We start from the raw sequence: 57,671 nt of genomic DNA, 5'->3' as shown, positions 1-57,671 counted from the left end.
GCAACATAGGGGGTAACTCCTTCCTCATCAACGTTACGTATACAAAGGTGCGCCATAAAAAAGGTGCGCATAAAAAAAGGCCCCGCAAGGGGCCTGATTTGTAGCAATACCGGAAAAATAAATAACCGAACTTATGCCATACCGACATTACGGCGATGGGCTTCCATCAGATCACCGTTACCCAGATTGAGAATTTGGGCATGACGATCAATGTCATAGATGACTTTGCCATCTTCGGTTTTCTTGTACGCTCTGACCGACATTTCCATATCGTGATCCGGCAATTCCCCCATTTTACTGGCCGATTCAGTCACCGAAATAATTTCACCGGTTAAGCTATACGCAATGGCAAAATTGTTTCCGTCTTCATCCTGATGGGACTCTTTAATATCCACCTGACACCAGCTTCCGGCCGCTAATCCATAAGCAGATAAAAGCGCCTGATCGGCCCCTTTGACCTTCCACTTACTATTCATTTTTTCAAGTCCGACCATGATCTCGCCCGGAATGAAAGAACCACCGCGGGTTTCCTGCATAACCTTTTTGATCTCTGGTGGGGTAAATTCGTCTAGCTCTTTGATTAACGGATGAGAGTTAATCATGGCATAACGCGTAATTCGTGAACGTTGACCTGCCATTAAAGGACCTCCTCAAGAAATGATTCAACAATACCGGTGTCCTCAATCAGGTGGTACACCATATGTTCATTAGGCGCGTAGCCGTAATATTTGATCGCAATATGCCACTCGCCATTACGGTAGTTTTCAACGTTATTGAGTGTCGGATGAAGGTAGACTTCAGCGCCCATCACGGTTTCATCGGCTTGCAGTGATTTCAGCCAAACATTCAGTTTGGTGATTTCCTGTTCCATAAAGGACTTGCTCAGATTTCTGGCCATTGCGCTCTGAGCTGTCTTCGCCAACTTACGGACAATGGCATATTCCAGACCAACCTGAGAGACGAAACGCCCCATCACACAACGGTTACCAATCAGAGAGAAGCCGCCTAACGAGGTCCGCGCAAAATAGGAAACGCCGTGACGATTTAACAAATCACCATTGGTGGATTTATCCATAATGTTATAGTCAATCGTCCGGGCTGTGCCGCTGATCAATGCGCCCATGCCGCCCTTCGCCGGGCTTTCCCATGCTTTAACACGGGCAAAGCAAGACAGCGCCACCGCAGCACCGGAGAATGACACATTGCCCTTTGCTGCCTGACTGTAAACAGACACCTGCGGGTCCACCAGATAGAAAGCTTCGTACCCCGTGCCTTCACCACCAAGACTCTGTGAATAGGCGACCGCATCGTTATCATTGGTATTCGGGCCGTCGCCGACAGGGATGGCAAATAAGCGTTTCCCCATTGCGGCCAGAGCATCGGCTACCGGTTTGGTGTTAAATCCCGGCGCGCTGATATGGGTTGGCGTTTCCATACAATCAGCCAAGGCTTGAATACCAGTCCGTTGACCCGTGGTTGCGTCAACCTGACCAATCACATTGTTGACTGTATCCGACTGCTCCGCACCTTCCTCAACAATCACCACATAAATCGAAACGGAAACTAAACGGAATGTTTCATAACAAGTCCGCCACAAAGTTCCTTTTTCTGCGCCGGTCGTATCAAGCTTTGCGGCATCAGCCATATTCGCAATACGAATCGGTGTATTTTTGGTCAGTGATGAATCAGCATCTGGTGCAGTCCCGACGACGCCCAAAACGATGCTTCCCAGCGGCCCCATCGGGGGTGGTGCGGGATGATTGATAACACTGATACCGTTATGCACAAATGATGCAATTTCAGGCATTCGCCTTCTCCTTCTGTTGAGTAGGCAGTGAGGTCATCAGTTTGACCTTACCGCCCAGTTTTAAAAATTCAGCTTCACAAGGAAGCAAATCGACGATGTCGCCTTTCTGATACCAGTGCCGCTGATTCGGGCATTGGTACGGTGCAAGCACCTCATAGGATTGAGGTGCAACTTTGAGTTTGTGTTGCGCCATAAAAACTCCGGACATAAAAAAACCGGCTAAATGCCGGGGTAATTCAGGGACAAAAAAACCGCTTTCGCGGCGCTTTGTGTTCGAATGAATGTTATCGGTCAGAATTCAGGGAATGGCGGCAAGACCACAGCATCGGGATCACTGAATTGCTGCGGAATATCAGCAAGCGTCTGAACATAACTATCCAGTTTGGTTAAATCGCTTGATGACAGTGTGGTCCGGTTATCGACATCATCGACAATTTTGCCGCTTCGGATTTCTCGGCTATGGCGCATATAAATGCTATTCGTTGCCGCAATGAGCGCGTCACGCTCAGCGCGAACTTCTGACCAGCGTTCTTCCTGATAAGCTGCGGTCAAAAATTCTGGAGACAACGATTTGTTCATTTTCCGACCACCATCATCAGTGTTTGACACGGGGAAGTTCATCAAGTGAATACCGTTATAGATCCAGTTTTTTATCATCTTGTTCATGCTGCGGTTCCTGTAATTGTATTGCCTGCATTATCAATAAATGTGTCGTTGCGAATATTCACCCCGTATCCGAACATCGATGCATTTGTCGCTGTGACATCAATCGTTGTTTCAAACATGGTTGACTGAATCATTCCCTGTCCACGATAAAGATTGGCACCATCACTGCCACCACTCAGTCCGACAATGCGTTGACCAAGAGTGATGTTCAATCGGTTGAGCGTCACCGTATAAAGACCAGGGTTAATAGCGATGCCCCCCATCTGGATCATTACACGATTACGGTGAAAGAACCATTGATCACCCAGATTGTTGGAGATCGCATCGCCTGTCGTGATTGCTCCATTATGAATCACGAGTGTGGCGTCTCGTGCTCCTCTCAATGGCGCTAAACCTGTCCCGACCAATACACCAGAACCATCAAATATATTAACCGACGGGAAGTTCAGTGTGTATCCTCGTAAATCCATAATGATATGGCGCCCACTGAACCATATTTGTGACGTAATCTCAACGTTTGATAATAGTCGAACATTTAAATAAGACCCGTATGGCATTGATCGCGTTAATGCCGCTTTAAGGGTCTTATACGGAGCGGAGATGCCATCATGACTGTCATCTCCATGTTCAGCATCAACATAAACATTCACTCTCGTCTGATTTGTAATTGTTTCTTTTACCTCTGTCGTTGCCCTGACTACGGCTGTATCGATTTCGGCAATCTTATGAATGACGGTTTCAGTCAATCGGTTCACGCTATTCAGCATTTCTGCTGTGGTTTCTGTGCTCATATTTATTACCTAACAAATTATTGTTCCAATGACAGCAGTCTGAATGGCTGCTGAATGAAGGTATTCATCATGGTGAGTTGCGATGCGAAGTGGACTGAGATGAATCATTGTCCTCGGATGTATTCCAACGTCGGCACACGATCCAGATTCCGCGACGTCTTCGCTTCAGTCACGAGATGAGATTCGCCGATATCAATATCAAATCCAGATTTGAAGATCCGAATATTATGATGGTCAAAAACATTTGTTGTAATGAGCTCATTATGCGTAATCACTTGCTGGAATTCTTTTTTGGTTGATGAAATTAAATAACGGTGCCCCCCACGCAACCAAAATATCGCCCCGAGTACATAAGCACTGCCATTGATAAAATCAGCAATAAACCCATCGGTTTTGACTGCATCTGGTGTCATCTCATTAAATTTATGTCCAAAGATATCAACCAGTAAGATATCAGATAACACACCCCAACCATTATTCTGTAATAAGTACCTAGCAGTGAGTCCACCGGCCCCTTCACGGTTATCATGCAAACTTCGACTGATTTGTAATTCAGTGATACCCCGTTGTGCCGCTGGAATATAAACCGGATAGAATTTATCTTCCTCTCCGGAAACATCAACAAATATCCCCTCCCGGGTGGTATAACGTTCATCTGCGTCAGTTAAAAACTGCTTGAACTCGGCTTCAGCCAACGCCATCCGCTGGTCAATCTGCCCTATTTTTCCTGTGACGGCTTCTGTCACTGCATTTACTGATTCAGTTAATGCTGCAAGTTCTTGCGTGAGCATAAACTACTCCTTCATTCTGTTTGAGGATAAAAACGCCTGATAAGGCCACCTTTTGTTATTTGTTTTCCAACGCCAATATCCGAAACTCTTGGAGGATTTGCCGGTGCATCGTATCTATCTGCGCTTTCGCCATCTGAGTAAATTCATCATCGATGAGAATATTGAAGTTCTCCATACCGACCACGACGGTAACCGTGTCACTTGGAAGAACACTCAAGTCCAGTGTAAACGGCTGAATACAATGGCCATTTTTAGTTTTGTAGTTTAACGTTGTATCCGGGGCAGAAATCACCCCTAACAGGGTCCCGGACTCGAGCCAGAACCCCAGCTCTCGAACCGGGTATTCCTGCTCACCGCTAAACTTAGCAATGGCCTGAATCTGACCAAGCCCCATATCTTTATATTCACCAAATTCAACCCGCTGCAATTCATTCTGCAACGTCGTTTGATTCCGATTTGGGGTATAGGCCCGATCACCAGCTGATACCCATTTTAATGATAACTGGATCCCCTTTGCTTTGGCGCTGATACATTCCTCCAGGCCTTTGCGGGTGATCACTAATTTAATTGTGTCTTCACTCATAACGTAGCTCTCGCATTCATGGTTAAAACGGTGATGTTGTAATGCGCTGCATAACCCGTCACCTTGATTTGACTATATCCAGCAATGACTGGAGTAACAGCACTTGCCTCAACTGTATTGATACTCATCCCGGTCGGCACCACAGACAGAAAGAACAACGTGAGCCTCTGACATTGGCTATAATTGCGCATAACTCGAGGGCATCCAGCAAATGAGGGTATGGATTGTCAATGGCATAAATTTGCTGGCTAAATGACAACTCCATTGAACATTCGAGCGGACTGCAGTTGTCTGAGAGCACACTATATGGTTTCAGTGTCAACGGTAATTTTGACTGACTCAAGATAAGGCACCTCACTGTAAGCACAACGCAATGGCTGTTCAGGTTGAATAACGTCTCCTCGGTGTGCTCCAAGCACACTGTAGAGCTCAGTACGGTGCAAGCACCTCATAGTCCAAGTGCCCTGCCAGCTTTGACTTTTGGGTTACCATATAGGTCTCCAGAAACTAAAAACCCAGCACTAGTCTGGGATTTGGGGATAAAAAAACCGCCTTAATTTAAGCGGTTCATTACGATTCTGATGGCAGCGGGTAACGGGCTTTAATCTCAGCGACTTTATCACGCCAAACTTGCTCAGAGTCAGGCGTCTTATCGTACTGCCACTCCATAAACAGAGGGTCTGACTCAAGTCGGTAAGCTCCTTGTCGTTTGACAATGTTTTGAGCCTCCTCAAAATCTTTTTGCTGCAAAACAGACTCGATCTGCTCCTGAGTCATACCCAACGAATTCATATAGCTGTAGGTCGTATCTGTTTGAGTTCGACCCTGAAAAATATAACTAAACATCTATTTTTCTCCTGTTAAACAAAGAAAGCGGGACGAAAACCGATGTTACGGTACGAGTATGACCGACCATAGTTCAGAGCGATAGCGCCCATTCCTGCGAATGAGCCATCGTACCAGCTACTCCCGCGAAACGGGAATCGGTCGCCATAGTTGAGACACCAGAGCCCACCACTAACTGTAGTCGTGGTTGCGGATTCAATCAGCAATCGACGCAACAGCTCGTTAGGCGTATAACCGGCCGACTTTGTGATCGCAGCAAAATGCGGGTTATGCATGTACTTGTCATGACCATCATCAGCAGTAGGCGCGTTACGTTTAGTCACTAAATTACTGAGCACTGGTGAACCGATGTGGCCTACTCCGCCTTGGTTGTCGGATGCTGAATCAAAATAGGCTGGGTGGCGATGCCAGTTAGCCTCAGCGACTGCCGGATTGTTATCCAGCGTTGTCAGGATCTGCCCGTCATCCAGCTTCATCTGGTCAATCCATTCCCACACATTGCCAACCAGGTCGCATACACCGAACCCGCTATGATCGTGATTCCACGTGACTGGGCCTTTGCCTGTGCCGGTTCGTCCGGTGCCGCTAGTGTCTCCGGGCAATCCGTCGTCGACACGGCGAGCGGTTTCCCACTTCACCTCATGGCTGCGGCCATAGTACGTATTGCCGCGAGGCACTGTGCCGTTCGCCAGAGACCAGAGCGCAATCGCGGCCCACTCATGAATCGACATCAGGTGCCAGTTGTCACCTTTCTGAGTGCAGAGTCGCTTTGCAGTGTCGTAGTTAATCGAGGTTCTCGGTTGAGGGCCGCCGATGACGGCGGAACCGTCTGCTGCCGTTGATGCCAGGTATTTGCCGACGAGAATTTCACCGCGAGGCGCTCCGTTGGTTATAAATGCAGGATGAACGCCGGTGCCAAGATTAAGATCGGCTAATCCCAGATCTTCAATGTTGAAGCGCGGAATAACGCACATGATGTTCGGGTTGCCCTGAGCATCATAAATGACTGTGTTTCGACCGCCGGAGTTATGCTCGATAGCCTTTCGATACCCATCTGTTGCGATGATAGTCAGATTGCTGTTTTTTTGGTCATATGTACTTTCAACCTTGGCTATTGAATCGTTGATGTTTTTATCAATCGCAGCCATTTTGCCAGACACTGCCTGCACGACAGCTTGAGAAGCTGCCGTTTGTTCTTGCGATGCTTGTTTAAGTAACTGCAATTCTTCAATGATATTAGCCATGATTAGCCTCCAATATTCTCAATCTCTCACTCATATTCATATATCTATGACCTTGTTTAATTTGAATTACCTGACTATGTAAAAACGCAACTGCATCCATCATCATTTCTCGCTTTATAGTTCAGCATTGTATTCGGCGCAGAAATCACCCCAAACAAGGTGCCTAAAAACTCAGCATCAGGCTGGGATTTGGGGATAAAAAAACCGCCTAATTTAAGCGGTTCATTACGATTCTGATGGCAGCGGGTAACGGGCTTTAATCTCAGCGACTTTATCACGCCAAACTTGCTCAGAGTCAGGCGTCTTGTCGTACTGCCACTCCATAAACAGAGGGTCTGACTCAAGGCGGTAAGCTCCTTGTCGTTTGACAATGTTTTGAGCCTCCTCAAAATCTTTTTGCTGCAAAACAGACTCGATCTGCTCCTGAGTCATACCCAACGAATTCATATAGCTGTAGGTCGTATCTGTTTGAGTTCGACCCTGAAAAATATAACTAAACATCTGTTTTACTCCGGTTAAACAAAGAAAGCGGGGCGAAAACCGATGTTACTGTACGAGTATGACCGACCATAGTTCAGAGCGATAGCGCCCAGTCCGGAGAACGATCCATCGTACCAGCTGGCCCCGCGAAACGGGAGCCGCTCGCCATAGTTGAGACACCAGATCCCGCCGCCAACTGTAGCCGTGGTTGCGGATTCAATCAGCAATCGACGCAACAACTCGTTAGGCGTATAACCGGCCGACTTGGTGATCGCAGCAAAATGCGAGTTATGCATATACGGATACTTGTAAATATTGTTATCAGCTGGCCCGTTACGCTTGGTCACTGAGTTGCTGAGCACTGGCGAACCGATGTAACCTGTTCCGCTTTGATTTTCAGAGGTTAAATCAAAATACGCAGGGTGACGATGCCAGTTGGCCTCAGCAACTGCCGGATTGTTATCCAGCGTTGTCAGGATCTGCCCGTCATCCAGCTTCATCTGGTCAATCCACTCCCACACATTGCCAACCAGGTCGCATACACCGAACTCGCTATGATCGTGATTCCACGTGACTGGACCTTTGCCTGTGCCGGTTCGTCCGGTGCCGTTGGTATCGCCGGGCAATCCGTCGTCGACACGGCGAGCGGTTTCCCACTTCGCCTCATAGCTGCGGCCATAGTACGTATTGCCGCGAGGCACTGTGCCATTAGCCAGAGACCAGAGCGCAATCGCGGCCCACTCATGAATCGACATCAGGTGCCAGTTATCTCCCTTCTGCGTGCAGAGCCGCTTTGCAGTGTCGTAGTTAATCGAGGTTCGCGGTTGAGGGCCACCGATGACGGCGGACCCGCCTGCTGCTGCCGATGCCAGATATTTGCCGACAAGAATTTCGCTGCGAGGCGCTCCGTTGGTTATAAATGCAGGATGCACGCCGGTGCCAAGATTAAGATCGGCTAATCCCAGATCTTCTATGTTGAAGCGCGGAATAACGCACATGATATTCGGGTTGCCCTGAGCATCATAAATGACGGTGTTTCGACCACCTGAGTTATGCTCGATAGCCTTTCGATACCCATCTGTTGCGATGATAGTCAGATTGCTGGTCTTTTGGTCATATGTACTTTCAACCTTGGTGATTGAATCATTGATGTTTCTATCAATCGCAGCCATTTTGCCAGACACTGCCTGCACGACAGCTTGAGAAGCTGCCGTTTGTTCTTGCGATGCTTGTTTAAGTAACTGCAATTCTTCAATGATATTAGCCATGATTAGCCTCCAATGTCCTCAGTCTCTCACTCATATTCATATATGTATGACCTTGTTTAATTTGAATTACCTGACTACGTAAAAACGCAACTGCATCCATCATCATTTCTGTATCAATCAAAATGTTGAGATTTTCTGTGCCCACCACGACCGTCACGGTATCGCTAGGCAGGGCGCTTAAATCTAACGTAACCGGTTGAAGACAATGGCCATTTTTAGTTTTGTAGTTTAACGTTGTATCTGGGACAGAGACCACCCCTAACAGGGTTCCAGACTCGAGCCAGAACCCCAGCTCTCGAATCGGGTATTCCTGCTCACCGCTAAACTTAGCAATGGCCTGAATCTGACCAAGCCCCATATCTTTATATTCACCAAATTCAACCCGCTGCAATTCATTCTGCAACGTCGTTTGATTCGGATTTGGGGTATAGGCCCGATCACCGGCTGATACCCATTTTAATGATAACTGGATCCCCTTGGCTTTGGCGCTGATACATTCCTCCAGGCCTTTGCGGGTGATCACTAACTTAATTGTGTCTTCACTCATAACGTAGCTCTCGCATTCATGGTTAAAACGGTGATGTTGTAATGCGCTGCATAACCCGTCACCTTGATTTGACTATATCCAGCAATAACTGGAGTAACAGCACTTGCCTCAACTGTATTGATACTCATCCCGGGCGCAGTCGCACCACTGACAGAAAGAGCAACGTGAGCCTCTGGCATTGGCCATAATTGCGCATCACCCGAGGTCTCCTGCGTATTAATCACCGGAGCGATTGCACCGGTGATACCCATGCTCGTTTCAACCCCAAACATCAAAGAAAGCTCGATTTGATCCCGTTCTGATTTGGTGTCTTCAATATAAGCGAGTAGCTTTTTGACATTGGTAACGTTGACTGGCTTGTTACCATTTTCCCAAGCCACGATCTCTAAGCTGTATGGCTGACCTTGTGGCTCTTGCTGATACCATGGTTTGATTTGACTTTGAAAATCAAATGACTCCAGTGCTAACTTGAGTCCGGCACGGGTGCCGCTCATTTTCCGAACCTGCCATGCATGTCCGGCAAGGTTGCGCTTAACCAGTTCTGTATCTGCCGTCTCCCATACCGTGAGTTGAAACTCAGCAGCGAGGTAAGGAACGATTTCCATCGCTGTTTTCTGGGCATCCAGTAGATGGGGATATGGATTGTCAATGGCATAAATTTGCTGGCTAAATGACAACTCCATTGAACGTTCGAGCGGACTGCGGTTGTCCGGGAGGACACTATATGTTTTCAGTGTCAACGGTAATTTTGACTGACTCAAGATAAGGTGCCTCACTGTAAGCACAACGCAATGGCTGCTCAGGTTGAATAACGTCCCCACGGTGTGCTCCGGTTGACTCCAGTAGCACACTGTAGAGCATGGATGACTCGATGCTGGCACCGAGTCGATGTTGTTTCAGGGCATAAGCTTTCACTGCTTGCTCTGCCGCCATCCGCACAACATCAGCATCGGGACCGGGGCGGATATAAAGCTTCGCTTCACACTGCCATGGGCGAATATCAGGCGCTTTTACAGTGATCAAATCGGTTTCCTGAGCGATGTCATCCCGCTCCAGATAAGTCTGAGTCGCCTCGATCAACGACGGACTTGGCAGACCATTGCCTTCATGCGCCAGAATAAAACAATCAACGACACCGGGAGACACTTGCCGGGCTTGTGCATCTTTCGTCAAGCCAGCCATGTCATGCGTCTGATACTCATAGGTCACGACGACTCGATTTTTCTCATGACTGTTGATCTGAACTTCAGGCCTGCCCCCTAAGGTCATGGCATGAAAACGGTATCCGGATCGTGTACCGGTACTCGCTAAAGCATAAGCGGCCAAATAGTATCGGGAGAGCAGCGAATCATTACTCTCCATGACTGGTGGAATCGGAGGAAATGCACCGGGGTCTCCGGAATCAAGCATCTGCCGAGTCACACCTAACTGACTTACAATTAAGTCGATCATGTCATTATCCGTCGCATACATGCCAAACATCTGTTGCGCCTGACCATTCAATTGCCGGATATGGTTTTGCAAAATCACCGTAAATGCTTCGACAAATTTAGTCAGTAATTCAGCTTCATTGCCGAGTGTTTCATTCACCGCAGTCGCATCATCTGGAGAGTGCTGTGCAAAGTATGCCAAAATATCGCGCTTTACTTGTTGGAGCAGCACTTCAAACGGTGGGGTCTGGATGATTTCTGGTTTAGGTAGTGGATTCTGATGTGGAAACATTCAGGGGTACCTCAAACTTAACTGTCCGCCCTTTCCAATTGCCTGAAAAATAAAGGCTTAGGCCAGTCGCGTGACGTGTTGCAATACAACTGTCCGGGATAAAATCAGACAGTCCGTTTTCTGGGTTATAAAATGCCTCAAGCGCAGCGGACTGAGTACGAACTAACATATGGTCAGTCATATTCGCCGCTAAATGTTCCCGCACCCGGCTACCGAAAGCCGCGCGTTTCACGCGGCCTCCTAACGGGGTGGTCATGACTTGAGTCACCCGACTGACTAACTGTTCATAGCCTTCAATTTGTCTGCCGGTTATCCGATCAATACCAATCATTAGCTCACCTTATAGACGCCGGCCGACGAACCGCCTGTGACGTTTACTTCCGCTTGCCCTTGGATATGTTCAACAACGGCTTGAGCAATCGCTTTCACCATTACTTGGGCATAAGCATGTTTGATAGCGGTCCGAAAGCCCGCATCTTCTAATTTCTGGATGATGACCCCTTCTAAAATATCTGCATTGATAGCCATATTATTTCCCCGCAGTGACTGTACTGGAACCATCGGCATGTGGATTGCCGGTAAAATGACAAATGTGTGCTGTCGTGACACAAGATGACCCACCGTTCAAAGCAATACTTTTGGCATCCACGGTTGCCACATCACCAGCGACAATCTGTGCACTTTTTTCGACATTGATGTGAACATCGCCTTTAATATCGACGGTCAAGACATGATTTTTTGCATGATAGCTGGTACGACTGCCATCCGGATAAACTCGCAGGATTTCGTTGGGATCCCCACTCGGAGACGGGAAGTTATCGCTGAATAATCCTGTCAGAGCGACCGTCTGGCTGCCGTTATCACCGGCACCATAATTAAGCACCAAAGCTTGCTCACCAACCGACGGACAGCGATAGTCTCTGGTTTCACCGGCAGAAGAAGCAAACCAGCGAATAAACGGAGTCGTCAACTCACCGTGCTTCACTTTGATCAACCAGCCGTTTTCATGAATGGCCTCAACCCGCCCTAATCGAATCAGGCTCCGGTTGCGACGTCGTAACTCTTCCAGTTCACTGGAAAGCATTTCAATTCGCTCTAAATAGGGAGTCAGCATTTCCCGGACGAGTAATTCAATTGCCTGACGCATACTTGACCTCCAACGGCTGATATTCATCCGCGTCATCCAAGTGTTCCGGATTCACAGCCCAGGCAATCCCACCTCGCGCTTCATCTGGTTGAATGAGAGGCTCGCCAAGATACAGGTTTTGCCGCCAGCTGACCGCCCGGCCAATCACCTGTTCCAGTTGATACTGAAGTTCGCTTGGTTCCGTACGTAAAAATTCAGGCATATCGATCTGACGGATATCAACGCCCCAGCAGTTCCTGTCGATAAAGCGTTCAATCACGGCAATGCTATCCAATACTTGGAGAAAAGCCCGCTCAGCTGAACGCGGTAAGAGGCAATGAATCCGAATATGAAAACCATGACAGTATTGCCCTCGCTCATTTCTGTTCCCTGCTCTTCCATAGCGAAACTCAATCAGGAGTGTCAGAGCTTCGATTGTCATCGTGCGATATTCATCATAATTTTTCACGACGATATCGTTTCCCAATAATTGTTGTATGAGAGAGGCTTCAATCCGTTCATAAAGCTGACTGGGGAATTCAAGCTGTAATATTTCTGAGTTCAAAATATATCTCCTATGTGATAATGGATATCACATATTTCGTTGTGTTTTATATCGCATAACTGAACAAGGGCTCAGACTGAATGAGCTTTTAATTATTTGTACAGAACGATTCAAATAAAATAAAAACCATCAATAACAAAAAGGAAATAAAAAAGCCCTACCAATCAGGCAGAGCTTTGCAGTGTGGATATCATGCGCCATTCAAAAATATATTTCAATATCTGCGTTCATCCCTTTGCGAACTGTTTATTGAATATCAAAACTGACAACAAGCTTAAAATAAAAAAGCCCCACCTGTCAGGCAGAGCTTTGCAGTGTGGATATCATGCGCCATTCAAAAATATATTTCAATATCTGTGTTCATCACTTTGCGAACTGTTTATTGAATATCAAAACTGACAACAAGCTTAAAATAAAAAAGCCCCGCCAGTCAGGCAGAGCTTTGCAGTGTGGACATCATGCGCCATTCAAAAATATATTTCAATATCTGTGTTCATTACTTTGCGAACTATTTATTGCATAGATGAGCTAAAATATGAATTATAAAAATTCAAAATCAGGATAAATTTAAAAATCGACATCATATAAAAATGATATTGTCTTATATTATAAATAATTGGCGATTAAAATGGATATATCAGGGAATACTATTTCTTATAATATAACTTTAATTCATCAAAGCATAAGTTTCTTCTTCTCGCTCTATTCGCTCCATCAGCGTCAACATGGCTGCATTACGTTTTGCTGCAAGCCATTGACTGAGTTCTTCCAAGATCGCATTGTATCGTTTAAATATCGGATACGAACAAATAAAACCACGAGAACACATCGCAACATAACGGGATTCTGGGCGCCACAATACACGACCCTCTTCACAATGAGTACACTTTCTCATTTGCCGGTGTGACGTTTTGTAAAGACCGGTGCCTCCGCAAGATGAACAGATCGTCCCCTGAGGATGGGTTGCCTCTTCAATTGCCGCATCAACCATCGCAGCAAATGCAGATTCACTACGCTGGCCGCGCCAGTTTTGGGTCAGCGTGGCAATCTCCGACTGGATCTCTTTTTCCAAGGCCTGACGAGAATGACGGCAGTCTTGAGTTTCGACAAATAGAACAAGAAAGCCAATTGGTGATGACTTCCAGCTCACCCCAACCATCGCAAGCTGTTCTTCAACACTGAATTTACTTCGCCCGCCCTGATGTATCGCTTGATAATTCATCCCTTTCAGATTGAATTTTGCCAATAGTGTTTCCGGTCTCATGTTGTTTCCTTATCTCAAAACCAAATGGTTGCATATTTGAAATATTTTCGATCTCATATGATTCAATTTCATCAGGAACAGCGGGGCCCCACGTGTCGTCATTCCGATGCCACTTCATTGCAATAAGAACCAATATTTACAAAAATTAAATACAACTATGGATTTGTTTTCAAGAGGGTAATGCGAACAACTCATTTGATAACAAAAGGTTTTATATGCACAATCACAGCGCTACGGTAAACAAATTATCATGACACGCTGAGACATTCTGTTTTCTCTTCGGTGCCAAAATGATAGTATTCGCTCTATCGGCAAGGCAATTAACGTTAGTCTATATTGATGAATTGACTTGCTTAACGATGACTGATGACCGGATACTTATTGAAATAGAATCACCGCCAACGAGATGCTCTTCTCTGCCAGTTGTGACGTCCATTCTGCCGTTGTTCCAATGGCCTGTCGTATTCATTCAATTGGTTGATTTAGCTGATTTAATCAACACATAAAGCATATGAAAAACAACGAACAACCGACATTCTTCTTTTTTGATTATGAAACATGGGGTACACACCCCGCTAAAGATCGCCCCTGTCAGTTTGCCGGGGTCAGAACTGATATGGACTTCAATATCATTGGTGAACCTCTGGTCATTTTTTGCCGACTGCCAGTAGATTATCTGCCTGCTCCGGAAGCTGCACTCATCACTGGTATTACGCCACAGCAAGCGAATAGCAAAGGTTTGTCAGAACCCGAGTTTATTGATCGTATCCATCAGGAATTGTCTCATCCCAATACAACTTGTCTGGGCTATAACAGCATTCGTTTTGACGATGAAGTGACCCGTTATACCTGTTATCGCAATTTCATTGATCCTTATGCATGGAGCTGGCAAAACGGCAATTCGCGTTGGGATCTGCTCGACGTCGCGCGAGCCTGTCATGCATTACGCCCGGAAGGGGTTGTATGGCCTGAAAATGAAGACGGCAATACCAGCTTTAAGCTCGAGCATCTTTCCGTTGCCAATGGTATCGAACATACCAATGCCCACGATGCGATGGCCGATGTCTATGCAACCATTGAGTTGGCAAAAGTGATCAAAAATGCCCAGCCGAAATTATTCGATTATTTCTACTCAATGCGCCATAAGCGTAAACTGAATGCACTGATCGACATTGTCAGTATGACGCCACTGATGCATGTTTCCGGTATGCTCGGCAGCCACTGTCAATATACCAGTTGGGTTGTACCGCTTGCCTGGCATCCGCATAACAAAAATGCCGTGATCATGGTCGACTTGGCGAAAGATCCTCAGCCTCTCTTTGATCTCAATGCTGACGAAATTCGGCAACGGCTCTACACAAAACGTGATGATTTACAAGAAGATGAGTTACCGATTCCGGTGAAACTGGTGCATCTCAATAAATGCCCGATCCTCGCTCCGGCCAAGACCTTGACGGCAGAAAATGCCCATATAATCGGCATCGACAGAGACAAATGTTTGCAGCATTTGTCGCGTATGAAGCAATCTCAGGATATCAGAGAGAAACTGGTCGAAGTATTTAATGAAGAGAGAGAGTATCCAACGGATACTGATGTCGATACGATGCTGTACCATGACTTTTTTAATCCGGCAGATAAAGCTGCAATGGAGATTATCCGGCAAACACCGCCTGACGCATTACAAGATTTATCGATCTCTTTTCAGGATCAACGCATCAAGCCGCTGTTGTTCCGTTATCGGGCCAGAAACTGGCCTGAAACACTCACCCCGCATGAACAACAACAATGGCAGTCGCACTGTCAGGATTATTTTTCCCAGCATCTGGATGATTACACTCTGCGTCTGGAAAATCTGGCTCATGAACATGAGCAGGATCCACACAAAATGCAGATACTGAAATCAATCTACCATTATGTGCTCAGTCTGACATCATAACGGGTTGCGCTGCTGAATCGCTACTTCATGTAAGTCCTACCATCAATATGACTTGCATGAGCCAAGAATCAATCATCACTCAATTTCGGAACTCGACATGATCATCTCACTACTCAAATTGGTGGTTTCTTTGGGAGCAATCATGGCCTCCCTATGGCTTGGAACACTCATTCAGGTTTGGTTACATCTTTCTATTCCCGGGAGTGTTTTGGGAATGCTGATTCTATTTATCGCACTCGCCAGTGGTCTATTACCGGTTTCATGGGTAAAACCGGGTGCATCGTTGTTTATCCGCTATATGGTTTTTCTCTTTGTACCGATCAGTGTCGGTTTGATGACCCATTTCGACACCCTGATTGAGAATGCGTTGCCTATATTTGCCAGCGCAATCGGCGGAACAGTTATTGTATTGATCTGCATGGGTTTACTACTGGATCGTATGCTAAAAAAAGAACATCACTGAGGAATATCACGCATGTGGCTTTTGATTACCATTGTTATTTTCTTTGCCGTTCGCTGGTTATGTCAAAAATGTCGAACTCCTTTAGCTAACCCATTACTCATTTGCGTCATGATTATTATCGGCATTCTGCTCTATTTTAATGTGCCTTATGAAACTTATGCAGCAGATAATCAGTGGGTGAATTTTTTACTCCAACCTGCGGTTGTCGCTCTTGCTTACCCACTCTATGAACAGTTACCGCAAATACGTGCCAAATGGAGAATTATCCTGTTTGCCTGTGTCTTCGGGAGTGTCATGTCAATGCTAACCACCGCATTGATTGCAGTTTTATTTCATGCCGATACACCGCTCATTGCGGCATTACTGGCCAAATCAGTCACCACACCAATCGCGATGGAAGTCACCAGTAATCTTGGTGGAGAGCCATCAATAGCTGCGATTCTGGTATTGATTGTCGGACTATTCGGTGCAATTTTCGCTTATCCGATTTACCGTTTACTTCATATTACGCACCCCATTGCAAAAGGGTTAACGATGGGAAGTATATCTCATGCACTAGGAACGGCCAGCTGTGTTGAGAATGATCCCCGCGATGCAGCATTTAGCTCACTTGCGCTCGTGCTCTGTGGCATTATCACTTCTGTGCTTGCACCGCTGGTTTTCGCATTGGTGCTATGGTTGAGTCCACTGTTGACGATCTAGTGAGTTATTGCTGGTTTCATATGTGATTTGATTCACGAAATAAATGAAATAAGAATTACAATCATCATAAAAATAATACTTTGGTCACAACAAATTCACCAGACTGCGTTAGTATAAAATGCCTGATGTGATGAAAGAGATGAACACATGACCCAAGACCGACTCACTGTTCTCAGCCGATTACCTGAAACATTGGCCAGACCGCTCGAAGAGATGATCGTCGATCCGAAATTCTCGGCCACCTTCAACGCACAACAGGTTGAGCATTTGATTCATGTCAGCGGGCTTGATGCCGTAACCCTTGCTCAGCATCTGCTCCCACTGGCTGCAATTTATGCTTATACGCCTGTTTCTGACTTTCAAGTCGGTGCAATCGTCCGGGGCAAGTCCGGAGCACTGTATCTGGGGGCCAATATTGAGTTTTCCGGTGTATCACTCGGGCAAACGATCCATGCGGAACAGGCTGCCATTGCCCATGCTTGGATGAGTGGTGAAAGCAAACTCAGTGATATCATTATTGATACACCACCATGTGGCCACTGCCGTCAGTTTATGAATGAACTCTCCGGTGTCGAAGGGCTGCGAATTACCCTGCCCAGTCAGGCAACTAAAAAGCTAAACGATTATCTTCCTGAAGCTTTCGGGCCAGTGACCATGGGAATGCAGATTCGATTTATGGACCCACAGACACATCAAATCCATGCCGATGGTACAGATCCATTGCAACAACAAGCGGTCAAAGCACTGAACAAAAGTTATGCCCCTTATAGTGAAGCACTCAGTGGTGTTGCGATTGAACTGATAAATCAACAGATCTATCTGGGCGCTTATGCGGAAAATGCCGCTTTCAACCCAAGTCTGCCACCACTGCAAGTTGCACTGATACAGCTGATAATGAATGGCTATTTATTCAGTGATATCAAGCGTGTGGTTCTTGCAGAAACAAAAAATCAGACCGTAACCCATCAGGATACAACGCGTTCAGTGCTCCAAAAAATCGCACCGCATATTCAGCTGGATTATATAGAAGTATAATGCAAAAAATACTATAACCGTTTGATAATAAACCCTAAAAATTCAGTTCGCCATATCTGAACCTCAAAAAAGCAAACGTTTGCTTTTTTGAGGTTTTTCAGTATGATTGCCGCAGTTTTCAAAATAAGAAGAGGTAATCAAATCATGTTAGGGACAGCGACAAGAGAAAGTGCCACGCGGGTTCTGTTACTTGGCTCCGGAGAGCTAGGTAAAGAAGTCGCAATCGAATGCCAGCGATTAGGTCTGGAAGTGATTGCTTGTGATCGATACGCCAACGCACCGGCTATGCAAGTTGCACATCGTTGCCATGTCTTCAATATGTTGGATGGCGATGCGCTACGCCAAGTGATTGAACTCGAAAAGCCAGACTATGTGGTTCCCGAAGTAGAGGCCATTGCAACAGTAACACTTGTTGAATTAGAGAGTGAAGGTGTTCACATCGTACCGACAGCCAAAGCAACCCAGCTGACAATGAACCGTGAAGGAATTCGTCGTCTGGCAGCCGAAACATTATCTCTCGAAACATCGCCTTACCGCTTTGCCGATAACTACGATGATTTTTGCAATGCAATTGCGGAAATCGGACTCCCCTGTGTCGTCAAACCTGTCATGAGCTCTTCAGGCAAAGGGCAAAGTGTCCTCAAAACAGAACAAGATATCGATAAAGCCTGGCATTACGCACAAGAAGGTGGCCGTTCCGGTGCCGGAAGAGTGATTGTTGAAGGGTTTATCGACTTTGACTACGAAATCACCCAGCTCACCGTCAGCGCCGTAGATGGTGTCCATTTTTGTGCACCAATCGGCCATCGGCAGGAAGATGGTGACTATCGTGAGTCTTGGCAGCCTCAGGCAATGTCTGATGCGGCCCGGGAAAACGCACAAACGGTTGCAGAAAAAATTGTCACGGCTCTCGGTGGATACGGTATTTTTGGCGTCGAGTTATTCGTCAAAGGTGATCAGGTCATTTTCAACGAAGTCTCCCCTCGCCCTCATGATACAGGTTTGGTCACTTTGATCTCTCAAAACTTGTCCGAGTTTGCTTTACATGTTCGTGCATTTACTGGATTACCTATCCAGCAGATTGTCTCGTATCAACCGGCAGCATCGGTCGCTTTACTCGGTCAAGGCACATCAGATAATGTCCGTTTTGACGGACTGGAGAAAGCATTACAGGTTGCCAATACACAAGTCCGCCTGTTTGCGAAACCAGACATTGACGGTAGAAGAAGACTTGGCGTAACACTCGCGACAGGAGATGATACCCAACAGGCGAAAGAAGCAGCACTGGCATGTGCGAGTCATATCGTTCTGCATTATTAACGCCCGTCAGTCCGAAGATAACTTCATCTGTATAAACGGTTCGCAGGAACGAAAACAGGCCGGAACGTAAACACGTACCGGCCTGCTCTTTTCTGTCAGATACAATACCTAAGCTTCGATCAACCACACTTCATCAGCAAACCGGCTCAGCTTTTGTTGTGCAATCTTCGGATGTTCCGGATCTGCTTCTTTACGGCAAAGCAACGTCGTTTTCATGCCCTGAAACAATTGCTGGATCTGTTGACTACCAACACTAAACGGTGGTCCGGCAAGTTCAGTCTGCTCATAGTCAACCGTGATTAAAAGCATTCGTCCGCCCGGTTTTAGCAGCGTACGCAACCGCTGTGCATATGCATCTCTCTGGGATGGCATCATCGACACCAATGCAGCCCGATCATAGATCAGTTCAACACCATCAAGTGGGGCTGTAAAAACATCACCCTGATAAATTTGGAGTTCATCAAACTCATAACAGTGATGAAATGAATCGATTTGTGTGACTAACGGTGTATAAAAGTGTTCAGAGAAAAACGATCTCACGGCAATCTCACTGAGTTCAACACCTATAACTTTGTCATGTTTTGATGCTAACCAAACAAGATCCTCGCTTTTACCACATAAAGGAACAAGAACCTGCTCCTCTCTTTGTGGCGATAACGCAGACCAGAATTCCAACAGCAGCGGATTCACTTCTGTCATGTGGAAACCAATACGATTGGAAGCCCACTTTCTATGCCAAAATTCTTTATCCATGAAGCGTTTCTCTAATATAAAAAAACATCAGCCACTGATCAGCACTGTATCAGGCTGTTTATCAGTGGCAAAAACTAGAGATCGAAACAATAGACACACTCATCAAAGTGATATAAACACCACATTTTCAGAGCACTCTACTTTTCATTCGGATCGATACTTTCGACACGAGCTTTCAATTTTTGTCCCGGACGGAATGTGACAACACGTCTTGCAGTAATCGGAATATCCTCTCCGGTTTTAGGATTCCGCCCCGGACGCTCATTCTTGTCTCTCAGATCAAAATTACCAAAACCAGATAACTTAACCTGTTCGCCATTTTCCAGAGCTTTACGGATTTCCTCAAAAAATGCTTCAACCGTTTCCTTGGCATCCCGTTTACTAAACTCAAGCTTTTCAAACAGGTTTTCAGCCAAATCGGCCTTTGTGAGCGCCATAAAACTTCCCTCAAAGCTATATTGAACCTTACTGTCGATGTGACAGCACCAAAGCATTTTTACTCAACCAATCAACAACATATCGGCTTTATTGTAAATAGTGTATGCCAACCTTCTGATTTACGCCAACTTTTTTATTAAATCGCTTGCGAAAGAAGCAAGCTATTCGTGACTATTGTGGGAGCATGTCACATTTAAATCAGCAAAAATTGATGATTCAATCGAGAAAAAGCCGCATATTATAAGGTAACTATAGAATATAACCAATTGATTATTATCATAATAATGTCAAATTCATATCAAAAGTTCAAATATGTGAGCTCACCGACGTTGATTGTTTTCTCTTCTCCATAAAAAAACAGGCTGGTGTCATTACTCACCAGCCTGCTTCTACTTAAATAACAAAGATTAATCGCGCAGAACAGCACCATATTGCTCAGCAACAGCAGCAACAATTTCGCTGACCACAGCAGAAATTTCAGCTTCTTCAAGCGTTCTTTCTGTAGATTGCAATGTCAATGCGATTGCAAGGCTCTTCTTACCTTCTTCGACACCTTTGCCGACATAAACGTCAAAGAGTTTTGCATCTTTCAGAAGTTGCCCGCCAGCATTCGCACAGGCAGCAACCACTTCGCCGGAGGTGACAGCCTGATCAACCACCAAAGCGATATCACGACGGTTCGCCGGGAATTTAGAAACAGATGCAATTTCTGGAATCAAACGTTGATTCAGTCCGCTCCATTCAATCTCAAACGCAACGGTTCTGCCATTCAAGCCAAACTTACGTTCAACTTCAGGGTGCACGGTGCCAATCACTCCGATTTGCCGTCCTTCATAGTAGATTGCGGCAGCCTGCCCCGGATGCAATGCCGGATGTCGGGTTGCAGCGAATGAATAAGCGCCCGGGTTTGCTGTCAGCTCCAGAATTGCTTCCACATCACCTTTCACATCGAAGAAATCAACTGTCCGAGTTTCCATATTCCAGTGTTCTTCTGTCTGAGTACCTGCAATCACACCGGCAAGCATCGCTTCCTGACGAATCCCCTGTTCAGCCTGTTGATCCGGAATAAAACGTAACCCCTGTTCAAATAGACGGACACGAGGCTGCTGACGCTTTTGATTATGAGCCACGGTATTTAACAACCCCTGAATCAAACCTAAACGCATGGCCGACATATCCACTGAAATTGGATTTGGCAACACCAGTGGCTCAACATCAGGAACGATCAGTTTTTGCTGTTCCGGTTCAACGAAACTATAGGTAATCGCTTCATAATAGCCGCGATCAACTAACAGATCCCGAACGCGCTTGAGTGGTAAATCGGCTTCTTTATGACGGTTCATCGTCAAGGCCGCTTGTGGCGCTTGCAACGGAATATTGTCATAACCGTACAGGCGGCCGATTTCCTCAATCAGGTCTTGCTCAATCGCAATATCGAAGCGCCATGTCGGTGCAACAGCACACCAGCCACTCTCAGTTGTGGTCACACCCATCCCTAAACGAGTCAGAATTTCAACCACATCGTCATCAGCGATAACATGACCTAACAGACGGTCAAGCTTCTCGCGACGAAGTGTCACTTGATTCTGTTGCGGTAGATGCGCTTTTGACTCAGCGACGACAATTGGTGCGGCTTCACCGCCACAGATACTCAGTAGCAGTTCTGTTGCTCGCTCCATCGCATTGGTTTGTAACGCATAATCAACACCGCGCTCAAAGCGCATGGAAGAATCCGTATGCAAGCCATAACTTCTTGCCCGGCCACGAATACTGTCTGGTGTGAAAAAGGCGCATTCCAGCAAAATATCTTGAGTCTGTTCGCTGACGCCGGACGCTTCCCCACCAAAGACACCGGCAATCGCCAATGCTTTCTGCTGATCAGCGATGACCAGTGTGTCACTGTTCAGTGACACTTCAGCACCGTCTAACAGCGTCAGTTTTTCATTCTGCTCTGCCATCCGAACCACAATACCACCATCGATGGTTGCCAAATCAAAAGCGTGCATCGGTTGGCCTTGCTCTAACATGACATAATTGGTCACATCAACAACCGGATCGATCGAACGTAATCCACTACGACGCAGCTTTTCCTGCATCCATAACGGCGTTTTGGCATTAAGATTAACGTTCTTAACAATACGACCAAGGTAACGGGGACATGCATTCGGCGCTTTCACGTCAATGGCAATCTGCGCATCGATTGAAGGCTCGATCACATGAATGTCCGGTGTGGATACATTCAAGCGGTTCACAGCACCGACTTCACGCGCTAAACCGCGTAAACTGAAACAATCAGCACGGTTAGATGTTAAATCGACATCGATAGCCACATCATCTAATTTCAGAAACGCCCGAAAATCCATACCGATCGGTGCATCAGTCGGCAGCTCCATAATGCCGTCAGATTCAACATCGATACCGAGTTCTGAAAATGAGCACAACATCCCATGAGAAGGTTGCCCGCGCAGTTTCGCTTTCTTGATTTTAAAATCACCCGGCAAAACCGCACCAACCGTTGCGACAGCAACTTTCAAACCTTGGCGGCAATTTGGCGCGCCACAAACAATATCGAGTAGCACTTCTTCACCGACGTCAACTTTCGTCACACGGAGTTTGTCTGCGTCAGGGTGTTGATCACATTCGACCACATGGCCGACTTTGACACCGGTAAATGTACCGGCAACCGCAGTCACATCATCAACTTCAAGACCTGCCATTGTAATTTGATGCGCCAGCTCTTCTGTCGTAACAGAAGGATTCACCCACTCGCGCAGCCATGATTCGCTGAATTTCATTCTAATTTCACCCCTGAATTACTTGAACTGTTTGAGGAAACGCAGATCATTTTCGAAAAATGCCCGCAGATCGTTGACGCCATAACGAAGCATCGTCAGACGCTCGATTCCGATCCCGAAAGCAAATCCGGAGTATTTTTCAGGGTCAATACCAACACTGCGCAAGACATTCGGGTGAACCATGCCACACCCCAAGATTTCAAGCCATTTGCCGTTTTTCCGTTTCACATCCACTTCTGCCGACGGCTCAGTAAACGGGAAGTAAGAGGGACGAAAACGAACTTCCAGCTCTTCTTCAAAGAAGTTACACAAAAAGTCATGTAAGATACCTTTCAAATGCGCAAAATTAACATTCTCATCAATCAACATGCCTTCCACCTGATGAAACATCGGTGTATGGGTCTGGTCATAATCGTTTCGATAAACACGGCCGGGCGCAATAAAGCGTAGCGGGGGTTGGCTGGCTTCCATCGTTCTGATCTGTACGCCAGACGTATGCGTGCGAAGCATTAACTTAGGATTAAAGAAAAAAGTATCGTGATCGGTTCTGGCCGGATGATCTTCTGCAATATTCAGTGCATCAAAGTTGTGGAAGTCATCTTCAATTTCCGGGCCGGACTCAACCGTAAAACCCAGTTCACCAAAAAAGCTTTCAATCCGTTCGATAGTCCGAGTGATCGGATGAATACCACCATTTTCAATCCGGTGGCCCGGCAGCGTCACATCAATAGTTTCAGCGGCCAGTTTTTGTTCTAATTCTGCACGCTGTAGTGCTTCTTTTCTGGCAAAAATAGCTTGCTGAACCGTATTTTTGGCGGCATTAATTTCCTGACCGGCGGTACGGCGCTCTTCTGGGGGTAATTTACCCAGATTTTGCAACTGAGCCGTCAGCTCACCCTTTTTACCCAGATACTGAACACGAACTTCATCCAATGCATTCAGCGTGTCAGCAGCCTGAATTGCCGCACTTGCACTGGCAATAATCTCTTGTAGATGTTGCATCGTTTCCTCATCTGCCTTGCTCGGCAGTTCCCACAAAGGTTCTCTCGGTTTCCCGAACAATTCTTAAGTCTAATAAAAATAGCTATACATAGTAACCAAAGCCGCTTGTAAAGCCAAATTGTAATCGTTTTTCATGTGGTTATTGAACAATAATTCAGCGGAATTTGATTGAAAAAATGAGCTGTGGCGATTTAATAGAATGGGAAATAAAGATGATGCTAAGATTTGGAGAGGAAAGAGACGAAGAAAAAGTTGGAGCGACATACGAGGTTCGAACTCGTGACCTCAACCTTGGCAAGGTTGCGCTCTACCAACTGAGCTAATGTCGCATTTTCTTTGATGGTGCCCCGGGCCGGACTTGAACCGGCACAGCGCGAACGCCGAGGGATTTTAAATCCCTTGTGTCTACCAATTCCACCACCAGGGCAGAGCATATCAAAGGGTTACCTCACTGTCAGCGACTGTCGAAAGGCACTCACCGCTGAGGAACGAGACGTACTTTACTGGATTCAAAATTTTCGTCAACAAGAAAATACAACATAATGAACTGTATGGCTAAAAATCGGTCTATTGCCTCATTTTTGACGACTTTCTTAAACAGATTTATGCTTACCTACAGTGAACCCCCCCCTTCTGAATACAGCCTAAAATAGGCGAAACCGCCGCCACAGGTCTCATACTGACATGTCAGGCATGATGAATCTGTCCATTCCACTCGATATCATAAGTTGACGCCTGACTGAGTGAAATCCGCTGTTTTCTTGCTTGTCGGTAGAGTTCTGAAAAACTCAATAACGGTGCTAAAAATGGCAGATCGTATTGGTAACGCTGCATAATATTTTTACCGGAAAAATACCCCAGCCACCGTCGATAACTGAATAGTGATGAAACACCACCGGCCAGAAATATCATTGCCCCGAGATGATACAGCGATGCCAGTTCTGGTTGAGCGAAGACAAAATGAGGCTCAGCTGACTGACAAAATGGCGCAACCAAATGCAATCCACTGGTAGCCCGTGGATTACACTCAATCACATATAACCCCTGCTGATCACGAATAAAGTCAAACGAGACCTGACCATGGTAATTAAACCTTTGGCCAAATGCACTCATAAATTCGGTAATCGCGGGGTCGTCTATCGGCTGAAATGCACTGGCCGCAGACTGATTCACGCAGAGTTCCGGCCGGTATGCCTGATGGATTTGCATCTGCCCGTTCTCAAACAAGGCATAATTACAAAGCGGCTCTCCTTCAATTTTCTGTTGCTGTACCCAAGGCACATCAGCCGTAATGTTGAGATTTTTAATCGCCTGAGGGGTCACATCACTAATCACTTGCGCGCCAAAACGGGAATAAACCGGCTTCAACACGGTATCCCGACCACAGACGACATCACGATGACTCGTGATCAACCGGGTCGACGGCAGAGAAACTTGGGGTAAGCCGGACAGAGCCTCAAACACCGTATATTTGTTGTGTAACGTGAACAATAACTCAGCATCCGGCATCAGCCAGTCAACCTCAGACCTGTGCTTGACAATGTCAGCAAGAAAAAACACTTCTTCGCAGGTCGGCACAACCATATCAATGTCAAACTGATCAATAATATCGAGGATTTGCGTCTGATAATCGGCCAAGGAAAAACGCGGAGAGCTGGTTTGCACATAACCGTCGATCGATTTGAGAAATGATCCCAGCGGCTGTTTTGACGCATCGGTCATGATCACCCGATGTCCCTGACGGCAAAAAAGAGTCGCCCATTCAAGCGCCACCGGCGCACGGGCTCCGGTAATCAAAACTTGCATAGATTCACCACACGTCGCTGTTTATTCATCGGGTGCCAATCCGGCGGCGGTGCATATTCGAATCTCACCGTTCCCGCGCCCAGAGTCTGTAACACTCCCAAAACAGCATCACGAATCCGCTCATGAATCTGGGGAAGCGCTTCAATGGTTAAGCACTGAGTGTCAGTTTGAGTAATGCGATAATCAACACGTTCCTCTATCGCCAGTGTGACAGCCCGATAGACTAAATCCGGTAAGACCATCGTCTGCGCCCCATCTTGCCCGAGTCTTAAACAATCACCACAGCGGCCGGCAATGGCACCGAGCGGCTCAAACGGCGCATCATCATGTTGCGCGGCAATCACATCATCCAGCTGATAACGGATGATTGGCTGCGTTCGACGACGAAAATCAGTAATAATGGGGCTATAATGCGTTTTTTCCGGGTTTAACCAATGTTTTTCAATGTGTACGATATCCTGATTCCAGCGCATCTGCCCTTGCGTATCCGTACAAGCAAGAAACCCTTCCGTACACTGATAGACTTCATGCAGTTCACCGGCGAAAGTCTGTTCTATCAGAGCCCGATCGACCGGTGTTAATACTTCTGCCCCGGATATGAGTCGTGCAGGAGACATCTTCCGTTCCCCGAATGTGCCGCTGTACATGGCACAAAACTGGAGTGCTTGCGCACTGCCAATCAATAAGGTCGGCTGAAAACGATCCAGCGCCCGAATCCAGACATCATGCGGCTGATTTAGATCCGCGTAAAAAAACTGGATCGGCCCTTTAGCAACAGCTTTATATAGCGGGCTATTTGCCCGAAGTGCCAACGCAATCCGGTGTTTTTGCCATAAACCGGGCAGCAACTTACCCAGAATATTACCGGCCCACAGTTGCTTTTCACGCGAGTCGGCCAGAAAAAGACCTCGCTGCCCGGAAGTTCCCGAAGATAGACCGACCGTAACACTGTTAACCACCGATTGTTCAAACTGTCGGGATTGTTCCGCTTTGAGCGCAACAGACATCAATTGATCGGTTTTCAGCCCCCGGGTGTTGATCGCATCCAGATTCGCCATCATCAAGGATTTATTCATGATCGGAAAGGCTTCAAGCGGCTGATTGCGTAGCGACTGATAAAAAGGAGAATGCTCGCAAACCCACTGCAGATGTCGCTCTAATTGCTTATTCTGCCATGACTGCACTTGATCGCGAGAAGCAAACCGATGGTAACGCGCAAATGCAAACTGGCGTAACAACGTCATCATTCTAGCCACCCCTGCTCGCAGAGTGAGCGAATACTGGTCAGGCAGTGAGAAGGCACAAAGCGAATATCTGCCCTGCCCAGTCGGTAACATAACCGAAGTTGCGCCAGCGTTTGGCGATAAGCTTTAGTGTCGTCACAAATGATATTCGCCAGCCAGTGCTGATCCAGATTGTCACTGAGGCTCTCGATCAACCAACAGGCATCAGCTAACAAAAATAGCCATTGCGTATGTAATCTGACTAACATCCCTATCTGACCGGCGGCATGTCCGGGCAGGCTGACCAGATACAGCAAACCATCATCAAACAAGTCTTTACAATACAATTCAACACCGTTTAGCTGTGGTAACAGTGTATCTATTCGGCATTCAAACTGGTTATGAAACTGTAACGGCTGCTGCATCTCATCCGGAATCAATTGGCGTAAATAACCTTTTCTGACACCACTGAATCGACCGCGATTCTTAAGCGCATCAAAGCCAGCCTTGGCACAATGAATGGTTGCCTGCCCGAATTCTCTGACCGCAGCAATATGATCGGCATGAAAATGAGACAGTACCAAATGACTGACCTGTGATGTCTCAATCCCGATACGACCGAGTTGAGCCGTAATATCTTCGCCATGCTTTAAATGACACGGGGTTGTCCATGCATAAAACCGCTCCGGAAAAGTGCGCGTGGTATCAAAAAAATGTTGATGGTATCCCGTATCAAATAAAATATAGCCATGTTCAGGATGTTTAATTAAAGCAACTGCCGCAGGAAAAGCTCTGGGTTTGAGACCACTGCCGGGTTTGACGACAAACCCCGGATGAACACAATAGCCTCCTTCAAAGATTTTGAGTTGCAAACCATCTGACATATTGCTCGATTCCTTGTTTAATTGTGACATGGGGCTGATAGCCTAAAATTTCTCTCGCTTTGGTGATATCCAACGTCTGATGATGATGCAGCAGTCCGGCACTATAGCAAGTCAGACGAGGCTCCGGATTGGCCGGCAGCCGATGACGGAGCCACTCATTCACTGCCAGTAATGGTCGTAAAACCGCATAAGGGAGTCGGCGTATGGTCACCGGGCGATTCAGTGCGGTCAACAACTGTTGTAGCAGTGTTTCAACCGGCATCGGTTCGCCATTACTGATATTGAAAACCTCCCCGTGTGACAGATTTTCAATTTGCGTACAAGCCAGCATGGCAGCATGGGCAACGTTATCGACACAGGTTAAATCGACCACCGGATTGCGCCCCGATGGGAGCAGTAGTTGTCCGCGGAATACACTACTCATGACACGCGGGACAATCGCCCGGTCATTCGGGCCGAAAATTCCCCGCGGACGTAAAATAACACTCTTGACCGGACTGTTTGCCACTACACGCTCCGCGTGATATTTGGTTTTCGCATAGTCATTACACCATTGACGCGCCAGCGCATCATTTTCGGTAATGGCCCATCGGTCAGCGTAGTCAAAATAAACACTGGTCGTGGAGATATGAACCAAATGCGATACATGCTGAATGCGGGCCGCTTCAACTAAATTCTGAGTCGCGGCTACATTGGCTTGAAAAAATTGCTCGTATGTTCCCCAGGGGCTGGAGAGTGCTGCACAGTGAATGATGGCATCAACCCCCTCACAGGCTTTGATCAACGCTGTGCGATCATTTAAATCCAGTAAATACGCGACGGCGGTAAAATCACGTTCGAGCTGCTCGGCAATCTTCCGGTTCCTGGCGATAAAACGGAGTTGATGCTGCTGATGAAATAATCGTATCAGCGCACTACCCAACATACCGCTGCCGCCGGTAATGAGAATTTTCATAGATAAATCAGTCCCATCCCAAGGGATAGCCCCGCAGCCGATCCCATCAGTAACACACTTTTCCCTTTTGTATCCGGTTCCTGTCTCAGCAAATGAAGATTAATTGGAATAGACGCTGCCACCTGATTACCCAAAGTCGGAAAACGATTAATAACCTGCTCGGCTGCAAATCCGGTAATTTTGGGCATTTTTGCTAAGGCCCGAAAGCTCGCCTGATGAGGCAGTAAATAATCAATATCTGCTGGCGTTAGTTGTACCGACTCTAATCCTGCCTTCAGAAACGTCGGTAATACCTGAGCGACCTTGCGAAACAGATTTTTACCATCCATAAAAAAGCGGCATACATCGAGATTTTCATCATGGGAGATCCGGTGCGGATTGAGAAAACTGCCGCCCCCGGGAATCTGACAATACTGATACCCGGAATGATGGGTTTCAAAACGCCGGGCAATGAGTCCGGGACTCTGCTCATTGGCTGCAAGTAAAAATGCTGCTGCACCGTCAGCAAATAATGTGGCCGTTTCTTTCTGCGGCGGAAAAGAGCGGTTTAGCGTTACACCCGTTGCCACCTCACTGGTGACGATCAGAATACGCTGATAACGCTTGGCTAAAAAAAGGCTGTGAGATAAATCCAGTGCCGTTAAAAATGATAAACAGGTGCTATTTAAATCGAAGCTTTCGACACCGAATGGTGCATCAAGAGCAGCCAGCAATGCGGATGCATCATAAGGTAATGACTGATGATGTGTTCCGCTGGCATAAATCACCAAGTCGATATCAGAGAGGTTTAATTCTGTCTGGCTTAAGCAATCTTCGACTGCCCTGCGACCCATTTCGATCGCGCTTTCCGTCTCTCCGGCCACATGTCGGTATGCCACACCAAATCTTTTGTTGCACGTCCCGACTGGCAACGCCAGAAAAGCGTCCATTTGCTCCGAAGACCACCGATTTTTAGGTAAATAGATACCACTGGAAACAATATCGAATGCCATAATTTCTCATCACACCAAAATAAAAAACAGTGTTCAAAATACTATGAGGTGACGTGTAAGTCTAGCCTATTTCATCATTTATCATAACAATATAGGCTCAAGTTCACATTCTGATTAGCACAATGTCATTGAACGAAAACAAGGAGATCGAAACGAGGATAAGGAATATAAAAGCATATTTACGACAGTGAGACTGCCTGAGCAGAAAGAGAGATAAGGGGGAGAAAATTTGGAGCGACACACGGGGTTCGAACCCGTGACCTCAACCTTGGCAAGGTTGCGCTCTACCAACTGAGCTAGTGTCGCATTGAAGTCTCAGAAGAGGATGGAGGCGCGTCCCGGAGTCGAACCGAGGTCCACGGATTTGCAATCCGCTGCATAGCCACTCTGCCAACGCGCCAACCTAGATGCATCGAAAAGATAAAATCACCATTTCTGATACGGGTTCGCATTCTACGGATTCACCCAATGCAGTCAACAAAATTTTTTGCTTTTTGAATCATTTGCCTATTTTACATCCAAATGATGCCAATCTCGCTGATTGGCCTGATAAAGCCTGTCAGATTATTCACCTGACATAACAATTTCAACATTCAACTGTTGCGATATACAGCAGTTATTTCTATGGTAATGCCATCCATTTGTGAATAGGTGACACTATGAAATTTACTGCGCAGCAACTTAATGAGCTCAATTTACTGCTTCAGTTTGATCTGAATAGTCGTGATACCGGCATTAAAGTCCACAAAACTGCCGAAAAGAAAGTACAAGATGCCGTTGATGCCCTCTATCGGAAAAAACTGTGTACCCATCCGGACGGGGGGTATTTAACCGATGAAGGCATTGAAATCGCTCAGGATGCTGACCGCATTCTTCGCGTGCTGGCTCAGGAATCGGAATAAATATCCAATATGACGAAACATATCACGATTATTGGCGCCGGCTGGCTTGGTTTACCGCTGTCACATCACTTGTCTGATTCTTGCCGCGTTTTTGCCAGCAAAACCACACCTGCAGGCGCTGATGCGCTAAAGCTTGAGGGGATTCGCAGTTTCTGCTTTGATTTCGAACAGTCTGAACATCCTTTAGCGGAAACACTGACAGCCCAAAATGCAGAAATTGTGATTGGCTGCTTTCCTCCCGGATTCAGACAGAATAAGCAGGATGAATATGCGCATTATTGGCGCTACCTGATCGAGCAATGCAAAATCGTGCAAGTGAAAAAGTTAGTGATGATCAGCACAACGGGTGTTTATCCCAGTCATCCCGGTATCATGACAGAACAAGATGCGAGCCTGATGCTCGCGCAGGCAAATGCTGATTTTAGTGAATCAGCCCGGATCTTACTCACAGCAGAGCAGCATGTGATCGATAGCGGACTGGATTATGCCATCCTGCGCTTTAGCGGATTAATCGGCCCCAAACGCCACCCGGCCCGGTTTGTTCCGCGGCTCAAACAAGTCAGCTCACTCGCACCGGCAAATATGCTGCATCTTGATGATGCCATTGGCAGTATCCGTTATATCCTTGAACAAGAACTCTCCGGGATTTTTAACGTCACTACGCCACAAACCGTCAGTAAAGCAGAATTTTATCAAGCAGCATTGGACAGTGTCTCATCAGAAGCTGATTTACCTCCGGTTGTTGCACAAGAAGATAAACGTATCAGCAGCGACAAACTTCGCCACTGCGGCTATCAGTTTCATTATCAAAACACACTGGACACACTTCGCTACCTATAACGACTCCTCCGGGGCGAATCAGAGCCGCCCCAAGGCCTCTTTATAGTGTTTCCGGCAGACGGAGACATAACGGTCATTGCCACCGATATCAACCTGAGCACCTTCGGCAATCGGTTGCCCTTGCGCATCGACACGCACGACCATATTGGCTTTTTTGCCGCAATGGCAAATGGTTTTCAGCTCAACTAATTTATCTGCCCAAGCTAACAGATGCTGACTTCCGGGAAAAAGCTCACCTTTAAAATCAGATCGCAGTCCATAACACAGAACAGGGATGCCCAGTCGATCGACGACATCCGTCAACTGATACACCTGTTCTTTTGACAGAAACTGACATTCGTCGATCAAAATACAGTCCACTTTCATCTGCTGATGTAATTGGTCAATTTCCTGAAATAGATCGGAAGTCTCACGAAAAAGATAAGCCTCTTCTTCTAACCCGATTCGGGAACTGACTTTACCAACGCCGTATCGGTCATCGATCGCTGCGGTATAAATCACCGGGTTCATGCCCCGCTCCCGATAGTTAAAAGAAGATTGAAGCAGTGTGGTCGATTTCCCTGCATTCATTGCAGAGTAATAAAAATACATCTGGGCCAAAGTATTTTCCTGTGTTCATGAGCGGGCAATCCAGATATGAGCCAAATTGCCTGTACAACTTATTTCTTTTAATACTAATAAATACGAAAAAGGTGGCAAGAAGCCACCTTTGTTACATCATTTCGCTTAATCAAACATTTTCAAATTTAGCACGCACAGCAATCGCCAGCTCTTCAAGTGCGGCGGGGTTCGCTTCACTTGGCGCTTCCGTCATCGGGCAAGCTGCCGCGGTTGTCTTCGGAAATGCAATCACATCACGGATATTTTCTGTACCACAAAGCAGCATCACCAGACGGTCAAAACCAAAAGCTAAACCGGCATGAGGCGGTGTACCGAATTTCAGGGCATCCAATAAGAAGCCGAATTTCCGACGCTGCTCATCTTCTTCAATGCCTAAAATATCAAATACCGCTGTTTGCATTGCAGAATCATGGATACGAACCGAACCCCCACCGACTTCATAACCATTCAAGACCATATCATAGGCATTGGAATTGACATTGGCCGGATTAGCTTTTAACTCATCAGCGGTGACACCTAATGGTGAAGTGAACGGATGGTGCATCGCATGAAGCTGACCTTCGTCATCTTCTTCAAACATTGGGAAATCAACCACCCAAAGTGGCGCCCAGGCAGACTCATCGGTCAGTGACAAGTCAGTCCCCAGTTTTAACCGCAGCGCACCCAACGCTTCTGACACAACGTTGGCTTTATCGGCACCAAAGAGAATGATGTCGCCGCTTTGCGCCTGCGTGCGCTCCAGAATCGCTTCAATCACCGACTCAGACAAGAATTTAGCCACCGGTGACTGAATCCCTTCCAGACCGGCTGCGCGATCATTGACTTTCAACCATGCCAACCCTTTCGCACCGTAGATCGATACAAATTCACCGTATCCGTCAATCTGTTTACGCGTCAGGCTTGCACCACCGGGAACACGAATTACGGCAACCCGGCCTTTGGCATCATTGGCAGGGCCAGCGAAGACTTTAAACTCAACATCTTTGACTAAATCAGCAACATCGACCAGTTCCAGCGGGTTACGCAGGTCAGGCTTATCACTGCCGAAACGACGCATTGCTTCACTATATTTCATCACCGGAAATGCGCCCAAATCGACATCCAGCAGTTCCTGCCACATCTCGCGGACCATTTTTTCGGTCACAGCACGCACTTCGTCAGCGGTCATAAATGACGTTTCAATATCGATCTGCGTAAATTCGGGCTGGCGATCGGCCCGTAAGTCTTCATCGCGGAAACACTTCACAATCTGATAATAACGGTCAAAGCCGGACATCATCAGCAATTGCTTAAACAACTGAGGTGACTGCGGCAATGCATAGAATTTACCTTTATGAACCCGGCTCGGCACAAGATAGTCACGTGCACCTTCCGGTGTTGCTTTGGTCAGAACCGGTGTTTCAATATCGAGAAACCCTTGTCCGTCGAGGAAACGGCGCACAAAGCTTGACGCACGCGCACGTAATTTGATGCGGTCACTCATTTCCGGACGACGTAAGTCCAGATAGCGATATTTCAAACGCTGCTCTTCAGAGTTTTTCTGATTAAAGTCCAATGGCAATACGTCAGAGCGGTTGATAATTTCCAGCTCAGTGGCAAGGATTTCAACCTCTCCGGTCGCCATATCGCGATTAATCTGAGAATCCGGACGCGCTCTGACTTCACCGGTCAACCGAATACAAAACTCACTACGCAGTTGGTTGGCAACCTCAAAGATATCTGCCATATCAGGGTCAACAACAACCTGAACCAGTCCTTCACGATCTCGCATATCAATAAAGATCAGGCCGCCCAGATCCCGACGACGATTCACCCAACCACAAAGTTCTACATTCTGCCCGACAAGGGACTTGTTGAGGTGACCACAATAATGGCTACGCATAATGAGTTTCCCAATTTCCAATAACTGATTCAAATCTTCACTGCCCGCTTTCATTTCCAAACCAGCGGACAACAACAAAATATCCTAAATAACTGTGCGACTGTTCAACCAAGTGATTCCGACATACAATGCTGATTCAATATTTGATAATCACGTTGCATTGGATCACACTATTCGATGACTCGGTAAACCTGAAGAGCATCGCTACATTCATAACTCAGTCGCAGTTGTCACCGTATATAACGGTGTAAAAAAGTAGGCGCTGATTATAGCGCTAAAAGACCGGCTTCTTCAAAACGATATCGCGTATTTGGCACAATTTAAATTGAAAAAATGACAAACACACTTCCTATCCGACTCGGACTCACACTCTGGTCACACCCACAATGGCAGCAAACCCTGTATGGGCGAGGTACTTCCGTTGCCGAGAGACTCGAAAAGTACGCGCAAGTTTTTCACACTGTCGAAGGGAATACAACATTCTATGCATCCCCTTCCCCCACCACGGTTGCCAACTGGAAAGCGGCTACCGGCCCGGACTTCAGATTTACCTTTAAATTACCCAAACAAATCACTCATGAGTTGATGTTGAATGGCTGTGAAGATCTACTGAACCATTTTATGCAATTGATGGCACCTCTGCACGAGAGGGTTGGCCTATGGACGATTCAACTCCCTGCGGTGTTCAGTCCGGCACAGCTTCCAGTGTTACAACGTTTCTGTCGTTACTTTCCGGCTGATTACCCTTTAGGCGTCGAAGTCCGTCATCCGGCCTTTTTTCACAAAGGCTCCGACGAAAAACGATTCAATCAATGGCTGGTCGAAACTCAGGCGGATCGCATTATTATGGATAGTCGTCCTGTATTTGCCGCGCTGCCGAACAGCGATGCAATCATCGATGCGCATAAGAAAAAACCTCGGGTTCCTGTTCATGCGATTGCTACAGCGAATCGTCCAATGGTTCGTTTTATCGGCCACCCGGAGATGGTTGAGAATGATGCCTTTTTCGCGCCTTGGATACAAAAACTTCCGACATGGATTGCGCAAGGGAAACAACCCTATCTGATGATTCATACCCCGGATAACCAACTCGCTCCCGAATTGGCACAACGCCTGTATCAACAGCTACAACAGCAGGTCGGATTACCTGATCTTCCCCCTTTTCCCGGTGCGACTGCCGATAACCAGATCAGCATGTTCTAATCTGCCCATGATGACAATCACCCAGTTATTGCATAAAATACGCCCCTTTTCTTGGTTCTGCCCCTATCGCAGTTTGTCATAGAGATATCACGAGGCTTACATGAGTCATAAAGACACCATCTATTCAGCACCGATTCAACAGATCGGTGACTTTACATTCGATGAACGGGTTGTTGAGGTCTTTCCTGATATGATTCAGCGTTCCGTTCCCGGTTACAATAATATTATTTCGACTATCGGGATGCTGGCAGAACGCTTTGCCAAACCAAATACCAATATTTATGACCTCGGTTGTTCTCTGGGAGCCGCGACCCTCTCGATGCGTCGTCATATTCATCACGAAGGTTGTCACATTATTGCGGTCGATAATTCATCAGCAATGGTTGAGCGTTGTCGAATGCATATTGAAGCCTATCGTTCCGATACACCGGTTAAGGTCATTGAAGCAGATATCCGGGACATCGAGATCACCAATGCATCCATTGTGGTGCTGAATTTTACTCTCCAGTTTCTGTCTCCGGATGATCGCAGCCAGTTGTTGGAAAATATCTACCGGGGATTACGTCCGGGCGGTATTCTGATTCTGTCTGAAAAATACCGCTTTGCGGATACAACAACCAATGATCTACTCATCGACTTACACCACGAATTCAAACGGGCCAACGGCTACAGTGAGCTGGAAATCAGTCAGAAACGCAGTGCCATTGAAAACGTCCTCCAACCGGATACGATTGAAACGCACAAAAATCGTTTCGCCCGAATTGGTTTCAGCAGTTTTGACGTTTGGTTCCAGTGTTTCAACTTCGGTTCAATGTTTGCTATCAAATAATGTTGGCAGGGCAAATTAATGATTTGCCCGACTTCAGGCGAAACAGCGCCTTTCTCTGCTGAGGATATTCCCAGTTTTATTTTTCGTTCGCAGGATACTCGATTCAATGTTTAACTTTGCTAATTTCTATCAGCTCATCGCGCAAGATCAACGCCTTCAACCTTGGCTGAATGTTTTACCTCAGCAACTGACAGCCTGGCAGAATGATTCACACGGTGATTTTGAACGCTGGATGCGATCATTAAATAAGCTCCCGACATTCACCCCTGATCGGGTAGAACTGAAAACAGAGGTTGCCATTCGGAATCAGGTGCCTTTAGCTGACGGGGAACAAAAAAAGCTGGAAAATCTGCTGAAAACATTTCATCCGTGGCGTAAAGGGCCTTATCACATTCATGGTATCCATATTGACACGGAATGGCGTTCAGACTGGAAATGGGATCGTGTCCTACCACATATTTCTCCGCTGAAAAATCGAAATGTGCTCGATGTCGGCTGTGGTAATGGCTACCATATGTGGCGGATGCTGGGAGAAGGTGCTCGTCTGTGTGTCGGCGTAGACCCCTCTCACCTGTTTTTAATTCAGTTTGAAGCAATACGGCGATTAATGGGCAACGACCAACGGGCACATTTATTGCCATTAGGTATCGAAGCGCTCCCTAAACTGGAAGCATTTGATACGGTGTTTAGTATGGGCGTGCTGTACCATCGTCGTTCACCGCTGGACCATTTGTTACAGTTAAAAGATCAACTGATTTCAGGCGGAGAACTGATTCTGGAAACATTGGTTATCGAAGGGGATGAAACCGCTGTTTTGGTGCCGAATGATCGCTACGCGCAAATGCGCAATGTGTACTTCTTTCCTTCGGCACTTGCATTAAAGGTATGGTTGGAGAAATGTGGATTCACTGACGTCGTGATTGCCGATGAGAACGATACATCGGCAGAAGAGCAACGGACAACCACATGGATGACTCATAACTCATTGCCGGACTATCTGGACACGACAGACCCGAAGAAAACCATTGAAGGTTACCCAGCACCAAGAAGAGCGATTCTGATTGCACGGAAACCATAATTGACATACATCTAACGCGCAATATCAAAAATCAGAGTACGCTAGAGCGTGGAAATCACCACTGAATGCTTTTATCAATCATAACAACGAAGAATTAGGTTACTCATGTTTAAACGACTTGCACTTGTGGCCGCAATATCCACACTAGCGGGATGCGTCACAACAGAGGAAAGAAACTTACACCAAGAGACAATCGCAGCAATTCATGGGACAGAAAGCAATATTAACCAGCGTCTGACCAATCTGGAATTGCAGTCCAGTAATCAAGTTGATTACATCGATAGTCTGGAGAGTGAAGTTTCTTCTTTAAAGCAGCAAATTCACAAGCTCAATCAGAATCATTATCAGCATTCATTACTGCAAGAGCACAACTCGCAAACCCTGCAGCAGATGGCTTCGTCCGACCCGGTTCCGGTGAATAAGGTCATTCTCGGGCAGGTTGAGCGTGTCAGTATCGAACCGATCAAACAAAAATTCGATGCTCGAGTAGATACGGGGGCGACGACGTCCTCTCTGGACGCCACTGATATTGAAGAATTTGAAAGAAATGGGAAAGACTGGGTCAGATTTCATTTATCAGGCCGCAGTGAACAGGATGCAGATAAATCCTCGGATAAGAAAAAAACCGATGATAAAGCATCGAAAGAAGATAAAGACAACTGGATTGAAGCGCCCGTGTTACGCTATGTCAAAATTCGGCAGGCTTCAACGTCCGAAACCGAACGACGTGCCGTGGTTGAATTATGGATAAGCGTCGGAAGTATTCGTGAACGGACAGAATTTACCCTTGCCGATCGCTCTCATATGTCACACCCAATTTTATTGGGACGTGAATTTCTCCGCGATATAGCGCTGGTGGATGTGAGTAAGAAATACATTCAATCTACGGCCAAATAATTATCTGGTGAGTATTGACCATGACCTCCCGAATTCCATTTTATATCTCTATCGTACTGCTGATTGCGATCGGCATTTATTTAAGCGTTTTTCGCCATCAGGTTTATGGTGTCCCTTGGACACCAGGCGAGACGAAGCAAGTCTGGGAAATTGAAGCGCGCATTCAGTTTAATGCGCAAGGTAAAGAAGCCAAAGTTTCCCTTGCAGCGCCATACACTCAGGACGGATTTACGCTGATTAGTGAATCCGCCTCTTCTCCTGGTTATGGGGTTTCTTACCTTGAAGCGAACCCCGGGCGGCGTGCCGAGTGGTCGATTCGCCGGGCCAGTGGCCCACAAACGATCTATTACAAGACACAGTTCCTTGTCGATCCGGAGGCTAAATCACGTCCTGAACCACCGCAAGGCCCGGTTGACCGCCCCACATTCGATAGCCCGGAAGAAGCTGCGGCAGTCTCTTTGATTACACAAGCAAATGAGCGCTCAGCCGATGACATCACCTTTACCAGAGAACTGATCAAAGCCCTGAATGACGAAGAAAGTCAGAACGCACAGTTGCTGCTGAATCAGATGACAAAGTCTGAAGCGACCCAAAAAATGCTTTCATACTCGGGGATTCCCAATAAGATTGTTGGGGTTCTGGAGCTGGAAGATGGCCGTCGTCGTCAGAGTATTGAACCCATGAATGAAGTCTGGGACGGGGAGCGCTGGGTCGTCTTTAACCCGGATACCGGCAAACAAGCCAACCATCCCAATTTATTGGTATGGGATGAATCCAATGTCTCCTTACTGGACGTAATTGGCGGTAAAAACAGTCGCGTGCAGTTCAGCATGATTTCCCGCGAGGTATCACCACAAGAGGCCACCAATAGTAAAGTCAATGCGGACGGATTACTCAACCTGTCGATCCACAGTCTCCCGTTAGAGGAACAAGCGATGTTTAAAACCATCATGTTGATTCCTATCGGTGCCCTGATCGTGGTATTCCTCCGTGTCATTATCGGTCTCAAAACCTCCGGGACATTTATGCCCGTTTTGATCGCAGTGGCATTTGTCCAGACCCAGCTACTCACCGGTATTATCGGTTTTCTGTTGATTGTGGGGACAGGACTGATTATTCGCAGTTACCTGTCCAAGCTGAACCTGCTATTGGTAGCACGAATATCAGCGGTCATCATTGCTGTGATCCTGATTATTTCGCTCTTTACGGTTCTCTCCTTCCGGCTAGGGATTACCGAAGGCCTCACGATTACGTTCTTCCCGATGATTATTCTTTCATGGACCATTGAGCGGATGTCGATTCTCTGGGAAGAAGATGGTGCAAAAGAAGTTTTTCTTCAGGGTGGCGGCTCTCTGTTTACCGCGATTCTGGTTTATCTGGGAATGACCAACCCCTATGTTCAGCACCTCACATTTAATTTTATCGGATTACAGTTGATTGTGTTGGCACTGATTCTGTTGCTGGGAACTTATACCGGCTACCGTGTCAGCGAATTGAAGCGCTTCAAACCTCTGGTAGATGAACTATGATTTTTGAAAAATATACCTCCCCTTTTCGCTTAAGGCATAAGGGGATCATGGGGATGAATAAGCGCAACCATAGTTATATTGGTCGTTACAATGATCGCTCTAAATATCCCTTAGTCGATGATAAGCTCCAAACCAAAATCATCGCAGAGAAAGCCGGATGTACCGTCCCCCAGCTTATCGGGGTGATCCGCAACCAGTATGAAGTCAAAAAAATTCACCAACTGGTTCAGCAGTGGCCAAACTTTGTGATCAAACCAGCCCGCGGTAGTGGCGGAAAAGGAATTTTGGTAGTCACTTCTCATCAGAACGGTGTTTATGTCAAACCATCTGGTGCCACACTCAGTGCTGAAGATGTGGAAAGGCATGTCAGTAACGCGCTGGCAGGGCTATTTTCGCTTGGCGGTAAAAATGATGTGGCAATCATCGAGAACCTGATCCAGTTTGATGACTGTTTCGATGGTTTCAGCTATGAAGGGGTCCCGGATGTCCGGGTCATTGTTTTCAAAGGCTATCCCGTGATGTGCATGATGCGCCTGTCTACCCGTGCATCGGATGGCAAGGCAAACCTGCATCAGGGAGCCGTTGGGGTCGGAATTGATATCGCAACCGGCCGGGCAGTACGGGCTGTTCAGTTCGGGCAACCCGTGACACATCATCCGGACACCGGCCGGGCACTGATTGAACTGGAAGTACCTCACTGGCAGCGTCTGCTTGAACTTGCCGCGCAAGCATGGGAAATGACGGGGTTGGGTTATCTTGGGACCGATATGGTGCTGGATAAAAATAAAGGCCCGATGGTACTGGAACTCAATGCTCGCCCCGGTCTCGCCATTCAGATTGCCAATGGCGCGGGTTTGTTACCGCGACTCAGACATATTGAACATATGGGTTCACCTGAATTACCCTTAGCCCCCCAAGCGCGGGTTGAATATGCGATGCAACATTTTGCTGCAACATCACAGCATTTAACCCAATAATGCCTCTCCCCCCGTACGCTATCTTCCATGAGAAAATCCAACCGAGATAGCGTCAGGGGGATACAACCGCTCTCTCCGACTAAGATTGCTGATCTTTTCACCTCGCTTTGTCATGATTCTTACATTCGATTGCTAGGCTGATTCCATGTCGTTATCCATAATGGAGCTAAGTGGCAGGCTATGAATACAAAAAAGAAAATATCCGTGATCGTCCCTTGTTTCAATGAAAGTGAAGTGATTGATTTTACGGTCAAAGAGCTAATTTCCGTCACCAATGCAATTCCCGGCTATCGTTTTGAGTTAATTTTTGTCAATGATGGCAGTTCGGACGATACCGAACAGCAGTTGCTGGCGCACAGCCGCCGACATCATCAGGTCATCGTGCTCTCTTTGTCGCGTAATTTCGGTCATCAGCAAGCCGTCACCGCAGGGCTAGATGCCAGTTCCGGTGATGCGGTGGTGTTGATTGATGCCGATTTACAGGATCCCCCTAAACTTATCGAGCAGATGATCGCCAAGTGGGAAGACGGTTATGATGTGGTTTACGGTACGCGTGATCACCGTGAAGGCGAATCCGCTTTTAAACTCGCTTCCGCCAAACTATTCTATCGGATGCTCAACCGTTTATCAGAAGTCCCAATCCCATTGGATACCGGAGATTTCCGGCTGATGGACAGACAAGTGGTTGATCAACTGACTGCGATGCCGGAAAAAGCGCGCTTTATTCGCGGTATGGTAAGCTGGATAGGCTTCAACCAAACTTCGATTTTGTACGAACGTTCACCTCGCTTTGCCGGAGAGTCGAAATACCCGCTGAGTAAAATGCTTAAATTCGCCCTGGATGGCATTCTTTCGTTTTCCGTAAAACCCCTGAAACTATCCATCATGATGGGATTCTTGTGTTCAGGTGTGGCCTTTGCGATGCTCATGTACTCGATTTATGTTCGTCTGATGACCGACCATTGGGTTTCCGGCTGGACATCACTATTCGTCGCTATTTTGTTTGTTGGTGGCGTACAGTTGATCTCGATTGGCATACTCGGTGAATATATCGCCCGGATCTACAATGAATCGAAAGGTCGTCCGCTTTATATTGTGAAAAAAGGAAGAGCGCTTGAATCTACCAAGAAACATTCCGTGGCTAGATAACCGAATTCGTCCCGAACTCAGACAAACTCTCCGTTTTGCGCTGGTGGGTATGCTCAATACCGGGACGAGCTATATTCTATTCGTCATTCTGTATCAGCTTCTCGGTTATTATCTCGTGGCATCCATCCTGTCTTATATGATCGGGATGCTGATCAGTTTTATGCTCAATCGAGGTTTTGTCTTCAAAAGCTCCGCCCGTCGCGGTCAGTTGCTACCGTTCTGTGTGGTGAATTTGTCATCACTCGCCTGTAGTACCGGTGTGTTGTATCTGTTGGTCGAACAACTGGCGATGTACGTTTATTTCGCACAGGTTGTTGCGATTGGTGTTTCGATGACCATCAACTACTTGGGTTATCGCACTATTTTTTCGTCTCGGAGGACAAATGATCAATAATCATGCTTCATCCCCCTCGGTATCATACAATCCGTTCGATACGGTCTCACTATTCAAATGGGGAATTCTGACGTTTACTCTGATATGGACAATATTTAACTTACACGAATCCATGTTGGAAAATGTGGCACATGATGCTTTACCTTACATGGACGATTATGTATCTAAATTTGTCTCTGAAGGACGCTGGGTTAATTTTGCTTTATTCGACCTATTACGGCTGACGCCTGCTGTTATCGCCGGCACTCTATGCAATGTATTTATTTTTATTTTTGGTTATCAGGTGGCAATCGGTGTAAGACAAGATCGCTGGCTTGCCTGCTGCTTCGCGCTACTGGTGATCAATGTTCCTTATTTTACCATGTTGTTCAAATGGCCGATGACATTGATTCCCGGTACATTGATGTTGGCATTGTTCAGTTGCATTAAAGATCGCTATTCACGCCCGGTGATCTTACTCACCTCCGGTATTCTATTGTTTGCGACCTACCCGGCATTCTATTTTCTGATGCCTTTGCTCTTCATCCGGCAGTTGAATGAAGAGAACTTCCGAAGTCTGCTGCAATTTCTTGGTTTCTGGATTGCCGGTTATGTACTCGGCTATGCCGTCGCGAATTTGAGTGTTTATGCTTATACCCTGCTCCAGAACGGTACGGGCCACTTTATTGAATTTGTCTCATGGCGGAAATCAACCCCATCGACGGATATCAGCGGAATCATTGCCAATATCGCCAAGAGTGCGGGGAACTTTGAACGCAATGCCCGCTATCTGGCAGAATTAAGTCCTCTGTTCTATATTCCGGTTGCAGTGACGCTCGTCTGGGCATTAAAAAATCATCTGAAATACACCCTCGTCGCATTGCTGGTGGTCTTCTCCATTTACGCCAGTGTCATTCCGCTGGGCGTGAAAGTACCGCTACGCTCTGGTGTCACCCTGCCACTGGGGATGGCAATGCTGGTGTTGTTAGTCCCCCGCTTCTGGTGGCGCGCCTTACTGTTGGTGACCCTGTTTATCCCGTTTGCGTGGCAGATGCATCAATATAACTATGGCTACAACGAGAAACGTATTCTCTTTGCGGAAATGATAACCGAGCATGATTCCCACAATTATCTGCAACAGCCGCAGCAGTTCAAACAAATCATTATCAGTGTTGATGAAACTAAAACCAGCGCTTATTTCTACAGACTCACCGGTTCCGATGCGTTTAAGAATCTGTCCAATCTGCGACTGCACTATATCAAGCCTTATCTGTATCAATATGGCTGGCATGATAGCGACATCGTTGTCAAAGATGTCCCGAGGGCACAGGTTCGCGGAGAGGCAACCGTGGAAAAACAAGCAGATAAACTATTCGTCTCTATTGATTAAATGAATATATCCCCTCCCCCGGATATAAGGGCGGCATTCACCGCCCTTTTTCGTGACCAGATGCATCATACACAACAAAAAAACCACCTGAAAAAACAGGTGGTTTTTATAATTTAACCAGTAATCATCCGGCTACCTTAGGAAGCTTCCGCCGCCATATCTTCGGATTCAGACGTCTGATTGTGGCCAAACCCCCGCAAACCAACCACATGAACGTGTTCATGGTTTTTGTGAATCTTGCGCACTAATTTATATGTGGTGCCTTTTTCCGGACTGATATTTTCCGGTGCTGCAATTAACAGTTGCATATCCAATCGATCACACAACTCAAACAGGGTTGAAATCGACTTGGCATCCAGCCGTGCAGCCTCATCAAGGAATAAGAGACGACATGGCACAATATCTTTACTACGCAGACGACGGGATTCCTCTTCCCAGCTCTGCACAACCATCAACAGAATAGACTGACCTGTCCCAATCGCTTCCCCGGTCGAGAGCGCGCCTGACTCAGCCTGTAACCAACCATCCGTTCCCCGGTTAACTTCAACATTGAGCTCCAGATAATTCCGGTAGTCCAGCAATTCTTCCCCCAATACCTGCGGTGAACGCTGCCCCATATCGATATGCGGATTAACCCGCTGGAACAGTTTCGCCATTGCTTCAGAGAAAGTATAACGCGGGCTGTTGAACAAGTCCTGATGCTGCGCCTGCTGCTCCGACAACCCAGTCAGGAGCATTTCGTGGCTTTCACGCACTTTCACATTCAAACGTACCCCATTGACCTGACCGAAGTGAATATTGGACAGACCTTGGTTGAGCATCCGAATCCGGTTCTGCTCACGTTGAATCGTTTTAAGAATAATACTGGCGACAGACTCAGAACTAATCGCCAAACGTGATTCCCGCTGGGTCAGCTCTTCTGTCAATCGGGCAAGCTCAACTTCCATTTCTTCAATGGCTTCAACCGGATCGTCGGTGCGAATAATATCCTGCCGAATCCGCTCACGCAGGTGTTGATACACTTCAATATAAAACAGCACCTTACGCTCCGGTCTGGCATTATCTTCAGACTGACGTAAAGCATCTCTCAAGGTATCATTATCGGCAACGGCCAGACGCAGAGAGCCTAACGCTTTATCTGACATAGAACGAAGCTCGCCTGCTGATAGGTAAGCCAGCTCCCGTTTATGTAAACGTCGCTCAACATCATGTGCTCTTGCTAACCGCAGCACCGAGCACCATCCAGCTTTAGCATTGACGATAAACGTTCTGAGATCGCGGTACTCTTTCTCAACTTTCTTCAGCTGTCGACTCAGCGATGTCATCTCCATCTCGGTCGATGTACGCGTTCTCTCCAGCTCACTTTGTCGCTGCCGGGAGACATGCAAACGCTCATAAAGCTCGTTCTTACGGCTCTCTGCGCGTTCCAGTGCGCTGGCATCGGTATGCACACCCAACTCTTGTAACTCTTGTTCAAATTCTTGCACAGTTTCGAGTTTTGACTGATGGGCACTCTTGAGTGAAGCCAATACCTGATGATACTGACTGGCCTGCCCCTGACGCTGTTTCAAGACTTCTCTGGCTTCACCGCGCTGGGATTCCGCAAGTTGTAATTTCTCTTTCAACTGCTCACTCAATGCATCACTCTGATTGACTAACGCCACTGCATCGGAATAACGCAAATGATGACGGCGTTCAATCAAATCCGAAATGGCAAAAATCTGAGTTTTCACTTGCTGCAACTGCTGGTCGGCCTGATGATACTCATTTTCCAGCGCGTCAAACAGTTCCGGGTCGTTTTCGAGGGCATTGATACAGCGACTCAATTGCTCGATTGCCGAACCATGTTGCGTTAAAAAGCGTTTGGCCTCATCCAGTTCTGCAAGGCTGTCTTCAATCTCACTGGCTTGCGCCTGCAATGTATCATCGGCCAACAGGTGGACAAAAGGCGCAACCTTCTCAATGAGTGATAGCGCGTTTTTACTTTGCTGTTGCCGTGTTTGTAGCTGCTGTTCCTGATGGCTCAGTTCAGTCAGTGAGCGACCAATCTGATTCAACTGCTCACGACACGTCTGAAGTGCCTGTTCCGGATCAGCTTCAAACACTGTCGTCATATGAGACGCTACAAACGTCTGATATGCCTGATATAACCGTTGCAATTTCTGCGAATCAAATGAAGCTTTGGCGTGCAACTCAACAATATCATCTCGCTGAGCCCGCAGCTGCTCCAGCCGCTGCTCTCTTGCGGCCCGGCCGAACAGAGGAATCTCAGGGAAACGGGAATAACGAATCTGGCGGTCATTCAAACGGACACAGACGGCGCCTTCAAGCTCATCGGCATCAAACGAACTGTCATCAAAAGCATCAACATCACCTTCAATGATGTACACATCTTCCGGGCAGTCATCCAGCTCCGCCAAGCGCTCCTGAATTTCTGACAAATCAGAGACAACAATGGCATGTCTGGCCGGACCGTACATCGCACTGAAATAAGGGGCGTCTTCCAGCGTAATATCATCATAAATTTCTGATAACAACATACCGCCTAATGTATCAGCCAGCGATTTTAGCCGCGCATCATTGGCTCCGCCGGGAGAGGCCAGCCGTTCAATTTCCTGTTCAAGATTATGACGCTGTAATGCGAGTTTTTCTTTCTCTGCTGTTTGCTGTTTTTCTCGCTCCAGCGTCTGCTGCATATGAGAAAAAACCGCCTGTGAACTTTCCAGCGCTTCGCCACTCTGTTCACGCAGATCATCTAACGCATTACGCGCAACAATCCACTGAGGCGCAATACTTTCCAATCGCTGAATTTGCGCACGGATATCTTCTTGATTGCGGCGTAAATTACTGCGTGATTCCCGAAGTGCGATGAATTCCTCGTCCACAACCTCCAATACTGCCTGATGCTTTTCACGCGCTTCATTGATCGCGGCTTCATCATCGAGCGTTTCCTGATATTCGTGCTGATAGGTCTCTGCCAGGGCTACAATATTGCTCTGGCGCTCTAGCTGGCGGGAAATCTCGCTCTGACGGGTATACCACTGGTTTTCCTGTGCAATCAATTGTTTACACTGTCGTGATTTTTCAATCAGGGTTACACCGTGCTCATAGGCAGTATGACGTGCCACATCACCAAGTACGGACTGTACTAACTGAAATGCCTGCTCAAACTGAGATGCAACGGCAGCCGACATATCCAGACGATGCTTCAGTTGCAAGACCCGCTCGGTCATCTCATGCTGTGACTGATTCAACGTCTGAATTTTCTGCGATGCATTGTCAGCCGTCAGGCTCTCATCACCCAGTGCAGCTTTGGCTTTTTCCAGTGCCTGAACCGCTTGCTGATACTGGAGTGCTCTGGTTTGCTGTACATCCAGCGCTTGCTGATAATCGGCCAGTTGCGATTTCAGACTGTCGACTTCATCTTCCAGAATCGTAGTATGATTTTCAGCTTCAAGGGTCTGCTCCTGAGCCTCTTCAACCACCATCAGTTGCTCTTCAAGACGCTCATTCAGTTCTTCTAGGTCTTCCCGGTAACGCTCAATTTTTTCTTTTTGGCGTAATGCGTTATGCACCAGTTGCAAATAATCCGAAGCACTCTGGTGATCTTGTTCCAGCGCTGATTCCTGCTCCGTCAGTTCATCGAGTTCATCTTTCACCCGAGTCAGCAATTCACTTTGCGTCACCAAAGTTTGCTGCGCACCGAATAAAGTCTGACGGAATGACAGTGCCTGTTCAACTTTGCTGCGACGCTCATTGGCATGACGCATATAATCAGATGCGACATAATTGGTTGATTCAGTAATCAGATGTTTGAACAGATCCCGATCCGCCTGCGTGGTTTTGATCGCTTCAAGCGTCATCCGGTTTTCACGCAGTGCGGCTTCCATATCCTGAAACGCTTTCTTCACACCGCCATTCTGCGGCAGCAAATAGTCACGCAGCGAACGCGTGATCGCACTGGAAATCCCACCGTATAAAGAGGCTTCAATCAAACGATAAAATTTGGAACGGTCACTGCTTGAACGCATTTTTTTCGGTACAACCCCAAATTCAAACATCTGGGTGTGGTAATCCACCACCGAACTAAATGTTTTGAACTGCGTTCCTTCCAACCCAGCGACAGCATCTTTCACTTCACTGATTGTCCGTACCCGGGCTTGTTGATCCGACAAGGTTTCAATCAAAATGTCTGTCGGGCGAATATGGCTGGGAATGCCCTGCACCAGAAACGGCTTAATATCGACTTTCTTATCCCGGCCGGCCACTTGTTGCAGTCGGACAGCAAACAGCACTCTCTGCTTGCGCGAGTTCACCACATCTAATGCGGCATAACATGTGCCGGGCTGAAGTTTACCGTGTAACCCTTTATCTCGTGACGACTGGGAACTGCCGGCTTCAGTGGTATTACGAAAATGCAGCAGACTTTGGTCAGGGATCAGCGCGGTAATAAAAGCTGCCATTGTGGTTGATTTCCCCGCACCGTTCCCACCGGAAAGTGTGGTGACCAAATTATCAATATCAAACGTACGGGCAAAAAAACCGTTCCAGTTGATCATGGTCAGCGATTGATACTTACCTCTTTCAATCATGCTTCACCTTCAAATCCTGTTAATGTTTCTGATGAGGTCTCATCGGCGGATGCCTCATCGGTATCTTCCGTCGCTTCATGAGCATCACGGCCGGGAACAACGGCTTCACCGTCACGAATCAATCTTAGCTGTGCTTCCTGCATATCATCACCGACACGCACATCAGCACCGAAGCGGAACACCGCTTCGGTGATCCGAAATTTTTCACTTTCACCCAGAACGACCAGCATTCCCATGCGACGCAGTTTCCGTAACGATGTTCTGACTTTTTCAAACAGCTTTTCCCGATCCAGATCGGAACCACCGGCCCGGAAAGTCACCAAGCGCATCAACTTTTTCTCATCGACCAGCGTAAGTAACTCTTCATACAATTCCTGATGGGTAAAAATGCCTTCATGTGCCAGTCTTTCGGGGCTGAGATACAGAAAGCACAAAACCTTACCGACCAACATATCGAGTTCGGATAACACACTGCGATTGAGTAATGATGTCGAGCGCGGCCTCAAATAAAAGAACCCCTCGGGAGCCCGCACCAGCTCAGTATTATAGCGCTGGTAGAACTGGGCCAGTTCTGGCTCAAAATCCGACAAAAATGTGTGATTATCCATATCTTCACCGGAAACATGCCGTCCGGCACGTAATAAACTATCCAATGCCGGAAATAGCGGATTGGAAAGTGCTTTGACCAGTTTCTCTGGCATATATTCATTCATATCTGTCGATGACATTTGCTTGTACCTTTGCACCAAATTCATTGATTGCCTGCCAATCTGGCTGAATCGCCTGATAATCAGACGCCGAATATCCTAACCGGACGGCCTGATCGACCACGATTCTGGCTAAATCAAAATGATGCGTTTTTGGATGTTCTGAGAGGTAATTCTTTAAAATGATACCGAGATCAATTGGTGTACCTTGATCTTTATGCACGGTGAGCATTGCGCCGATCTGCTCGGCCAGCACATCGTTGACCTGTTGAAATTCTTCGTATTCAACATCTTCAGGAACTTGCCCTGTGACTTCATCGTCCCGGAGCACCAAGGCTTCATCCCGCATGTCCATAAAGCGCTCGGCATCGGCAAAAGTAAGAAACCAAGGCGTTGCGAAATAATCGTTCATCGACTGACGCAAACGCTGACTGAACGCCCGGTTCTGGTCCATATCAATCGCAGTCCGGATGAACTTGTGAACATGCCGGTCATAACCGATCCATAAATCAATGGTCTGTTGACCCCAGCTAATGATACGATCCAGTTTAATCTGCAACTGAAATAAAGTTTCTTCAATAAATGCCAGTCCGGATTCACCGTAAACACATTCCTGAATATCAAGAATCTGTGTCTGCATTTCATCACCGGCAGCCTGAAGGGTATCTTGTAATTCTTTGAGCGTCGATGAAGTCTCTGACAACAGCGATTCACAATTCTGAATCGCGTCACGCCAGTCTTTATTCAACAGCTGAGCAATCTGTTCTTTAATCTCTTGCTGCTGCTCATCCATGACTCGCTGGTTAAGATCAATCTGATCAAAAATCTCACCGACGGAATATTTTAAAACACCATACACATTCTTTTGCCAATGAGAGACGGTGCCGCCTTTTTCAGCGGCTTCTTTGGCCTTGGCCATTTCATCTGCAACAATCGACAATTGAATTGACAGTTTCAGTTTAGAAAACTCACGATGACGCAGATAATAATCGGTGATGCCAATTGCCAGCGGTGATAATCGATAGATACTCACCCCATCGGTCACTTCACTGGTAAAGCGCCGGATAAGTCGCTGGTGAACCAAGTCATTGATCGCATTATTGGCTCGGAAAGCGGACGCTTCTGCAGTCTCATCAAATAATCGGGTAACGATCGCAAATGCATCATGCAACTCCCCCTCACCGAGTTCATCATCAAATCGATCCCGGCTCAATACGGCAATCGCAATCAAAAATGCGAGTCGCTCGGTATTTAGGTTGAGAGACAAGTCATGCTGCCTGACCCATCCAACCAATTCATCGATTGGTTGTACTTCGGCTTGTTGCGCCAATTCGTCTATCATTGTTTCCATCATTATTTACTGTTTTCTGGCCCATACATGAATATAACGACCCAGAGATAAATAGGGCTCTTGCCGACACAATTGCCTTTCAAGCGCCAGTACATCTTCTTCGCTGTATTCGCCCATATTCTGGCGATTACCAATATAATCACTGAATGAGCGGATACCACTTTTGCCCTCAATACTGAATCCACAAGCTTCTATCCATTGGTAGACCGATTCTGGATTCAGACCTTTTTGTGGCTGTAACTTAAACCGTTTACGATATGGCATCCCCTCTAACACATGAGGGATATTCCCACATATGACATTTTTCAGAACGAGTCCGTGATGATTGTAAAACATGATAGACGCAACGCCACCACTCCGAACCTGAGCCAGTAATTTTTCCAGCGCATCCTTCGGGTCAGTTAACCACTCCATCACGGCATGAAACATCAAGAAGTCAACCGGATCGGCAATATATTGTTGCATATCCTGCACCGGCGCATGGACAAAGCGATACTGCGCAAGCAGACCATTTTTTTCAATATCGGTCTGCGCCAACTGCAACATTTCAGAAGAAAGATCACATAATGTCACCTGATGTCCCTGCATCGCGAGCCGCTGCGATAGCTGTGCCAACCCACCACCGGCATCCAGTACAGAAAGTGGGAACTGTTCCGGAGAAAATGATGTTAAAATAGTTTGAATATCTTCCCACACAATGGTCTGACGGATCATACCTTTGTCAGAGCCATATATATTTTTTGCAAATTTGTGGGCAATATCGTCGAAATTGCGATCTTCAGTCACAGTAGCTTGAGTTATGATAACCAATCGTGCTGCTATTCTGTCATAGGAATGGCAGGAATAAAGAGGATTATTCGTTTTTAATCTCAATTGCTGTTTTTTCGGACTATTTCTTATATGTTTGAGCTTAAAAAAATCATATCTGCATTAATGATGCCCCTTCCCGCCTTGCTCATTATCGGTTTTATCGGCCTGATGATGATTATGTTTTCAACCAAAAGGAAAACCGGTTGCCTGATTGTTCTGTTCTCTTATACATTGCTGTTTCTGGCTTCATTCCAACCCGTTTCTGATCGCCTTCTCGCGCCACTGGAACGCAAATATTCAGCCTTTTTACCCGTTGAAGGTAACATTGACTACATCATGGTTCTCGGTAGTGGTCACGTCGTTGATGATCAACTGCCGCCGACATCTCAACTCAGCCGCTCAGCCCTGATGCGACTCACAGAAGGTATCCGGATTATGCGGATGTATCCGGGGTCTCGCCTGATTCTTTCCGGGTATGCCGGTGGTACCCGCTTTAGTCACGCCCGCATGTTGGCAAGAGTTGCCTTATCACTCGGTGTGGCAAAATCAGATATCGTATTGCTGGAAAGTGCGAAAGATACATGGGAAGAAGCTCAGTTAGCCGCAAGTTTTGTCGGACCACGTAAATTGGTGCTCGTGACATCCGCCAGCCATATGGATCGCGCATTACATGAGTTTCAATCTGCCGGACTCAACCCAATCCCGGCTCCAACCAACTACCTGTCTTATAAAAATATAGCGCAACCATGGATAAAATATGCGCCTAAAGCGATTTATCTCGAGCAGACAGAAAGATATTGGTATGAAACATTGGGGAAGTTTTGGCACTATTTGAAGAACTGGGTCGCTAATCAGGAGGCAACCGTCTCTGAATCCGCCCTTGAATAAAAGCAAAGCTTTAGTATCAGATGACATCACCATTTCAGCCCGATCCACTGTCGGATGAAACGGTGAGTGCTTCATTTTGATTGCTATTACTGAATCAGCAGTCTAGAATTCGCGGTTAAAGCTGATTCCAGACCAGACAAAAACCGCTAAATTTAGCGGTTTTTGTCCTTAATCACCGAATAGCTTCAGAATGTCATTTCTGCGTAGGTTATTCGAATATATAAAATCTTCAATCACTAAATAATTTGCTCCGGATTGCTGGACCTTCAGCATAAGCGACAGGACAATACCTATGGCTACGATAAAAGACGTTGCCCGCTTGGCGGGAGTTTCAACAACAACTGTTTCACATGTAATTAACAAAACTCGCTTTGTGGCAGAAACGACTCAGGAAAAAGTCATGGAAGCCGTCAAGACTTTAAACTATGCGCCCAGTGCAGTAGCTCGGAGTCTGAAGTGCAACTCAACGCGAACAATCGGGATGTTAGTCACCCAGTCAACAAACCCCTTTTTCTCTGAAGTCATTGACGGTGTTGAAAGCTATTGTTACCGACAAGGCTATACACTGATTTTATGTAATACCGGTGGCCTCTATGAGAAGCAACGCGACTATATCCGGATGCTGGCCGAAAAACGGGTCGATGGGATATTAGTCATGTGCTCCGACCTTACTGCCGAGCTTTGGGAAATGCTGGAAGCCTATAGCGATATTCCAAAAGTTATTATGGACTGGGGACCAGAAAACTCACAAGCCGACAAAATCATCGATAACTCAGAAGAAGGCGGCTACCTGGCAACTAAGTATTTGATTGACAAGGGGCACCGCAGAATTGCTTGCTTGAGTGGACATTTAGCAAAAGCAGCATGTCAGGAACGGATTCAAGGGTTTCGCAGAGCAATGGCTGAAGCGAGCCTGACCCCCAACGAAGACTGGATTCTGGAAGGCAACTTCGAGTGTGACACCGCAGTCTTGGCTGCCGATAAAATCATTGTGATGGATGAACAGCCCACTGCTGTTTTCTGTTTCAACGATACAATGGCTTTAGGGCTGATAAGTCGCTTACAACAGCGAGGCATTAAAGTACCTGAAGATATATCAGTCATCGGTTACGACAATATTGAGATCTCGGAATATTTTTCGCCACCGCTGACAACCGTTCATCAGCCGAAACGACGGGTCGGAAAAAACGCTTTTGAAATCTTATTGGAGCGGATCAAAAGTAAAGAACATGAGCGCCGTACGTTTGAGATGCATCCTGAAATTGTCGAACGCAATACCGTTAAAGATTTAAACAAAAATTAACACCCAATTAACACTTCGTTGGAGGGAGGTCATTCCTCCAACCACTTTCTTTCTATTGATAACCTCTATTAATTGGACTAGAATCACACATTGTGGAGTAGTTATTAGGATACATACTTCATAATTCCGTACTGGAAAAGTGTCACGCACAGGGCAAACCATCTGAAAAGATGGGACGCAAAGCCTCCGGCCTAAACCATGAAGATGATAGGTAGCGGGGTTACCGATGGCAAAAATGCATTTCATGTTCGTCAATCATTTGACGTTTTGTTAACATACTTTCTGCATTCTTTTGCTAAATTCTCGGACCTGATTTTGGTGGCGTATTCATTTAAAAATACACCGAGACGTAAAGCATGGACAAACCAACTCTTAGAGATTCAATGCGGCTTTTTGAACAACTGGGCCGTGTCAAATCACGCTCAATGTTCGGCGGGTTTGGTATTTTCGTAAACGACATTATGTTCGCACTCGTCGTTCAAGATAAACTTCATATACGAGCAGACAGTCACTCACTGGAAACGTTTAAAGCAAAAGGTTTTGAACCTTATGTGTATACAAAACGTGGTTTCCCTGTTGTGACTAAGTATTTTGCACTTCCTGATGACTATTGGGATGATGTCAATACGATTCTCAATATCGCCAAACAAGCCTATTTGAATGCAAAAGATGAAAAAACAACGCATGTCGAAGCCAAACCACAGCGTTTGAAAGATTTACCAAACCTGCGTCTGGCGACCGAACGAATGCTGCGTAAAGCCGGTATAAATTCAGTTGAAGAGTTGCATCAGAGAGGTTCTCTTAGTGCATATAAAGCGATTTTAAGCTCTCATCCTTCAACTCAACCGCCGCTAGAGCTCCTGTGGGCACTAGAGGGTGCGATTGAAGGAAAACACTGGTCAGTGATTTCTCAGGCAAGACGTGATGAGCTGGCTCGGCAGATCTAATTTGTTGAACAAGCTTCTCCCTATCGTATACATATCCTAATGTATACAACTCCCATTTGGTCATTGAGCCTGAACGAAAAAAGCACCGCTAGCGGTGCTTTTTTATTGTCAATCGAATCATTATCAATGTGTCAATTAGTTAGTAGTTAGTAGCCCATCAATGCAGCCTCATACATCCGAACATACTGCTGCGCAGAATCTTCCCAGCGGAAATCTTGCTGCATAGCACGTAACTGAACATCCAACTTTTTCTCCGGATGTTGTAAATAGAATAGTAATGCTCGTTGCATACAAATGAGTAATGCTTCCGGTGTCGGTTCCGTGAAACTGAACCCCGTTGCCTTGTCGGGAAAATGGTCATAATCAAACACGGTATCTTTCAGCCCACCGACTTCTCGGACAATCGGCAACGTCCCATAAGCCATGCTGTAAATCTGATTTAATCCGCACGCTTCAAATTCAGAAGGCATTAAAAAGAAATCTGAGGCCGCTTCGACTAAATGGGCAAAACGATTGCTGTAAGCATCAACAAATGCAAATTTCTGTGATGAAGTTGCTGAAAGCTGATGTAGACGATTGGCAATTTCAGGCTCCCCTGTTCCGACAATCACCAATTGTACGTCATTGCGCAGAAACTGTTCCAGAATCGGCAACAGATAGTGAAACCCTTTTTGATAGGTCACACGACATACCATGCCAAACACTGGTACATCCCGGGTTGGTAATAGCAGTTCTTCCTGTAGTTGACGCTTACAGGTTGCTTTCCCTTCTTGCAAAGAATCGGCCTCATTGGTGTAATTGCGTGGAATATAGCTGTCAATGCGTGGATTCCACTCCGAATAGTCACATCCATTAAGAATACCGAACAGATCTCTCTCCCGGCGGACAAAATCATCGACAAGTCCGTGGGCACCAAGTGGCGTCAGCAATTCTGCAGCATAGTGAGGACTCACAGCATTAATCTTATCTGCATATGCGATACCGATTCTGAGTGCACTCACATAACCGAGACCATACTGTAGAGATTCCATACCACTTAAGTGTAATTCAGGAATAATCTCTAATTCATCATAAGAAAAGACACCTTTAAACAGCGCATTATGGATCGTCAATATACTCTTCATCCGCTGAAAATAGGGCTCATTGGCATAGCGTGTTTTTAACAGAAAAGGGACAAACCCGGTATGCCAGTCGTTGGCATGAATGATATCAGGCTGAATCCCCAGTTTTGGCAAAACATCCAGTGCCGCAGCCGAAAAGAATCCAAAGCGTTCTCCATTGTCGGCATAGGCGCGATTATGTTCAGAATACAGCTCCGGCCGGTCAAAGTATTTATCACAGTCAATCAGATAAATTTCAACGCCGTCCCGGTCAAACTTACGGACTTGATAAACGGTATGAGGCCAGTGAGACAATTCAGTCTCTAAAATCACAGTTGTATCAGCTTTGTCCGGCACGAGACGATAACCGGGCAACACAATTCTTACGCGATGCCCAAATTTACTCAACGCTGTAGGAAGCGCTTTTGCAACATCGGCCAACCCACCACTTTTTACAATCCCTTCAACTTCTGAAACGGTAAACCATACATCGATTTGTTCCATGTTAGAATCCAACTTTCGTTCCTTTCGCAATCACCACGATTCCCCCTTCAGAGACATAGAACCGTTTCCTGTCCAGTTCTAAATCTTCACCAATCACGGTGCCGGGGGCAATTTCAACATGCTTATCAATAATCGTCCGTTTGATCGTACAACCGGCACCAATCTTTCCATCCCCCAGAATAACAGATTCACTGATATGAGACCCAGCCGCAATATTACTCCGATACCCAAGGATTGATTTAAAAATCGTCGCACCTTGAATATAACTCCCTCCCGACACGAGGCTATCAGTAATCTTAACACGGCGCTCATCGGCATCGACAAATGTTGCCGGCGGTAACGGCGGATAGTAGGTATGTAGTGGCCAACTTCGATTGTAGAGAGAAAACAAGGGATCATTATTCAGCAAATCCATATTGGCTGCCCAATAAGAATCGATGGTTCCGACATCCCGCCAATAGGTTGCTTTTTTTTCACCTTTAATTTTATTGGTCGAAAAATCGTAAACGTAAACATGCCCTTTCGGGAAAAGTTTCGGAATAATATCTTTCCCGAAATCGTGACTGGACTGCTCATTCGCTGCATCTTTTTTCAGCTCATCGCAAAGAACATCAGCATCAAAAATATAGTTCCCCATCGAAATCAGCGCCCACTCCGGCTCTCCGGGAATCGACTTTGGCTTGTCCGGTTTTTCTTCAAAACCGATCATTTTTCCGTCATGGTCAATTTCAATCACACCAAACTGAGAGGCTTCTTTTATAGGCATTCGTAATGCGGAGACCGTCAGATGCGCTTCCGTTTGTTTATGGAAATCCAGCATCTGACGAACATCCATCTTGTAGATGTGATCCGATCCGAAAATACAAACATAATCAGGTGAGGCAAGCTCGATGAAGCGAACATTTTGATAGATGGCATCAGCGGTTCCTTCATACCAACGTTTCCCATCTCTCATCTGAGCGGGGATCACATCGATGAATCGATCCGTAATACCGGACACATTCCAACCTTTTTTCAGGTGGACATAAAGTGATTGAGATTTAAACTGGGTCAATACGTAAATACGCATCAAATCCGCATTGACAAAGTTGTTCAGAGCAAAATCAATCAACCGATAACTTCCTCCGAACGGAACTGCGGGTTTACTTCTGCCTTCGGTTAAAGGTCTCAGCCGAGATCCTTCACCACCAGCTAAGATCATACTCAATACACCAGCCATGATTGAAACTCCATATTACCTTTTTATAATCTGCTACGACCTAGTGCCATAGGCCGGTACTTACTTTTAATGTCACAAAAAATTAATGCAACGCGTTGTTTATAACTTATCGGGATTATCACAGAATACAAAATTGAAACGCCAAACTAGTGAAGCACCTATCGATCAGCGTCTCTAACTCCCAAGCTAGTTCACAGAAAGCAAAAAAAGTAAGAATATTATGAGCATCATGCTACAGCGCAGACCCAGGGATTATATGAGATCATCACCAAGCCTCCCTTCCGATCTCGGTACTGTCAGAACCATCTAAAATGGGTGCAGTACAAATAAAAGTGATGATATAAAAAAAAGTATCCACCGGCATAGCCGGTGGTTTTTCATATGCGCCTATAAGGCTCTCCTACTAGCAGCGCCCTAGCAGGCGCGTAGTGATCTGACATTTGCATATGACTACTTCCTGCGGCCCGTAAACGGGCTACCTGAATACGGGATCGACAATTGCTCTCCCATTTTATCCTGCTCTAGTTGCTGCTTAATGTAATTTTGTATCTTGCTCGTATTTTTACCTACCGTATC

General features: G+C 46.5%; 56 protein-coding genes, 4 tRNA genes, 1 pseudogene and 1 riboswitch (1 of these 62 running past the window's edge). Of the genes and pseudogenes, 19 read left to right on the top strand and 42 right to left on the bottom strand.

The window, feature by feature from the left end; genetic code table 11:
• From VR7878_RS10460 to VR7878_RS10360, 20 genes are all read right to left on the bottom strand, one after another.
• Positions 1-7, bottom strand: the 5' portion of a protein-coding gene (locus tag VR7878_RS10460) for a phage tail assembly protein (protein WP_077335945.1). Its footprint begins 554 nt before the window's first position; the window shows 7 of its 561 coding nt (coding positions 1-7); it begins with the start codon at positions 5-7; the stop codon falls past the left edge of the window.
• A gap of 124 nt (positions 8-131) precedes the next feature.
• Positions 132-638 (bottom strand): phage major tail tube protein, encoded by a 507-nt coding sequence (locus VR7878_RS10455; RefSeq protein ID WP_077335943.1) that lies wholly within the window; start codon positions 636-638, stop codon positions 132-134.
• Complete coding sequence (locus tag VR7878_RS10450; protein WP_077335941.1) at positions 638-1,807, bottom strand: phage tail sheath protein; 1,170 nt, start codon at positions 1,805-1,807, stop codon at positions 638-640. Before VR7878_RS10450 ends, VR7878_RS10455 begins: the two co-directional genes overlap by 1 nt.
• Positions 1,800-2,000: a hypothetical protein gene (locus VR7878_RS10445; RefSeq protein WP_077335939.1), complete on the bottom strand. Its 201-nt coding sequence runs from the start codon at positions 1,998-2,000 to the stop codon at positions 1,800-1,802. Before VR7878_RS10445 ends, VR7878_RS10450 begins: the two co-directional genes overlap by 8 nt.
• A gap of 98 nt (positions 2,001-2,098) precedes the next feature.
• A complete protein-coding gene (locus VR7878_RS10440; protein ID WP_077335937.1) occupies positions 2,099-2,473 on the bottom strand; it encodes a phage tail assembly chaperone in 375 nt (124 codons plus the stop codon).
• On the bottom strand, positions 2,470-3,264 hold the full coding sequence (locus VR7878_RS10435) for a hypothetical protein (RefSeq protein WP_077335935.1): 795 nt from the start codon (positions 3,262-3,264) through the stop codon (positions 2,470-2,472). The genes VR7878_RS10440 and VR7878_RS10435 overlap by 4 nt, the downstream gene beginning before the upstream one ends.
• 104 nt (positions 3,265-3,368) lie before the next feature.
• Positions 3,369-4,055, bottom strand: a complete 687-nt coding sequence (locus tag VR7878_RS10430; RefSeq protein ID WP_077335933.1) for a hypothetical protein — start codon at positions 4,053-4,055, stop codon at positions 3,369-3,371.
• A 55-nt stretch (positions 4,056-4,110) separates the two neighbouring features.
• Positions 4,111-4,638 carry a phage tail protein gene (locus tag VR7878_RS10425; RefSeq protein WP_077335931.1) on the bottom strand — a complete coding sequence of 176 codons (528 nt, stop codon included), beginning with the start codon at positions 4,636-4,638 and terminating at the stop codon, positions 4,111-4,113.
• A 570-nt stretch (positions 4,639-5,208) separates the two neighbouring features.
• Positions 5,209-5,484, bottom strand: a complete 276-nt coding sequence (locus tag VR7878_RS10415) for a hypothetical protein (protein WP_077335925.1) — start codon at positions 5,482-5,484, stop codon at positions 5,209-5,211.
• A 14-nt stretch (positions 5,485-5,498) separates the two neighbouring features.
• Positions 5,499-6,458 carry an SUMF1/EgtB/PvdO family nonheme iron enzyme gene (locus VR7878_RS10410; protein WP_235862866.1) on the bottom strand — a complete coding sequence of 320 codons (960 nt, stop codon included), beginning with the start codon at positions 6,456-6,458 and terminating at the stop codon, positions 5,499-5,501.
• A 495-nt stretch (positions 6,459-6,953) separates the two neighbouring features.
• On the bottom strand, positions 6,954-7,229 hold the full coding sequence (locus tag VR7878_RS10405) for a hypothetical protein (RefSeq protein WP_077335925.1): 276 nt from the start codon (positions 7,227-7,229) through the stop codon (positions 6,954-6,956).
• A gap of 14 nt (positions 7,230-7,243) precedes the next feature.
• Entirely contained in the window at positions 7,244-8,476 is a 1,233-nt protein-coding gene (locus VR7878_RS10400; RefSeq protein ID WP_077335923.1) for an SUMF1/EgtB/PvdO family nonheme iron enzyme, read from the bottom strand.
• Entirely contained in the window at positions 8,469-9,023 is a 555-nt protein-coding gene (locus VR7878_RS10395) for a phage tail protein (RefSeq protein ID WP_077335921.1), read from the bottom strand. Before VR7878_RS10395 ends, VR7878_RS10400 begins: the two co-directional genes overlap by 8 nt.
• Positions 9,020-9,784 carry a phage tail protein I gene (locus tag VR7878_RS10390; RefSeq protein WP_077335919.1) on the bottom strand — a complete coding sequence of 255 codons (765 nt, stop codon included), beginning with the start codon at positions 9,782-9,784 and terminating at the stop codon, positions 9,020-9,022. The genes VR7878_RS10395 and VR7878_RS10390 overlap by 4 nt, the downstream gene beginning before the upstream one ends.
• Entirely contained in the window at positions 9,744-10,745 is a 1,002-nt protein-coding gene (locus VR7878_RS10385; protein ID WP_077335917.1) for a baseplate J/gp47 family protein, read from the bottom strand. The genes VR7878_RS10390 and VR7878_RS10385 overlap by 41 nt, the downstream gene beginning before the upstream one ends.
• Positions 10,717-11,076: a phage baseplate protein gene (locus tag VR7878_RS10380; protein WP_038186209.1), complete on the bottom strand. Its 360-nt coding sequence runs from the start codon at positions 11,074-11,076 to the stop codon at positions 10,717-10,719. The genes VR7878_RS10385 and VR7878_RS10380 overlap by 29 nt, the downstream gene beginning before the upstream one ends.
• A complete protein-coding gene (locus VR7878_RS10375) occupies positions 11,076-11,273 on the bottom strand; it encodes a hypothetical protein (protein WP_077335915.1) in 198 nt (65 codons plus the stop codon). The genes VR7878_RS10380 and VR7878_RS10375 overlap by 1 nt, the downstream gene beginning before the upstream one ends.
• A 1-nt stretch (position 11,274) precedes the next feature.
• Complete coding sequence (locus VR7878_RS10370; RefSeq protein ID WP_159440451.1) at positions 11,275-11,892, bottom strand: phage baseplate assembly protein V; 618 nt, start codon at positions 11,890-11,892, stop codon at positions 11,275-11,277.
• Positions 11,876-12,436, bottom strand: a complete 561-nt coding sequence (locus VR7878_RS10365) for a hypothetical protein (protein ID WP_077335913.1) — start codon at positions 12,434-12,436, stop codon at positions 11,876-11,878. Before VR7878_RS10365 ends, VR7878_RS10370 begins: the two co-directional genes overlap by 17 nt.
• A gap of 667 nt (positions 12,437-13,103) precedes the next feature.
• A complete protein-coding gene (locus VR7878_RS10360; RefSeq protein ID WP_077335911.1) occupies positions 13,104-13,700 on the bottom strand; it encodes a transposase in 597 nt (198 codons plus the stop codon).
• Between the two features lie 511 nt (positions 13,701-14,211).
• Between VR7878_RS10360 and sbcB the strand changes: the two genes are divergently transcribed.
• The 5 genes from sbcB (at position 14,212) to purT (ending at position 19,156) form a co-directional block, all read left to right on the top strand.
• Positions 14,212-15,636 (top strand): exodeoxyribonuclease I, encoded by a 1,425-nt coding sequence (gene sbcB, locus VR7878_RS10355; RefSeq protein ID WP_077335909.1) that lies wholly within the window; start codon positions 14,212-14,214, stop codon positions 15,634-15,636.
• 97 nt (positions 15,637-15,733) lie between these two features.
• Positions 15,734-16,099, top strand: coding sequence for a CidA/LrgA family protein (locus tag VR7878_RS10350; RefSeq protein WP_038186233.1), 366 nt, complete (start codon positions 15,734-15,736; stop codon positions 16,097-16,099).
• 12 nt (positions 16,100-16,111) lie between these two features.
• Complete coding sequence (locus VR7878_RS10345; RefSeq protein WP_077335907.1) at positions 16,112-16,801, top strand: CidB/LrgB family autolysis modulator; 690 nt, start codon at positions 16,112-16,114, stop codon at positions 16,799-16,801.
• Between the two features lie 147 nt (positions 16,802-16,948).
• Positions 16,949-17,836 (top strand): cytidine deaminase, encoded by an 888-nt coding sequence (cdd, locus tag VR7878_RS10340; protein WP_077335905.1) that lies wholly within the window; start codon positions 16,949-16,951, stop codon positions 17,834-17,836.
• A gap of 144 nt (positions 17,837-17,980) precedes the next feature.
• Positions 17,981-19,156: a formate-dependent phosphoribosylglycinamide formyltransferase gene (gene purT, locus VR7878_RS10335; RefSeq protein WP_077335973.1), complete on the top strand. Its 1,176-nt coding sequence runs from the start codon at positions 17,981-17,983 to the stop codon at positions 19,154-19,156.
• Positions 19,157-19,264: 108 nt separating this feature from the next.
• Here purT and VR7878_RS10330 read toward each other — a convergent pair whose 3' ends face one another.
• The 13 genes from VR7878_RS10330 to VR7878_RS10270 form a co-directional block, all read right to left on the bottom strand.
• A complete protein-coding gene (locus VR7878_RS10330) occupies positions 19,265-19,909 on the bottom strand; it encodes a thiopurine S-methyltransferase (protein ID WP_077335903.1) in 645 nt (214 codons plus the stop codon).
• Between the two features lie 137 nt (positions 19,910-20,046).
• Positions 20,047-20,346 (bottom strand): integration host factor subunit alpha, encoded by a 300-nt coding sequence (gene ihfA, locus VR7878_RS10325; protein WP_077335901.1) that lies wholly within the window; start codon positions 20,344-20,346, stop codon positions 20,047-20,049.
• A gap of 408 nt (positions 20,347-20,754) precedes the next feature.
• Positions 20,755-23,142, bottom strand: a complete 2,388-nt coding sequence (gene pheT, locus VR7878_RS10320) for a phenylalanine--tRNA ligase subunit beta (RefSeq protein ID WP_077335899.1) — start codon at positions 23,140-23,142, stop codon at positions 20,755-20,757.
• Positions 23,143-23,160: 18 nt separating this feature from the next.
• Complete coding sequence (pheS, locus tag VR7878_RS10315; RefSeq protein ID WP_074373463.1) at positions 23,161-24,144, bottom strand: phenylalanine--tRNA ligase subunit alpha; 984 nt, start codon at positions 24,142-24,144, stop codon at positions 23,161-23,163.
• A 253-nt stretch (positions 24,145-24,397) separates the two neighbouring features.
• A tRNA-Gly gene (locus VR7878_RS10310) sits at positions 24,398-24,473 on the bottom strand.
• An 11-nt stretch (positions 24,474-24,484) separates the two neighbouring features.
• Positions 24,485-24,571: transfer RNA gene (locus VR7878_RS10305), tRNA-Leu, on the bottom strand.
• A 260-nt stretch (positions 24,572-24,831) separates the two neighbouring features.
• On the bottom strand, positions 24,832-25,950 hold the full coding sequence (locus VR7878_RS10300; protein ID WP_077335897.1) for an ATP-grasp domain-containing protein: 1,119 nt from the start codon (positions 25,948-25,950) through the stop codon (positions 24,832-24,834).
• On the bottom strand, positions 25,938-27,197 hold the full coding sequence (locus tag VR7878_RS10295) for a F390 synthetase-related protein (RefSeq protein WP_077335895.1): 1,260 nt from the start codon (positions 27,195-27,197) through the stop codon (positions 25,938-25,940). The genes VR7878_RS10300 and VR7878_RS10295 overlap by 13 nt, the downstream gene beginning before the upstream one ends.
• Positions 27,194-28,057 carry an MBL fold metallo-hydrolase gene (locus tag VR7878_RS10290; protein WP_077335893.1) on the bottom strand — a complete coding sequence of 288 codons (864 nt, stop codon included), beginning with the start codon at positions 28,055-28,057 and terminating at the stop codon, positions 27,194-27,196. Before VR7878_RS10290 ends, VR7878_RS10295 begins: the two co-directional genes overlap by 4 nt.
• Entirely contained in the window at positions 28,026-29,012 is a 987-nt protein-coding gene (locus VR7878_RS10285) for an NAD-dependent epimerase/dehydratase family protein (RefSeq protein WP_077335892.1), read from the bottom strand. Before VR7878_RS10285 ends, VR7878_RS10290 begins: the two co-directional genes overlap by 32 nt.
• Entirely contained in the window at positions 29,009-30,004 is a 996-nt protein-coding gene (locus VR7878_RS10280; RefSeq protein WP_077335890.1) for a ketoacyl-ACP synthase III, read from the bottom strand. The genes VR7878_RS10285 and VR7878_RS10280 overlap by 4 nt, the downstream gene beginning before the upstream one ends.
• 230 nt (positions 30,005-30,234) lie before the next feature.
• A tRNA-Gly gene (locus VR7878_RS10275) sits at positions 30,235-30,310 on the bottom strand.
• Positions 30,311-30,330: 20 nt separating this feature from the next.
• Positions 30,331-30,404: transfer RNA gene (locus tag VR7878_RS10270), tRNA-Cys, on the bottom strand.
• Positions 30,405-30,663: 259 nt separating this feature from the next.
• On the opposite strand from VR7878_RS10270, the gene VR7878_RS10265 reads away from it, so the two are divergent.
• Positions 30,664-30,906, top strand: coding sequence for a TIGR02647 family protein (locus VR7878_RS10265; RefSeq protein WP_077335888.1), 243 nt, complete (start codon positions 30,664-30,666; stop codon positions 30,904-30,906).
• A 9-nt stretch (positions 30,907-30,915) separates the two neighbouring features.
• Positions 30,916-31,746, top strand: coding sequence for an NAD(P)H-binding protein (locus tag VR7878_RS10260; RefSeq protein WP_077335886.1), 831 nt, complete (start codon positions 30,916-30,918; stop codon positions 31,744-31,746).
• Between the two features lie 18 nt (positions 31,747-31,764).
• Here the strand turns inward: VR7878_RS10260 and VR7878_RS10255 are convergent, their stop codons facing one another.
• Together VR7878_RS10255 and aspS are read right to left on the bottom strand one after the other, a co-directional pair.
• A complete protein-coding gene (locus VR7878_RS10255) occupies positions 31,765-32,346 on the bottom strand; it encodes a thymidine kinase (protein WP_077335884.1) in 582 nt (193 codons plus the stop codon).
• A 130-nt stretch (positions 32,347-32,476) separates the two neighbouring features.
• Positions 32,477-34,249: an aspartate--tRNA ligase gene (gene aspS, locus VR7878_RS10250; RefSeq protein ID WP_077335971.1), complete on the bottom strand. Its 1,773-nt coding sequence runs from the start codon at positions 34,247-34,249 to the stop codon at positions 32,477-32,479.
• Positions 34,250-34,582: 333 nt separating this feature from the next.
• On the opposite strand from aspS, the gene VR7878_RS10245 reads away from it, so the two are divergent.
• From VR7878_RS10245 to VR7878_RS21380, 9 genes are all read left to right on the top strand, one after another.
• Positions 34,583-35,452, top strand: a complete 870-nt coding sequence (locus VR7878_RS10245) for a DUF72 domain-containing protein (RefSeq protein WP_077335882.1) — start codon at positions 34,583-34,585, stop codon at positions 35,450-35,452.
• Positions 35,453-35,552: 100 nt separating this feature from the next.
• On the top strand, positions 35,553-36,281 hold the full coding sequence (cmoA, locus tag VR7878_RS10240) for a carboxy-S-adenosyl-L-methionine synthase CmoA (protein WP_077335880.1): 729 nt from the start codon (positions 35,553-35,555) through the stop codon (positions 36,279-36,281).
• Between the two features lie 106 nt (positions 36,282-36,387).
• Positions 36,388-37,359 carry a tRNA 5-methoxyuridine(34)/uridine 5-oxyacetic acid(34) synthase CmoB gene (gene cmoB / locus VR7878_RS10235; RefSeq protein WP_077335878.1) on the top strand — a complete coding sequence of 324 codons (972 nt, stop codon included), beginning with the start codon at positions 36,388-36,390 and terminating at the stop codon, positions 37,357-37,359.
• Positions 37,360-37,464: 105 nt separating this feature from the next.
• Positions 37,465-38,256 carry an ATP-dependent zinc protease family protein gene (locus tag VR7878_RS10230; RefSeq protein ID WP_077335876.1) on the top strand — a complete coding sequence of 264 codons (792 nt, stop codon included), beginning with the start codon at positions 37,465-37,467 and terminating at the stop codon, positions 38,254-38,256.
• Between the two features lie 20 nt (positions 38,257-38,276).
• A complete protein-coding gene (locus tag VR7878_RS10225) occupies positions 38,277-39,785 on the top strand; it encodes an inactive transglutaminase family protein (protein ID WP_077335874.1) in 1,509 nt (502 codons plus the stop codon).
• Entirely contained in the window at positions 39,782-40,762 is a 981-nt protein-coding gene (locus VR7878_RS10220; protein WP_077335872.1) for an alpha-L-glutamate ligase-like protein, read from the top strand. Before VR7878_RS10225 ends, VR7878_RS10220 begins: the two co-directional genes overlap by 4 nt.
• 180 nt (positions 40,763-40,942) lie before the next feature.
• Positions 40,943-41,911 carry a glycosyltransferase family 2 protein gene (locus VR7878_RS10215; RefSeq protein ID WP_077335870.1) on the top strand — a complete coding sequence of 323 codons (969 nt, stop codon included), beginning with the start codon at positions 40,943-40,945 and terminating at the stop codon, positions 41,909-41,911.
• A complete protein-coding gene (locus tag VR7878_RS10210) occupies positions 41,877-42,305 on the top strand; it encodes a GtrA family protein (protein ID WP_077335868.1) in 429 nt (142 codons plus the stop codon). The genes VR7878_RS10215 and VR7878_RS10210 overlap by 35 nt, the downstream gene beginning before the upstream one ends.
• The gene (locus VR7878_RS21380; RefSeq protein ID WP_077335866.1) at positions 42,295-43,674 is read left to right on the top strand and encodes a hypothetical protein; all 1,380 of its coding nucleotides are present in this window, start codon (positions 42,295-42,297) and stop codon (positions 43,672-43,674) included. Before VR7878_RS10210 ends, VR7878_RS21380 begins: the two co-directional genes overlap by 11 nt.
• A 137-nt stretch (positions 43,675-43,811) precedes the next feature.
• Here VR7878_RS21380 and mukB read toward each other — a convergent pair whose 3' ends face one another.
• From mukB to cmoM, 4 genes are read right to left on the bottom strand one after another with little or no spacing between them, the layout of a single operon-like run.
• Positions 43,812-48,266 carry a chromosome partition protein MukB gene (mukB, locus tag VR7878_RS10200; RefSeq protein ID WP_077335864.1) on the bottom strand — a complete coding sequence of 1,485 codons (4,455 nt, stop codon included), beginning with the start codon at positions 48,264-48,266 and terminating at the stop codon, positions 43,812-43,814.
• Positions 48,263-48,967, bottom strand: a complete 705-nt coding sequence (mukE, locus tag VR7878_RS10195; RefSeq protein WP_306345800.1) for a chromosome partition protein MukE — start codon at positions 48,965-48,967, stop codon at positions 48,263-48,265. Before mukE ends, mukB begins: the two co-directional genes overlap by 4 nt.
• Positions 48,968-48,971: 4 nt before the next feature.
• A complete protein-coding gene (gene mukF / locus VR7878_RS10190; protein ID WP_139344072.1) occupies positions 48,972-50,315 on the bottom strand; it encodes a chromosome partition protein MukF in 1,344 nt (447 codons plus the stop codon).
• Positions 50,316-50,330: 15 nt separating this feature from the next.
• Positions 50,331-51,110: a tRNA uridine 5-oxyacetic acid(34) methyltransferase CmoM gene (gene cmoM / locus VR7878_RS10185; RefSeq protein ID WP_077335860.1), complete on the bottom strand. Its 780-nt coding sequence runs from the start codon at positions 51,108-51,110 to the stop codon at positions 50,331-50,333.
• Positions 51,111-51,224: 114 nt separating this feature from the next.
• Between cmoM and elyC the strand changes: the two genes are divergently transcribed.
• From elyC to VR7878_RS10170, 3 genes are all read left to right on the top strand, one after another.
• Complete coding sequence (gene elyC, locus VR7878_RS10180; RefSeq protein WP_077335967.1) at positions 51,225-52,022, top strand: envelope biogenesis factor ElyC; 798 nt, start codon at positions 51,225-51,227, stop codon at positions 52,020-52,022.
• 292 nt (positions 52,023-52,314) lie between these two features.
• A complete protein-coding gene (gene purR / locus VR7878_RS10175; RefSeq protein WP_077335858.1) occupies positions 52,315-53,325 on the top strand; it encodes an HTH-type transcriptional repressor PurR in 1,011 nt (336 codons plus the stop codon).
• A 142-nt stretch (positions 53,326-53,467) separates the two neighbouring features.
• Positions 53,468-53,553, top strand: a riboswitch (cyclic di-GMP riboswitch).
• A 128-nt stretch (positions 53,554-53,681) separates the two neighbouring features.
• A complete protein-coding gene (locus tag VR7878_RS10170) occupies positions 53,682-54,272 on the top strand; it encodes a TfoX/Sxy family DNA transformation protein (protein ID WP_077335856.1) in 591 nt (196 codons plus the stop codon).
• A 146-nt stretch (positions 54,273-54,418) separates the two neighbouring features.
• Here VR7878_RS10170 and glgA read toward each other — a convergent pair whose 3' ends face one another.
• From glgA to VR7878_RS10155, 3 genes and pseudogenes are all read right to left on the bottom strand, one after another.
• The gene (gene glgA / locus VR7878_RS10165; protein ID WP_077335854.1) at positions 54,419-55,876 is read right to left on the bottom strand and encodes a glycogen synthase GlgA; all 1,458 of its coding nucleotides are present in this window, start codon (positions 55,874-55,876) and stop codon (positions 54,419-54,421) included.
• A gap of 1 nt (position 55,877) precedes the next feature.
• Positions 55,878-57,095: a glucose-1-phosphate adenylyltransferase gene (glgC, locus tag VR7878_RS10160; protein ID WP_077335852.1), complete on the bottom strand. Its 1,218-nt coding sequence runs from the start codon at positions 57,093-57,095 to the stop codon at positions 55,878-55,880.
• Between the two features lie 450 nt (positions 57,096-57,545).
• Positions 57,546-57,671 (bottom strand): annotated as a pseudogene (locus VR7878_RS10155) (IS200/IS605 family transposase); the annotation flags it as partial.

The sequence above is a fragment of the Vibrio ruber DSM 16370 genome, from assembly GCF_900163965.1.
Lineage (GTDB): Bacteria > Pseudomonadota > Gammaproteobacteria > Enterobacterales > Vibrionaceae > Vibrio > Vibrio ruber.
The sequence above is the reverse complement of the archived record's forward strand: the minus strand, read 5'-3'. Positions and strand labels throughout refer to the sequence as shown.

Bases quoted from the DNA above. Each gene is read 5' to 3' on its own strand.
- VR7878_RS10455 (WP_077335943.1), bottom strand. From the start codon at position 638: ATGGCAGGTCAACGTTCACGAATTACGCGTTATGCCATGATTAACTCT.
- VR7878_RS10450 (WP_077335941.1), bottom strand. From the start codon at position 1,807: ATGCCTGAAATTGCATCATTTGTGCATAACGGTATCAGTGTTATCAAT.
- VR7878_RS10445 (WP_077335939.1), bottom strand. From the start codon at position 2,000: ATGGCGCAACACAAACTCAAAGTTGCACCTCAATCCTATGAGGTGCTT.
- VR7878_RS10440 (WP_077335937.1), bottom strand. From the start codon at position 2,473: ATGAACAAGATGATAAAAAACTGGATCTATAACGGTATTCACTTGATG.
- VR7878_RS10435 (WP_077335935.1), bottom strand. From the start codon at position 3,264: ATGAGCACAGAAACCACAGCAGAAATGCTGAATAGCGTGAACCGATTG.
- VR7878_RS10430 (WP_077335933.1), bottom strand. From the start codon at position 4,055: ATGCTCACGCAAGAACTTGCAGCATTAACTGAATCAGTAAATGCAGTG.
- VR7878_RS10425 (WP_077335931.1), bottom strand. From the start codon at position 4,638: ATGAGTGAAGACACAATTAAATTAGTGATCACCCGCAAAGGCCTGGAG.
- VR7878_RS10415 (WP_077335925.1), bottom strand. From the start codon at position 5,484: ATGTTTAGTTATATTTTTCAGGGTCGAACTCAAACAGATACGACCTAC.
- VR7878_RS10410 (WP_235862866.1), bottom strand. From the start codon at position 6,458: ATGTGCGTTATTCCGCGCTTCAACATTGAAGATCTGGGATTAGCCGAT.
- VR7878_RS10405 (WP_077335925.1), bottom strand. From the start codon at position 7,229: ATGTTTAGTTATATTTTTCAGGGTCGAACTCAAACAGATACGACCTAC.
- VR7878_RS10400 (WP_077335923.1), bottom strand. From the start codon at position 8,476: ATGGCTAATATCATTGAAGAATTGCAGTTACTTAAACAAGCATCGCAA.
- VR7878_RS10395 (WP_077335921.1), bottom strand. From the start codon at position 9,023: ATGAGTGAAGACACAATTAAGTTAGTGATCACCCGCAAAGGCCTGGAG.
- VR7878_RS10385 (WP_077335917.1), bottom strand. From the start codon at position 10,745: ATGTTTCCACATCAGAATCCACTACCTAAACCAGAAATCATCCAGACC.
- VR7878_RS10380 (WP_038186209.1), bottom strand. From the start codon at position 11,076: ATGATTGGTATTGATCGGATAACCGGCAGACAAATTGAAGGCTATGAA.
- VR7878_RS10375 (WP_077335915.1), bottom strand. From the start codon at position 11,273: ATGGCTATCAATGCAGATATTTTAGAAGGGGTCATCATCCAGAAATTA.
- VR7878_RS10370 (WP_159440451.1), bottom strand. From the start codon at position 11,892: ATGCGTCAGGCAATTGAATTACTCGTCCGGGAAATGCTGACTCCCTAT.
- VR7878_RS10360 (WP_077335911.1), bottom strand. From the start codon at position 13,700: ATGAGACCGGAAACACTATTGGCAAAATTCAATCTGAAAGGGATGAAT.
- sbcB (WP_077335909.1), top strand. From the start codon at position 14,212: ATGAAAAACAACGAACAACCGACATTCTTCTTTTTTGATTATGAAACA.
- VR7878_RS10350 (WP_038186233.1), top strand. From the start codon at position 15,734: ATGATCATCTCACTACTCAAATTGGTGGTTTCTTTGGGAGCAATCATG.
- VR7878_RS10345 (WP_077335907.1), top strand. From the start codon at position 16,112: ATGTGGCTTTTGATTACCATTGTTATTTTCTTTGCCGTTCGCTGGTTA.
- cdd (WP_077335905.1), top strand. From the start codon at position 16,949: ATGACCCAAGACCGACTCACTGTTCTCAGCCGATTACCTGAAACATTG.
- purT (WP_077335973.1), top strand. From the start codon at position 17,981: ATGTTAGGGACAGCGACAAGAGAAAGTGCCACGCGGGTTCTGTTACTT.
- VR7878_RS10330 (WP_077335903.1), bottom strand. From the start codon at position 19,909: ATGGATAAAGAATTTTGGCATAGAAAGTGGGCTTCCAATCGTATTGGT.
- ihfA (WP_077335901.1), bottom strand. From the start codon at position 20,346: ATGGCGCTCACAAAGGCCGATTTGGCTGAAAACCTGTTTGAAAAGCTT.
- pheT (WP_077335899.1), bottom strand. From the start codon at position 23,142: ATGAAATTCAGCGAATCATGGCTGCGCGAGTGGGTGAATCCTTCTGTT.
- pheS (WP_074373463.1), bottom strand. From the start codon at position 24,144: ATGCAACATCTACAAGAGATTATTGCCAGTGCAAGTGCGGCAATTCAG.
- VR7878_RS10300 (WP_077335897.1), bottom strand. From the start codon at position 25,950: ATGCAAGTTTTGATTACCGGAGCCCGTGCGCCGGTGGCGCTTGAATGG.
- VR7878_RS10295 (WP_077335895.1), bottom strand. From the start codon at position 27,197: ATGATGACGTTGTTACGCCAGTTTGCATTTGCGCGTTACCATCGGTTT.
- VR7878_RS10290 (WP_077335893.1), bottom strand. From the start codon at position 28,057: ATGTCAGATGGTTTGCAACTCAAAATCTTTGAAGGAGGCTATTGTGTT.
- VR7878_RS10285 (WP_077335892.1), bottom strand. From the start codon at position 29,012: ATGAAAATTCTCATTACCGGCGGCAGCGGTATGTTGGGTAGTGCGCTG.
- VR7878_RS10280 (WP_077335890.1), bottom strand. From the start codon at position 30,004: ATGGCATTCGATATTGTTTCCAGTGGTATCTATTTACCTAAAAATCGG.
- VR7878_RS10265 (WP_077335888.1), top strand. From the start codon at position 30,664: ATGAAATTTACTGCGCAGCAACTTAATGAGCTCAATTTACTGCTTCAG.
- VR7878_RS10260 (WP_077335886.1), top strand. From the start codon at position 30,916: ATGACGAAACATATCACGATTATTGGCGCCGGCTGGCTTGGTTTACCG.
- aspS (WP_077335971.1), bottom strand. From the start codon at position 34,249: ATGCGTAGCCATTATTGTGGTCACCTCAACAAGTCCCTTGTCGGGCAG.
- VR7878_RS10245 (WP_077335882.1), top strand. From the start codon at position 34,583: ATGACAAACACACTTCCTATCCGACTCGGACTCACACTCTGGTCACAC.
- cmoA (WP_077335880.1), top strand. From the start codon at position 35,553: ATGAGTCATAAAGACACCATCTATTCAGCACCGATTCAACAGATCGGT.
- cmoB (WP_077335878.1), top strand. From the start codon at position 36,388: ATGTTTAACTTTGCTAATTTCTATCAGCTCATCGCGCAAGATCAACGC.
- VR7878_RS10230 (WP_077335876.1), top strand. From the start codon at position 37,465: ATGTTTAAACGACTTGCACTTGTGGCCGCAATATCCACACTAGCGGGA.
- VR7878_RS10225 (WP_077335874.1), top strand. From the start codon at position 38,277: ATGACCTCCCGAATTCCATTTTATATCTCTATCGTACTGCTGATTGCG.
- VR7878_RS10220 (WP_077335872.1), top strand. From the start codon at position 39,782: ATGATTTTTGAAAAATATACCTCCCCTTTTCGCTTAAGGCATAAGGGG.
- VR7878_RS10215 (WP_077335870.1), top strand. From the start codon at position 40,943: ATGAATACAAAAAAGAAAATATCCGTGATCGTCCCTTGTTTCAATGAA.
- VR7878_RS21380 (WP_077335866.1), top strand. From the start codon at position 42,295: ATGATCAATAATCATGCTTCATCCCCCTCGGTATCATACAATCCGTTC.
- mukB (WP_077335864.1), bottom strand. From the start codon at position 48,266: ATGATTGAAAGAGGTAAGTATCAATCGCTGACCATGATCAACTGGAAC.
- mukE (WP_306345800.1), bottom strand. From the start codon at position 48,967: ATGCCAGAGAAACTGGTCAAAGCACTTTCCAATCCGCTATTTCCGGCA.
- mukF (WP_139344072.1), bottom strand. From the start codon at position 50,315: ATGATAGACGAATTGGCGCAACAAGCCGAAGTACAACCAATCGATGAA.
- elyC (WP_077335967.1), top strand. From the start codon at position 51,225: ATGTTTGAGCTTAAAAAAATCATATCTGCATTAATGATGCCCCTTCCC.
- purR (WP_077335858.1), top strand. From the start codon at position 52,315: ATGGCTACGATAAAAGACGTTGCCCGCTTGGCGGGAGTTTCAACAACA.
- VR7878_RS10170 (WP_077335856.1), top strand. From the start codon at position 53,682: ATGGACAAACCAACTCTTAGAGATTCAATGCGGCTTTTTGAACAACTG.
- glgA (WP_077335854.1), bottom strand. From the start codon at position 55,876: ATGGAACAAATCGATGTATGGTTTACCGTTTCAGAAGTTGAAGGGATT.
- glgC (WP_077335852.1), bottom strand. From the start codon at position 57,095: ATGGCTGGTGTATTGAGTATGATCTTAGCTGGTGGTGAAGGATCTCGG.